The 41,133-nt window shown below is 63.2% G+C and carries 46 protein-coding genes and 1 tRNA gene; 18 read left to right on the top strand and 29 right to left on the bottom strand.

Going from position 1 to position 41,133, the window contains the following annotated elements:
• The 4 genes from ACP5E6_RS03660 to ACP5E6_RS03645 form a co-directional block, all read right to left on the bottom strand.
• A partial coding sequence (locus ACP5E6_RS03660; protein WP_427951825.1) for a DNA gyrase subunit B occupies window positions 1–2,111 on the bottom strand: 2,111 nt, incomplete at its 3' end.
• 90 nt (window positions 2,112–2,201) lie between these two features.
• Window positions 2,202–3,578, bottom strand: a complete 1,377-nt coding sequence (locus tag ACP5E6_RS03655) for an efflux transporter outer membrane subunit (RefSeq protein WP_427951818.1) — start codon at window positions 3,576–3,578, stop codon at window positions 2,202–2,204.
• A gap of 230 nt (window positions 3,579–3,808) precedes the next feature.
• Window positions 3,809–6,820 (bottom strand): efflux RND transporter permease subunit, encoded by a 3,012-nt coding sequence (locus ACP5E6_RS03650; RefSeq protein WP_427951815.1) that lies wholly within the window; start codon window positions 6,818–6,820, stop codon window positions 3,809–3,811.
• Window positions 6,817–7,971, bottom strand: a complete 1,155-nt coding sequence (locus ACP5E6_RS03645; protein ID WP_427951813.1) for an efflux RND transporter periplasmic adaptor subunit — start codon at window positions 7,969–7,971, stop codon at window positions 6,817–6,819. The genes ACP5E6_RS03650 and ACP5E6_RS03645 overlap by 4 nt, the downstream gene beginning before the upstream one ends.
• 187 nt (window positions 7,972–8,158) lie before the next feature.
• On the opposite strand from ACP5E6_RS03645, the gene ACP5E6_RS03640 reads away from it, so the two are divergent.
• The 3 genes from ACP5E6_RS03640 (at window position 8,159) to ACP5E6_RS03630 (ending at window position 10,837) form a co-directional block, all read left to right on the top strand.
• A complete protein-coding gene (locus ACP5E6_RS03640; RefSeq protein ID WP_427951810.1) occupies window positions 8,159–9,127 on the top strand; it encodes a cation diffusion facilitator family transporter in 969 nt (322 codons plus the stop codon).
• A 79-nt stretch (window positions 9,128–9,206) separates the two neighbouring features.
• On the top strand, window positions 9,207–10,160 hold the full coding sequence (locus ACP5E6_RS03635) for a tetratricopeptide repeat protein (protein ID WP_427951808.1): 954 nt from the start codon (window positions 9,207–9,209) through the stop codon (window positions 10,158–10,160).
• A 14-nt stretch (window positions 10,161–10,174) separates the two neighbouring features.
• Window positions 10,175–10,837, top strand: coding sequence for an LON peptidase substrate-binding domain-containing protein (locus ACP5E6_RS03630; RefSeq protein ID WP_427951823.1), 663 nt, complete (start codon window positions 10,175–10,177; stop codon window positions 10,835–10,837).
• Here ACP5E6_RS03630 and ACP5E6_RS03625 read toward each other — a convergent pair.
• From ACP5E6_RS03625 to ACP5E6_RS03600, 6 genes are all read right to left on the bottom strand, one after another.
• The gene (locus tag ACP5E6_RS03625) at window positions 10,828–11,898 is read right to left on the bottom strand and encodes an EscU/YscU/HrcU family type III secretion system export apparatus switch protein (RefSeq protein WP_427951806.1); all 1,071 of its coding nucleotides are present in this window, start codon (window positions 11,896–11,898) and stop codon (window positions 10,828–10,830) included. The two genes, ACP5E6_RS03630 and ACP5E6_RS03625, sit on opposite strands and share 10 nt — an antisense overlap.
• A 95-nt stretch (window positions 11,899–11,993) precedes the next feature.
• Complete coding sequence (locus ACP5E6_RS03620) at window positions 11,994–12,770, bottom strand: flagellar biosynthetic protein FliR (RefSeq protein ID WP_427951803.1); 777 nt, start codon at window positions 12,768–12,770, stop codon at window positions 11,994–11,996.
• A gap of 4 nt (window positions 12,771–12,774) precedes the next feature.
• On the bottom strand, window positions 12,775–13,041 hold the full coding sequence (locus ACP5E6_RS03615; RefSeq protein WP_427951800.1) for a flagellar biosynthetic protein FliQ: 267 nt from the start codon (window positions 13,039–13,041) through the stop codon (window positions 12,775–12,777).
• 87 nt (window positions 13,042–13,128) lie between these two features.
• Window positions 13,129–13,431: a flagellar hook-basal body complex protein FliE gene (locus ACP5E6_RS03610; RefSeq protein ID WP_427951797.1), complete on the bottom strand. Its 303-nt coding sequence runs from the start codon at window positions 13,429–13,431 to the stop codon at window positions 13,129–13,131.
• The gene (gene flgC, locus ACP5E6_RS03605; RefSeq protein ID WP_427951794.1) at window positions 13,431–13,835 is read right to left on the bottom strand and encodes a flagellar basal body rod protein FlgC; all 405 of its coding nucleotides are present in this window, start codon (window positions 13,833–13,835) and stop codon (window positions 13,431–13,433) included. The genes ACP5E6_RS03610 and flgC overlap by 1 nt, the downstream gene beginning before the upstream one ends.
• A gap of 17 nt (window positions 13,836–13,852) precedes the next feature.
• On the bottom strand, window positions 13,853–14,233 hold the full coding sequence (locus ACP5E6_RS03600) for a flagellar basal body rod protein FlgB (protein ID WP_427951791.1): 381 nt from the start codon (window positions 14,231–14,233) through the stop codon (window positions 13,853–13,855).
• Window positions 14,234–14,450: 217 nt separating this feature from the next.
• Here ACP5E6_RS03600 and ACP5E6_RS03595 point away from each other — a divergent pair, with 217 nt between their 5' ends.
• Together ACP5E6_RS03595 and fliP are read left to right on the top strand one after the other, a co-directional pair.
• Window positions 14,451–14,744: a hypothetical protein gene (locus ACP5E6_RS03595; protein ID WP_427951788.1), complete on the top strand. Its 294-nt coding sequence runs from the start codon at window positions 14,451–14,453 to the stop codon at window positions 14,742–14,744.
• A 23-nt stretch (window positions 14,745–14,767) separates the two neighbouring features.
• Window positions 14,768–15,505, top strand: coding sequence for a flagellar type III secretion system pore protein FliP (gene fliP / locus ACP5E6_RS03590; RefSeq protein WP_427951786.1), 738 nt, complete (start codon window positions 14,768–14,770; stop codon window positions 15,503–15,505).
• 144 nt (window positions 15,506–15,649) lie between these two features.
• Here the strand turns inward: fliP and ftsY are convergent, their stop codons facing one another.
• The 4 genes from ftsY to nth are packed head-to-tail and all read right to left on the bottom strand — an operon-like array spanning window position 15,650 to window position 19,336.
• Window positions 15,650–16,573: a signal recognition particle-docking protein FtsY gene (gene ftsY, locus ACP5E6_RS03585; RefSeq protein ID WP_427951782.1), complete on the bottom strand. Its 924-nt coding sequence runs from the start codon at window positions 16,571–16,573 to the stop codon at window positions 15,650–15,652.
• On the bottom strand, window positions 16,573–17,808 hold the full coding sequence (gene mtaB, locus ACP5E6_RS03580; RefSeq protein ID WP_427951779.1) for a tRNA (N(6)-L-threonylcarbamoyladenosine(37)-C(2))-methylthiotransferase MtaB: 1,236 nt from the start codon (window positions 17,806–17,808) through the stop codon (window positions 16,573–16,575). The genes ftsY and mtaB overlap by 1 nt, the downstream gene beginning before the upstream one ends.
• The gene (gene dapF, locus ACP5E6_RS03575; protein WP_427951776.1) at window positions 17,805–18,638 is read right to left on the bottom strand and encodes a diaminopimelate epimerase; all 834 of its coding nucleotides are present in this window, start codon (window positions 18,636–18,638) and stop codon (window positions 17,805–17,807) included. The genes mtaB and dapF overlap by 4 nt, the downstream gene beginning before the upstream one ends.
• A gap of 47 nt (window positions 18,639–18,685) precedes the next feature.
• A complete protein-coding gene (nth, locus tag ACP5E6_RS03570) occupies window positions 18,686–19,336 on the bottom strand; it encodes an endonuclease III (RefSeq protein WP_427951764.1) in 651 nt (216 codons plus the stop codon).
• Window positions 19,337–19,477: 141 nt separating this feature from the next.
• On the opposite strand from nth, the gene ACP5E6_RS03565 reads away from it, so the two are divergent.
• Complete coding sequence (locus tag ACP5E6_RS03565) at window positions 19,478–19,987, top strand: DUF2244 domain-containing protein (protein WP_427951761.1); 510 nt, start codon at window positions 19,478–19,480, stop codon at window positions 19,985–19,987.
• Window positions 19,988–20,098: 111 nt separating this feature from the next.
• Here ACP5E6_RS03565 and hypE read toward each other — a convergent pair whose 3' ends face one another.
• Genes hypE through ACP5E6_RS03545 form a run of 4 tightly spaced genes read right to left on the bottom strand, consistent with a single transcriptional unit; the run spans window position 20,099 to window position 24,766 of the window.
• The gene (gene hypE, locus ACP5E6_RS03560) at window positions 20,099–21,130 is read right to left on the bottom strand and encodes a hydrogenase expression/formation protein HypE (protein WP_427951758.1); all 1,032 of its coding nucleotides are present in this window, start codon (window positions 21,128–21,130) and stop codon (window positions 20,099–20,101) included.
• On the bottom strand, window positions 21,123–23,468 hold the full coding sequence (hypF, locus tag ACP5E6_RS03555) for a carbamoyltransferase HypF (protein WP_427951755.1): 2,346 nt from the start codon (window positions 23,466–23,468) through the stop codon (window positions 21,123–21,125). The genes hypE and hypF overlap by 8 nt, the downstream gene beginning before the upstream one ends.
• Entirely contained in the window at window positions 23,429–24,526 is a 1,098-nt protein-coding gene (gene hypD / locus ACP5E6_RS03550) for a hydrogenase formation protein HypD (protein WP_427951752.1), read from the bottom strand. The genes hypF and hypD overlap by 40 nt, the downstream gene beginning before the upstream one ends.
• Before the next feature lie 9 nt (window positions 24,527–24,535).
• Window positions 24,536–24,766 (bottom strand): HypC/HybG/HupF family hydrogenase formation chaperone, encoded by a 231-nt coding sequence (locus tag ACP5E6_RS03545; RefSeq protein ID WP_427951749.1) that lies wholly within the window; start codon window positions 24,764–24,766, stop codon window positions 24,536–24,538.
• A 235-nt stretch (window positions 24,767–25,001) separates the two neighbouring features.
• Between ACP5E6_RS03545 and ACP5E6_RS03540 the strand changes: the two genes are divergently transcribed.
• The 8 genes from ACP5E6_RS03540 to soxZ all read left to right on the top strand — a co-directional run bounded on the left by ACP5E6_RS03540 (window position 25,002) and on the right by soxZ (window position 30,401).
• Complete coding sequence (locus ACP5E6_RS03540; RefSeq protein WP_427951746.1) at window positions 25,002–25,262, top strand: PqqD family protein; 261 nt, start codon at window positions 25,002–25,004, stop codon at window positions 25,260–25,262.
• Window positions 25,259–26,236, top strand: coding sequence for a radical SAM protein (locus ACP5E6_RS03535; protein WP_427951744.1), 978 nt, complete (start codon window positions 25,259–25,261; stop codon window positions 26,234–26,236). The genes ACP5E6_RS03540 and ACP5E6_RS03535 overlap by 4 nt, the downstream gene beginning before the upstream one ends.
• Window positions 26,221–27,183 carry a prenyltransferase gene (locus ACP5E6_RS03530; RefSeq protein WP_427951741.1) on the top strand — a complete coding sequence of 321 codons (963 nt, stop codon included), beginning with the start codon at window positions 26,221–26,223 and terminating at the stop codon, window positions 27,181–27,183. Before ACP5E6_RS03535 ends, ACP5E6_RS03530 begins: the two co-directional genes overlap by 16 nt.
• Entirely contained in the window at window positions 27,180–28,196 is a 1,017-nt protein-coding gene (locus ACP5E6_RS03525; protein WP_427951738.1) for a radical SAM protein, read from the top strand. Before ACP5E6_RS03530 ends, ACP5E6_RS03525 begins: the two co-directional genes overlap by 4 nt.
• The gene (locus ACP5E6_RS03520) at window positions 28,189–28,347 is read left to right on the top strand and encodes a hypothetical protein (protein WP_427951735.1); all 159 of its coding nucleotides are present in this window, start codon (window positions 28,189–28,191) and stop codon (window positions 28,345–28,347) included. Before ACP5E6_RS03525 ends, ACP5E6_RS03520 begins: the two co-directional genes overlap by 8 nt.
• Window positions 28,348–28,364: 17 nt before the next feature.
• A complete protein-coding gene (locus ACP5E6_RS03515) occupies window positions 28,365–29,324 on the top strand; it encodes a radical SAM protein (protein WP_427951732.1) in 960 nt (319 codons plus the stop codon).
• Window positions 29,325–29,582: 258 nt separating this feature from the next.
• Complete coding sequence (locus ACP5E6_RS03510) at window positions 29,583–30,077, top strand: thiosulfate oxidation carrier protein SoxY (RefSeq protein ID WP_427951729.1); 495 nt, start codon at window positions 29,583–29,585, stop codon at window positions 30,075–30,077.
• Between the two features lie 12 nt (window positions 30,078–30,089).
• On the top strand, window positions 30,090–30,401 hold the full coding sequence (soxZ, locus tag ACP5E6_RS03505) for a thiosulfate oxidation carrier complex protein SoxZ (protein ID WP_427951726.1): 312 nt from the start codon (window positions 30,090–30,092) through the stop codon (window positions 30,399–30,401).
• A 72-nt stretch (window positions 30,402–30,473) separates the two neighbouring features.
• Here soxZ and ACP5E6_RS03500 read toward each other — a convergent pair whose 3' ends face one another.
• Both ACP5E6_RS03500 and ACP5E6_RS03495 read right to left on the bottom strand, forming a co-directional pair.
• Window positions 30,474–31,775: a D-alanyl-D-alanine carboxypeptidase family protein gene (locus ACP5E6_RS03500; RefSeq protein WP_427951723.1), complete on the bottom strand. Its 1,302-nt coding sequence runs from the start codon at window positions 31,773–31,775 to the stop codon at window positions 30,474–30,476.
• 102 nt (window positions 31,776–31,877) lie between these two features.
• The gene (locus ACP5E6_RS03495) at window positions 31,878–32,087 is read right to left on the bottom strand and encodes a hypothetical protein (protein ID WP_427951720.1); all 210 of its coding nucleotides are present in this window, start codon (window positions 32,085–32,087) and stop codon (window positions 31,878–31,880) included.
• A gap of 137 nt (window positions 32,088–32,224) precedes the next feature.
• Between ACP5E6_RS03495 and ACP5E6_RS03490 the strand changes: the two genes are divergently transcribed.
• The 4 genes from ACP5E6_RS03490 to ACP5E6_RS03475 all read left to right on the top strand — a co-directional run bounded on the left by ACP5E6_RS03490 (window position 32,225) and on the right by ACP5E6_RS03475 (window position 34,657).
• On the top strand, window positions 32,225–32,758 hold the full coding sequence (locus ACP5E6_RS03490) for a phasin family protein (protein ID WP_427951717.1): 534 nt from the start codon (window positions 32,225–32,227) through the stop codon (window positions 32,756–32,758).
• A gap of 231 nt (window positions 32,759–32,989) precedes the next feature.
• Entirely contained in the window at window positions 32,990–33,310 is a 321-nt protein-coding gene (gene clpS, locus ACP5E6_RS03485; protein WP_427951714.1) for an ATP-dependent Clp protease adapter ClpS, read from the top strand.
• A gap of 409 nt (window positions 33,311–33,719) precedes the next feature.
• Window positions 33,720–33,926, top strand: a complete 207-nt coding sequence (locus ACP5E6_RS03480) for a cold-shock protein (RefSeq protein ID WP_029313577.1) — start codon at window positions 33,720–33,722, stop codon at window positions 33,924–33,926.
• Between the two features lie 104 nt (window positions 33,927–34,030).
• Window positions 34,031–34,657, top strand: coding sequence for an SAM-dependent methyltransferase (locus ACP5E6_RS03475; protein ID WP_427951710.1), 627 nt, complete (start codon window positions 34,031–34,033; stop codon window positions 34,655–34,657).
• Between the two features lie 22 nt (window positions 34,658–34,679).
• Here ACP5E6_RS03475 and ACP5E6_RS03470 read toward each other — a convergent pair whose 3' ends face one another.
• The 9 genes from ACP5E6_RS03470 to pckA all read right to left on the bottom strand — a co-directional run bounded on the left by ACP5E6_RS03470 (window position 34,680) and on the right by pckA (window position 41,062).
• Window positions 34,680–35,306, bottom strand: a complete 627-nt coding sequence (locus ACP5E6_RS03470; RefSeq protein ID WP_427951707.1) for a phosphoribosylanthranilate isomerase — start codon at window positions 35,304–35,306, stop codon at window positions 34,680–34,682.
• Window positions 35,306–36,001, bottom strand: coding sequence for an orotidine-5'-phosphate decarboxylase (gene pyrF / locus ACP5E6_RS03465; RefSeq protein ID WP_427951704.1), 696 nt, complete (start codon window positions 35,999–36,001; stop codon window positions 35,306–35,308). Before pyrF ends, ACP5E6_RS03470 begins: the two co-directional genes overlap by 1 nt.
• A gap of 8 nt (window positions 36,002–36,009) precedes the next feature.
• Window positions 36,010–36,282 carry a lipopolysaccharide assembly protein LapA domain-containing protein gene (locus ACP5E6_RS03460; RefSeq protein ID WP_427951820.1) on the bottom strand — a complete coding sequence of 91 codons (273 nt, stop codon included), beginning with the start codon at window positions 36,280–36,282 and terminating at the stop codon, window positions 36,010–36,012.
• 38 nt (window positions 36,283–36,320) lie between these two features.
• A complete protein-coding gene (locus tag ACP5E6_RS03455) occupies window positions 36,321–36,659 on the bottom strand; it encodes an integration host factor subunit beta (RefSeq protein ID WP_427951701.1) in 339 nt (112 codons plus the stop codon).
• Between the two features lie 107 nt (window positions 36,660–36,766).
• Window positions 36,767–37,405: a MarC family protein gene (locus ACP5E6_RS03450; RefSeq protein ID WP_427951698.1), complete on the bottom strand. Its 639-nt coding sequence runs from the start codon at window positions 37,403–37,405 to the stop codon at window positions 36,767–36,769.
• The gene (mobA, locus tag ACP5E6_RS03445; protein WP_427951695.1) at window positions 37,399–37,974 is read right to left on the bottom strand and encodes a molybdenum cofactor guanylyltransferase MobA; all 576 of its coding nucleotides are present in this window, start codon (window positions 37,972–37,974) and stop codon (window positions 37,399–37,401) included. Before mobA ends, ACP5E6_RS03450 begins: the two co-directional genes overlap by 7 nt.
• Window positions 37,975–38,140: 166 nt before the next feature.
• Window positions 38,141–38,216: transfer RNA gene (locus ACP5E6_RS03440), tRNA-His, on the bottom strand.
• Window positions 38,217–38,262: 46 nt separating this feature from the next.
• The gene (locus tag ACP5E6_RS03435; protein ID WP_427951692.1) at window positions 38,263–39,306 is read right to left on the bottom strand and encodes an aspartate-semialdehyde dehydrogenase; all 1,044 of its coding nucleotides are present in this window, start codon (window positions 39,304–39,306) and stop codon (window positions 38,263–38,265) included.
• A 121-nt stretch (window positions 39,307–39,427) separates the two neighbouring features.
• The gene (gene pckA, locus ACP5E6_RS03430) at window positions 39,428–41,062 is read right to left on the bottom strand and encodes a phosphoenolpyruvate carboxykinase (ATP) (RefSeq protein WP_427951689.1); all 1,635 of its coding nucleotides are present in this window, start codon (window positions 41,060–41,062) and stop codon (window positions 39,428–39,430) included.
• Window positions 41,063–41,133 lie beyond the last annotated feature (71 nt).

The following is a 41,133-nucleotide window of genomic DNA, read 5'->3' as shown; positions in this document are numbered from 1 at the left end:
GTCGTGAACATCGCGGCGAGGCGCTCGGCGCGTTCGGCCAGCCAGCGCGCCTCGGTCGAGCGGAGGGCGGCGAGATCGAGGGTGAAGCGTTCGGCCACGCCGCGCACGGTGCGGCCGATGATGATGCCCCCCGCATCGACCGCGACGACCCAGCCGCGCTCGTTGGGCGGCGAGATCGCATCGAGCCTGGCGGCAAGGATGGGCGCGCGGTCGGTCATCTGGCCAGGCTCGGCGCCGAGCACGCCGACAATGGCCGCCTGTTCGATATAGGCGACCGGCATGTCGCGCGCGAGATCGGTGATGCGGCGGGAGGCTTCGCGCAGGAAAGGTAGCTCGGCCGCGAGATCGACCCCTTCGATCCGCGCCTCATTTAGCGCGCGCTCGAACAGATAGGCTTCCATCGCGTCGTCGTCCTTGAGGTAGCGTTCCTCATTGCCGCGCTTGGCGCGGTAGAGCGGCGGCTGGGCGATGTAGAGATGGCCGCGTTCGATCAGTTCGCGCATCTGGCGGAAAAAGAAGGTGAGCAACAGCGTGCGGATATGCGAGCCATCGACATCCGCATCCGTCATGATGACGATGCGGTGGTAGCGGAGTTTGGAAACGTCGAAGCCGCCCTGTTCGGGTTCGGTCGGGCCGATGCCGGTGCCGAGGGCCGTGATCAGCGTGCCGATTTCTGCCGAGCCGAGCATGCGGTCGAACCGCGCCCGCTCCACATTCAGGATCTTGCCCTTCAACGGCAGAATCGCCTGGGTCTTGCGGTCGCGCCCCTGTTTGGCCGAACCACCTGCCGAATCCCCTTCGACGATGAAAATCTCCGATTTCGCGGGGTCGCGTTCCTGGCAGTCGGCAAGCTTGCCCGGCAGGGTGGAAATATCCAGCACGCCCTTGCGGCGGGTGAGTTCGCGCGCCCGGCGGGCGGCTTCGCGGGCGGAGGCCGCGTCCATCACTTTCTGGACGATCAGGCGGCCTTCCTTCGGGTGGGTTTCGAACCAATGCTCCACCGCATCGGCCACCGCGGCCTGAACCAGCGGCTGAACCTCGGACGAGACCAGCTTGTCCTTGGTCTGCGAGGAAAATTTCGGATCGGGCACCTTGACCGAGAGCACGGCGGTCAGGCCTTCGCGCATATCCTCGCCATTGAGCGAGAGATTGTCCTTCTTGCTGACGGATTCGGCGATTTTCGAAACCACCCGGGTCAGCGCCGAGCGAAACCCCGCCAGATGCGTGCCGCCGTCGCGCTGGACGATGTTGTTGGTGAAGCACAGCATGGTCTCGTGATAGGTCTCGTTCCATGCCAGGGCGAATTCGACGCGGATGCCGCCGACCGCATCGACTTTATAATCGGTGATCGGGGGGGCAAAAATCGGGGTTTTGGCGCGATCGAGCCAGTTCACGAATTCAATCAGCCCACCGCGATAAAGGAAATTGGCCTCCTGCACCGGGGTGTGGCGTTCATCGCGCAGGTTGATCGCCAGGCCGGAGTTGAGGAAGGCGAGTTCGCGCAGACGGCGCTCGAAAATAGCGTAGTCGAATTCGACATGGGTAAAGGTGCCCGACGAGGGTTTGAAGCTGACCTCGGTGCCGGTCGGGTGATCGGACGGACCAACGATCTTCAGCGGCGCAACCGCGTTTCCGTGCTCGAAACGGATGAAATGTTCCAGCCCGTCGCGCCAGATTTTCACTTCCATCCATTCCGATAGCGCGTTTACAACGGCGGCACCGACACCGTGCAGACCGCCGGAGACTTTGTAGGAATTCTGGTTGAACTTGCCGCCAGCGTGCAGGCGCGTGAGCACGACCTCGGCGGCGGAAATACCTTCCTCATGGTGAATCCCCGTGGGGATGCCGCGGCCATTGTCGGTCACGGTCATCGAACCGTCGCCGTTGAGCACGACATCGACCTTGTCGCAGAATCCTGCCTGTGCCTCATCGACCGCGTTGTCGATGATTTCGGTACCCATGTGATGCAGGCCAGAACCGTCATCCGTGTCGCCGATATACATGCCCGGTCGCTTGCGCACGGCATCGAGGCCGCGCAACACACTAATCGAATCAGCGTCGTAAACGTCATCGGTGCCGGCTTCGGGGGGCAGTTCGGAAGGGGTGGGCATAGGGGTCGCGTCGGCGGAATCGGTCATGCCGGAATTGTGCTCCAAGGTCGGGGTAATTCGCGACTTTATAGCAGAAACGCGCCGAAATGCCTAATGAGCCGCCGGCTTATCCCCCGCCAGCGCCGCACGCAGCGCCGCTTCGTCGAGCAATTGCTGCGTCCGCGCCTGAACCGCTGCAAGCTGGGATTGCCGCCAGGTGATTTCGGCGGTCAACACCGTGTTGTAATCGGCCGCACCCAGCTTGAACTGCTGATCCGCTAGCGTATAGGCCTGATCCGCCGTCGCCGCCGCTGCATCGCTCTCCTGCACCGACGCCCGATCCGCCGCGACTTTGCGCAACCCGTCCGCAACCTGTTGAAACGCGCTCAACACCGTCCCCCGATACGTCGCCAACGCATTCGAAAGCATCGCCTGTGCCGCTCGCTCATGCGCGCGCAGCACCCCGCCATCGAACACCGGAGCGAGTAGCGAACCCGCCAGGGTCCACAAAGAGGCGCCGGGATTGAACAGGGTGTTGAACGTCTCGGCGCTGTAACCGCCTTCCGCCGACAGGGACAGACTGGGATAGAACGCCGCAACCGCCTGCCCGACCGCAGCATGATCGGCCGCCACCAGCGCTCGCGCTGCCACGATATCCGGCCGACCCGCGACCAGCGCCGAAGGAACCGCCGGCGGCAGATCTGGCGGCACGGTGAACGCGGCGAGGCGATAATGGTCCCCGGTGAAATCTGACGGAGCCACACCACTGTCCACCGCCATCGCATGACGCTCAGCCGCCGCCTCCGCCAGCAAGGCAGGCAGAGCGGACATCGTCGCCTGATATTGCGCCCGTTGTTGCAACACCGTCAGACGTTCGATCGCCCCTGCCCCATACTCGCCGGTCAGCAGATCGAGCAGCCGCTTCTCGCTCGCGGCAATCGCCCGGTCGGTGCTGATCTGCGCGTTCAACCCCGCCTCGGTGATCGCGGCCACCACGAGATCATCGGCAACGGTCAGCCGCGCCGCCTCGACCTCGGCGCGCTGATAGGCCACCAGCGCCGCCCCGTTCCTGAACGCATACGCCCGCGCGCCGAACAGCCCCGGATTATAGTTGAGCGTGCCACTCACCTGATAAATCGTGAACGGTGGAAATCCGAAGGGAATCGCGGAATATTTCTGCCGCGTCGCAGATGGATTGAACCCGATCTGCGGCAAAAACGCCCCGGTCGCCGCCGCCCGATTCGCCTGCGCCACCACCACGAGCGCCGCCGCCGCCGCCACATTCGGCGACCGCGCCTCCCCCGCCGCCACCAGCCGATCCAACGACCGATCGCCAAACCCGCGCCACCATGCCCCCACCAGCACCGACCCCGCCGTCGCCTGCCCACGGACATACCCACCCGGCACCGGCCCCACCACCACCGGCTTGATCGGCACGGTACAGCCGGCGAGGATAAGGGCGGTGAGCAGGATGGGGCTTCGCCCCACGCCCCACCAAGGGGCTCTGCCCCTTGGATCCCGGTTAAAGGCGGAGCCTTTAAAATCCACTAGTTTCAGGCAGGAGGAGGGCTGTCGAGGCATAAGCCGCTCCGCATGCGAGGCCGCGCCCTCCTCCTGCCTGAAACTGACGGGTTCTAAGGGCTCCGCCCTTAGTGGGGGTGCAGGGGGCAAAGCCCCCTGCTGGGGTCCGGGGCAACGCCCCGTCTCGCGCACCTTCCTCATCCCCGCCGTCCGTGCACGAGGCAATACATGGCGGGGACGGCGAACAGCGACAGGAGGAAGCCGGAGGCCATGCCGGTGGCGAGGATGGCGCCGATATCGTAGCGGATGACCGCCTGGGGTCCATTGGCGAGCATGAGCGGGACGGCGCCGCCGATCAGCGCGAGGGTGATCATCAGGATCGGGCGGAAGCGCAGACGGGCGGCGTCGCTGGCCGCTTCGGCGATCGGGCGGCCTTCGCGGGCGCGTTCATGAGCGACCTGAACGAACAGGATGCCTTGCCGGGCGATCAGGCCCCAGACCGCTAGGAGGGCGATTTCGGTGACGATATTGAGCGTCGCACCGCCCAGAGCGATGAGCGTGAGCGGCCCGAGGCTGGCGAGCGGCACGGTGGTGATCACCACGAACGGGTCGCGCAGGCTGCGGAACTGGCCGGCGAGCAGGAAGAACAGCCCGGCGAAACCCATCAGGAAGAGCAGGTTGTTTTCATGTTGCGAGCGGCGGAAGGTGGCCGAGGGGCCGGCGTAACCGAATGAAAGACCGAGGGTATGCTGGGCGGTGAAGCCCTTGTTCAGGGTTTCGAGCGCATCCGACAGCGAAACGCCGAGTTTCGGCTGGCCCTGGATGGTCACGGTCGGCAGCCCCTGCCAGGAGCCGATGGCGTTGGGTTCCTGGCGCAGCGCGATGCGGGTGACATCGGCGAGCGGAACGAGGCCGCCTTTGGTCGTCTGCACCGTGTAGGTGCCGATGCCGGCGGGGGTGGTGTTGCGCGGGCCGGTGGGGATGACATCGAGCGTGGTATGGCCGAGGCTGACATGGCCGATCGTGCCGCCCGAGAGGGAATCGGCCAGCGCATCGCCGATCGCGCTGGTCGGCACATCGAGCGCCGCTGCGAGGTTACGGCGAATCGAGACGGCGTATTGTGGCTGGCTCGCGCCGGGCGATTCCTGAAGGAAGTCGAACTGGCCGCTGGCATAACCCGCGTCGATCACTTTCTGGGCGACCGCGAGGAGTTTGCCATAGCTGGCCTGGCCGGAGATCAGCACGTCAATCGGCAGGCCGTTGAGACCGGGCAGGCCGTTGTTTTCATTGACATAGGCTTGCACGCCGGGGAGTTTGCCGAGGGCGGCGCCGAGGATTTTGGTGGCGTGGAGCGCATCATCCGGCGTGTCGAACGTATAGCCGCCGAACAGGCCATGGGCGTTTTCATCGGCAACCATCCAGTCCGGCATCCCGGGTTCGAGACGGTCGAGCACCGCCTGGATCTGGTGGTATTGCGCCTTGAGGTAGGTGATCGAGGCACCATAGGGGCCCTGGGCAAAAATGTTGACCGAGAGACCATCCGCGGCGGGCGTGAGATTGCGCGGTGCCTGGGTATAGAGAAAGCCGCTGACGCCGGCGAGGAGGACAGCGATGGCGACAACCACGACCGGATGACGCAGGCTGGGGCCGAGGAGGTGAGCGTAAAGGGTGCGCAGCCGGTCGATCGGACCGGTTCCAGCCTCGCGTGTGGAGTATCGGCCTGCCCAAAGCGCGATCAATGGGACCACGGTCAGTGCGATCAGCAGCGAGAGCAGAAAGGCGGTGATCAGCACGGTCGCGAAGGGGCGGAACAGGGCGGCGGTAAGGCCTTGCAAGAACACCAGCGGCAGGAAGGCGACGACGAGGGTGGAGGAAATGGCCGCAAGGACCGGGGCCAGTCTCGTGACGCTGGCGGAAGCGGCATCAAGCGGGGTTTCACCCTCGTTGATCCGGCGGAAAATATCCTCGACCACAACAATCGCATCATCGACCACAAGTCCAACCGCGAGGACGAGGGCGATGATGGTAAACAGGTTGAGGCTCTGCCCGAGCGCGTGCATCACGATCGCGGTACCGAGCAGGGAGAGCACGATCGCCATGAACGGAGCAGCGGCGGCGCGGGTGGTGCCGAGTGAAAGTCGCACGATGACCACAACGAGGGCGATGGTGATCAGCAGGGTGACGCCGAGATCGCGCAAGCTGCGCAGAATACTGATCGACTCGTCATAAATCAGTGGGAGCTTCAGCCCGGGTGGCGCCGTTTTCCGGATGGTCGTGAGCATGTGGCGGAAATCACGCGAGACCGCGATGATATTGCCGCCGGGCGCGACACCCGCCGCAAGATAAACCGCGCGCCGACCCTGCCACCAGTTTTCGAACGTGTTGGAGGGCGGACCGAGCGCGACGTCGGCGACCGCGGACAGCGGGATAGTGACGCCCGAACGCGTAACGACCGGAATGCGCTGGAAGTCGTTGATGGCACCGAGGCCGGGACGGGCTTCAACCGGGATCACCCCGGCGTCGTTGCGCAGCGATCCTGCGGCGGAGAGGTTGGCGGCGTTGGTCAGTGCATTGGTGATGTCCGCCGGGGTGACGTCGAGGGCGGCCATCCGCGCCGGATCCAGCGCGACCCGAATAGCCGGATCGGGCGCGAAGATCGTGACGGGGCCGATGTTTGGCACGGTTTCGAGTCGGGGGATCACGTCGGTCTTCAGGTAGCGGGTCACCGCGGTTTCCGAAATACCCGGCGCGAACAGGGCCGCGACATTGAGCTCTTGATTAGCACTTTGCCGTCCGACCAGGGCGACATCCGGCAGTCGGGCAGCGCTTGGCAGATCGTTGCGGGCGGCGTTCACCGCCGAGAGCACCTCGGCATAGACCGTATTGGGATCGATACCACCGCCGAGATAGGCGCGGATGGTTGATTTGCCCTCACGCGAGGTGCCGGTCACGTAGGACACGCCGTTGACCGCGGCCACGCTGGCTTCGGTCGGGATGGTGACGAAGCGGTTGACCACCGAGGCCGAGGCGCCGGGGTAGCGCGTGACGATTTTGATCCGGTTGGCCGGAATCGGCGGACTCGGACGGATCGGCAGGGTAAGCAGTGAGATGGTCCCGAATAATATGAGGGCGGCCACACCCAGCCCGACCAGGATCGGGTGATTGAGGAGTCGCGCCCACGGGCTGGTCCAGCCAGGTTCGGGCGTCATGATTTCGCGCCGGGTTCACCATCGCCCGCCTGGATGGGCGGCGTCACGCCCTCCGGGATGATGATTTCACCATCGTGCAGTTTGAAGCCGCCGATCGCCACCACGCTGTCGAGTGGGTGGAGTCCGTGCGCGGCGATGATTGTGTGAGCACCAATCGTCGACAGGATTTTCACATACACCGCCTGAACCATCGAGTCCCGGCCGTGGTGGTGAACCGCATAGATGAAACTGCCGAGCGGGCCGTAGTCGATCGCCGTGGCGGGGAGTTGCAGGGCGGCGACCGGTGTTCCGGTCGCGATCGTCACGGTGCCGAACGCACCGGGCAGAAGGGCGCCACTGGCGTTGGCGACCCTGCCTTCAACCATACGCGCCCTCGTGGTGGCGTTGAGTGCCGGGCTGAGCGCGAGAATACGGCCCTGGTGGTCGGATTGATCCTGATCGGGCAGGGTGAATTGAAACGCGTCGCCGAAACCGACGCCAGCAAGCTCGGTTTCCGGCACCGCGAACAATACGCGCAGCGGGCTGGTCTGGGTGATCGTGGTGACCGCGGCTCCCGCGCCGATGTAATCGCCGGTCGAGACGCGCCGGATGCCCAGAATGCCGGCGAAGGGGGCGCGAATGACACGACGGTTCTCCCGTGCGGTATCGAGCGCGAGCTGCGCCGCGGCCTCGGCATCGGTGGCCCGGTCGGACTCGAACTGCGCTTCGGAGATGCCGGCAATCAAGCGCAGCTTGCGGTCACGCGTCAGGGTGCGGTCAGCCTGATCAAGTTTCGCACGGTCGAGCATCACCTGGGCCTGCTCGACCCCATCGTCGAGACGCAGCAGAATCTGCCCTTTTGCAACGGTTTCCCCTGAGCGGAACAGCACCGCCTGAACGACCCCGGCGCGTTGCGCCGCGATAGTGGCCGATTGCACGGCGGCGATCTGGCCGGAGACCTCGATCGTGGACCGAAACGCTGTCGCATGCGGTATCGCGACCGGCACGTGAGGTGGTGGTTCGTTGCCAAAGGCATGCGCGCACGGCATGGACATCGCCATCACAGAGACGATCAAGGCGCAGACGCAGGCTTTGTCCGGTGTGCGACCGGGCATGAAACTCTCCTTGGTGAAGCCGAACGGGTCCTGTAGCGCTGGGCGATCCCAGAGCATTGTTGTTTCGCCCACTTCGGGGGGGGTGGTAAAGCGTTAAACCACCGCGACATTGTATTACTCGCATCCCGCGGATTGCGCTTCGACCGGAAATCTAGCGGCGGCACCGGGTAACTATGTTGCGTGACGAGAGCTGTCGATTTCATGCCCGATCTGCGCTAGCTTGAATTTGGAACGGGGACCCACGATGCCACACGATCATTCGGACCATGGCGACGACCATGACGGGCATGACCATGGACACCAAGGCCATAGTCACGCGCCGGCGGATTTCGGTCGCGCCTTCGCGATCGGCGCCAGTTTGAATGCCGGATTCGTGATCGCTGAGGTGATCGCGGGGATCGCCTCGCATTCGATGGCGCTGGTTGCCGATGCCGGGCATAATCTGGGCGATGTGCTCGGGCTGTTGATGGCATGGATCGCCGCCACTTTGGCCCGCCGTGCGCCGACACCGCGTTATTCCTATGGGCTGGGACGCGGCACGATCCTGGCGGCGCTGATCAATGCGACGATTCTGCTTGTGTCGGTCGGCGCGATCGCGGTTGAGGCGGTGCGTCGGCTGGTGGCGCCTCAACCGGTTGATACAATCGTCGTGATGATCGTCGCGGGTGTCGGCATTGCGGTCAACGGCGTTTCCGCCTGGCTGTTTGCGTCCGGCCGCAAGGGGGATCTGAACATTCGCGCCGCATTTCAGCATATGCTCTACGATGCTTTGGTATCGCTCGGCGTGGTGCTGGCCGGTGCGGTTATTCTGCTGACGGGCTGGGAACGGCTCGACCCGATCGCCAGCCTCGCGATTGCCGGCATGATCCTGTTCGGCACCTGGGGGTTACTGCGCGATTCGACCGGCATGGTGATGGACGCCGTGCCGCGCGGTATTGCTCCGGAGCGGGTGCGGGCATTCGTGCTGGATTTTCCCGAGGTCGCCTCGGTGCATGATCTGCACATCTGGCCGATCAGCACGACCGAGACGGCCCTGAGCGTGCATGTGGTCACGCCGGGCGGCCATCCGGGCGACGAATTCATCGATCGGCTGGTGGAGGCGATGCATCGAAAATTCGATATCGACCACGCGACGGTGCAGATCGAGCTGAACGAATCCGGCTGCGCGCATGCGTGCGAACTTGGGCTGGGGCCGCACGCGGCGGCGCACTGAGAGCGAAACCGGGCATGCTCTGGCTTGCACGACGCTGTCTGGCTATCATGTAACGGTAACTATGAACGGATCATCGACCATGGATCACATCCCTGAACTGAAATCCGACCAGCGGGAGCTTGGCCTGCCGAGCCGCGCCTCTGCGCCCGTAATTATCGACGGCACCCAGGCCAGTTTCATGACCGACGTGGTCGAGGCCTCGCGCGAACGGCCGGTGCTGGTCGATTTTTGGGCAACCTGGTGCGGACCGTGCAAAACATTGACGCCAACGCTCGAAAAAATCGTGCGCTCGATGGGCGGGCGCGTGGCGTTGGTCAAAATCGATATCGACAAGAACCGCGCACTGGTGCAGCAACTGGCGAGCCTGGGTTTGCCCTTGCAGTCCGTGCCGACGGTTGCGGCATTCTGGCAAGGGCAGATCGCCGACCTGTTTCAGGGGGCTCTGCCCGAGAGCGATGTTCGCCGGTTTGTCGATTCAGTGCTCAAACTCGCCGGCTCCGCAGCGCCTGGGGCCGACACCATCGCCGACGCGCGTAAGGCCGCTGACGCTGGGGATCACCAGCACGCCGTTGAGTTGTTCGGCGCCGCCCTGAACGAAGACCCCGAGCGTCCGGAACCGTGGGTTGGGCTGGCGCGCAGCCTGATCGCCCTGGGCGAAGACGATCAAGCCGCGGCGGTATTGGCGGAAGTACCCGCCAAACTAACCGATCACGCCGATATTGCGGCGGCGCGCACCGCGCTCCTCATCGCACAGGAAGGCCGCGCCGCGGCAGGTGAAAAAACCACGCTCGAAGCGAAGCTAGCGGCCAACCCCAACGATCACGAAGCCCGTTACGCTTTGGCGAATGCGCTGAATGCGGCAGGTGATCGAGAAGGAGCGGCCGATGCGTTGCTTGACATCATGCGCCGACAGCGGGGTTGGAACGACGATGCGGCGCGTCTGCAATTGTTGAAGTTTTTCGATGCCTGGGGAATAGACGCAATCGAGACCATGGCGGCACGGCGAAAACTTTCAACGTTGCTCTTCAGTTGACCAAGGCGCTGGGCATGACATCTGGGATCGGGCGGATCGAGGGCATTCCGGAGATATTCCCGATCTTTCCGCTTACCGGGGCGCTCCTGCTGCCAGGCGGGCGATTACCTTTGAATATCTTCGAGCCGCGATACCTTGCTATGGTTGACGAGGCATTGGGCGCCGGTCGAATGCTGGGGATGATTCAGCCGGATCACAATGCGCCGGCTGGTTCAAATGGTCCGGCACTGTATCGGCATGGGTGCCTAGGCCGGATCACCGCATTCAGTGAAACCGATGATGGACGGTATCTGATCACGCTCCACGGATTGGTCAGGTTCAGTATCGTCGAGGAGGCTGAAATGCGCCGCGGTTACCGGCGTGTCCAGGGCGACATCACCAAGTTCCGTCATGATTTCCTGGGCAATGTTGAGACCTTCGGGTCAGAGTCCGCAACGGGGGTTAACCGGCATCAACTGCTCGATTCGTTGCATCGATACTTCGTGGCAACCGGTGTCGATGCTAATTGGGAAGCGATTGAAGGTATTTCGGATTCGGCCCTGATTGTTACCCTTTGTATGGCAATCCCGTTCACGCCAGCTGAAAAACAGGCCTTGTTGGAGGCCAAAACCGAGCCAGAGCGCGCGGCCGCACTTCTGACCCTTCTGGAAATCAATAGTCACGACGGTCACGATTGATTTCCGACGGCACGTCGTTCGGCGAGTTTCCAAATATACGCGATTACTTCCGCAACGGCGCGGTAATGCTCCGGCGTGATTTCCGCATCTTCATCGATCATGAAAAGCGCCCGGGCGAGCGGCGGGTTAGGCACGATCGGCACGCGGAGTTCAAACGCCATTTCCCTGATCTTTGCCGCCAGATGATCAGCGCCTTTGGCGACAACCCGGGGAGCCTGGGTTTGTCCCACATGATATTCCAGGGCCACTGCATAATGGGTCGGGTTGGTAACCACGACAGTCGCACGCGCCATCGCCGCGCGCAGATTGCGTTTGGCCTGCAGCGCGCGCAGGGCCTTGAGCTTCGCCTTGACGATGGGGTTACCATCCGTTTCCTTTTGTTCGTCCTTGATCTCCTCATGCGACATCTGGTTGCGGGTCGCAAATTGCCGGCGAGACCAAACGAAATCGGCGGCGGCAATCACCGCTTGCGTCGCCGCGCCGGCGATGAGAACCGATACGAACGATGATTCGATCGTCGCCGGAAGTAAAGAAACTGGACGCACGATCTGTTGGAATAGTGAATGGATATGCTGATCAATAATGACGTAAATCGCTGAACCAATAAAGATAATTTTTAAAATTGATTGTAAGGATGTTATCGTATGCCTCAAAGAAAAAAGATTAGAAATTCCACCTAGGGGACTTAACCTCTCGAAATGGAGCCCAATTGCCTTCTTTTTAAACTGAAATCCTGTTTGTAATAGCGTTAATACTATTGCAGCAACACTGACAAGTAGGCCGATCGGGATAACAATGTCGCCTGCTGCGACCAGCACGGGTGAAATGGCTCGGAAAACCGTGCTTGGCTGATCCGCCTGACCGGCGTGAGCGATCAGGCCAGCAAGGGCGATCGTCAATCGTGTAACCATGGCGGGCATCAGAGCCACAAAAATCAAAACGGCGGCGGCCGAACTACCGAATGTCGTCACCTCCCGGGAGACAACGCTGTCGCCCTCTGACTGAGCTTTTGTTAATTTGGCCGGCGTTGCGGCCTCGGTTCGACTCTCCTTTTCGGCCAAAATATACTCCCACTCTATTTGCTATGACAACAACTGATTGCCGTCTATATTTTTATGTTGCCAACACATGATTTAGTGAAATTATGATATTATTTTTAATACTCAATGTAATGTCTGAGCATGTGACTTGAAGCAATATGCCAGATTGATAGGATAGGACCAAGAAAAAGCGCCAAGAGAATCAGGCCGATCAGAATTTGTAGCGGTGCCGCAACAAAAAAGATCTGGAGTTGGGGTGAGGCACGGGCGATCAATCCAAGGCCAGCCTGCCAAATCAAACCGATAACAAGAAATGGCGCTGCAATTTGCGTTGAAATCAAAAACTCAAATGAAACAGCCTTGATAATAACTTTTATTATAAGACCCAAATCACTCGTATTCGAAAATTGACTTGTGATATTGACTGGAATTTGATGAAAAGAGTTCACTAGCGCCAAAATGGGAAATATAATCAGGGCTGAACTAAAAAATAAAACTGGGACCATAAGATTAAATACACTTGAGACTAGTGTACTATTCGATCCCAGCTCAGTGCTTGGCAACAAGACGCTGGATAGGCCGATTTGGTAGGAGATCGCCTGACCTGCCATTGGCAATGTGGTCAGTATCGTCGTCGTCAACCATCCAATCGTGAGACCAATAACGATCTGCTCGAGTATCAGCAAGATCACGTAAGCCGGTTCCGTTGGCATTGGTGGAAGATCTGTCCCCACCAAAGGAGCAACGATGCACGTCAATGCCAGCGACAGGCCAATTCGAACCATCGGAGGTACACTGGCTTCGCTGAAACCAGGCAGAAGCATCACAGCGCTGCTTATGCGCACGAAGACAATAAGAAATCCAAATACGAAACCTGCCAATGCAGAGTCCAAGATACTATCCTACGTGGATCATAGCCGAAAATATACTTCTGGAAAACTCAGTCAGCAATGTAACTGAATAACCGCCCAGCATAAATAGAACACCCGTGATCGCGACGACTTTTGGCAGAAATACGAGACTTGGCTCATTTATTTGCGTAACAGCCTGCAAAATCGAAATGACTAGCCCGGTGGCGAGTGATGCCAGCAGTGGCGGCGCCGCAAGCCGTGCGGTGATATACAGGGCTTGATGAAGAACAATAGCGATGGACGGATCAGCCATGACATTGAGACCATGCGATGCCGGATGCCAGGGCCGACGTATCAGATTTTCCCTTTACCGCGATCTTGGGTGAACGGGAATATGAACTCATATCGGCATGCTCATAATCGATTGATACGCTTGGATGAGTCGATCGCGGATGGCAACGGTTGTTTGAAGAGCCAACTGAGCCTGGGCCACTGAAGTTACGACCTGAGTAAGATCGCCGCCGCCCATCAGGCCGTTTTGCGCGACCGTCTCGGTCGAAGCGCCTTGTTTGACGGCACTTGTAACAATGTTAGCGAAATACTTGGAAAAGTCCTCGCCCTCTCCAGACGCCGAGTCTGCCGTTCGTTGATAGGCGGCGGCACCGGACGTCGCTTTCAGGATAGATGCTATACTGCCCGACATCAGATGAGATCCAACGTACGGGTCAGCATACCACGCGTCGCATTCATCACCGATAAATTGGCATCGTATGAACGTTCGGCCTGCTGCATGTCCATTAATTCGACGAAACTGTTCACATTCGGTAGTTTGACATAACCTTGGGCATTCGCTGCCGGGTTTGATGGGTCGTATTTCGTTGGAAACGGTGTCTCATCCTGCCCGATATTAGCCACCTGCACGAGGTCGGTGTTCAGACTGTGGTTATATTCATCCCGAAACGTGATGGTTTGCCGACGATATGGATTGCTGCCTGGGGTTGAACCGGTTGAGTTTTCATTGGCTAGATTTTCCGCGATGACGCGCAGCCGAGCGCTTTGCGCCGAGATTCCGGACGCGGATATTGCGAGTGATGTGCCGAATTCCATTTTGGTATTCCTATATTTTACGGATTTGGACCGAGTGCAGTTGTGAACATCCCGATATATGTTTTGTAAATATTCACAGCATATTGCTGATTGATCTGTGTGCGGGCAACTGCGGCGAGTTCCTGATTGAGCGAGACCGCGTTGCCGTCGGGCGCACGCTGGGTCACGGTTGCGTCGTCTCCAGCAACGGCGCTGTCATTCGCGGGCTGCATATCGCTCGCGTTCGTTACCGTCAGCGGCCCTCCCGCTGCATGGTCGAGCGTACGTGCGAAAGGAACGGCAACCTGGGGTGTATAGCCAGGCGTATCAAGATTGGCGATGTTACGTGCCAAGATGCTTTGTGTTTGATCAAGATAGTAGATGCGCTTTGCAGCGACGCTGAGCAGATCAGATGTCATGGGGTCCTCGCGATCATGAACGGATCATACCGAGTAGAAGTTAACAATCTGCTAAAAAAACGGTCGACAATCCGAGTTATATTTTTAGGTCGTGCCGCGGAGTTTTCGTAATAGAAAATTAACTATTTAGAGACATTATCCCATCGATGCGACAAGAAGCACAGTACCGAGCGCGATAACAATGTCAGTGCGTCATCGATAAAACGATTTGAAGAGATTGGTAAACCTCATGATGCAGCCAACAGTTCTTAACGCGGTGATCGCATTGATTATGACGATCGGCGTAATCGTCGGACTGTCATACGCGGCGCGACGATTTGGCGTGCCTCAGATGGTGCGCCAGCGTAGCCAAGGAGGACGGAGCGCCAGCGCACGAAACATGGTTCAGATCGACCGCATCCGGCGACTTTCAGTGGTCGAACTCGGTGGTTACCGATTTGCGGTTCTGACGGGCGGCCGATCCGACCAGATCCTGCGATTGCCCGCAGCTGAACCAGAGGACATGATCTGATGTCGGGACACCGATTTTGTCGCATGCGCGTGACCCTGGGCGTAATTTCGGGAACTCTCGCAGCCATGGGGGTTGCGCACGCGCAGTCTATTTCGCTCAATCTTGGACATGGCGGCGCACCGGAAACAGCCAAACTCATTCAGCTGGTGCTGTTCATTGGATTGATGGCTTTGGCTCCCAGTTTGCTCGTGATGTTGACCGCCTTCACACGGATCATCATTGTACTTAGTATACTACGGACGGCACTTGGCATGCAGACGATGCCGCCTAATACGGTGCTCATCGGGTTGGCTCTGTTCTTGACGTATTTCGTGATGCAGCCTGTATTCGATCAGGCTTGGCACGTTGGCTTATTACCGATGACGCAGGGGACGGTCGATACAATGACCGGCATTCGTCAAGCCGCCGTTCCGTTTCATGCATTTCTGGCGCAGAATGCAAGAGCGCCGGATATTCGAATGTTCTCCGCGATCGCGCATGTCGCCATCCCAGCGCATCGCGATTCCCTCTCGTGGCGCGTGCTGATCCCCAGTTTCGTCGTCGGAGAATTGCGTCGCGGCTTCGAGATGGGGTTCATGATCTACCTGCCGTTCATGGTGATCGATCTCGTCGTGTCGGCGATTTTGATGAGTCTGGGGATGATGATGCTGCCGCCGACCGCGGTTTCGCTGCCGTTCAAGCTGATCTTCTTCGTGATCATAAACGGGTGGCAACTCATCTGTGGCAGTTTGGTCCGCAGCTTCCCAACCACCCATTTCTGACGACCGTTTCACGACGTCAGATCCGACTACAGCAGACCGGAGACCAGCAAATGAGCGGCCGGCTTTCGATCCGAAGGCTGGATCAGTGAATTCGGCCAATCAGGCCCACGCGTCGGGCATCGGCCTCTTTGAGCAAGATCAGGCTCAGACTTCCGCGCCGGTGAGAGCGCGAGCAAAATCCTTCGCGTCGAAAGGTCGAAGATCTGCGGCGGTCTCACCGACGCCGATGGCATGGATCGGCAGGCCTGTGGAATCGGCGAGCGCCACCACCACTCCAGCGCGGGCGGATCCGTCGAGTTTGGTGACGATCAATCCGGTGAGATCGACCATATCCCTGAACGTCTGGACCTGGGTGAGCGCGTTCTGGCCGGTGGTGGCGTCGAGCGTCAACAGGACGGCGTGGGGTGCGGTGGGGTCGCGTTTCTTGATCACGCGGATGATCTTGCGCAACTCTTCCATCAAGGCCGCTTTGTTATGCAGGCGACCGGCGGTATCGATCAGCAGAATTTTGGCCTCCTCGCGCTCAGCGCGCACCATGGCATCAAACACAAGGCCGGCCGGATCGGCATTTTGCGGGCCAGTGACAATGGGGACATGGGCGCGTTCGGCCCAGATCTGCAGTTGCTCGACGGCGGCGGCGCGGAATGTATCGCCAGCGACGAGCATGGGTTTCTGCCCGGCGTCGGCATAAAATTGGGCAAGCTTGCCGATCGTTGTGGTCTTTCCGGTGCCGTTGACCCCGACCATCAGGATGACGAAAGGATGTCTGGTCTCGTCGATCACAAGAGGCAGAGCGACCGGGACGAGGATTTTGGCGATTTCATCGGCCAGGGCGGCACGAATTTCGCCAGGCGAAACGTCCTGCCCAAAACGCGCGCGACGGAAGCTGCGGATCACCCGCGCCGCAACAACAGGACCCAGATCAGCCGCGATCAGCAGTTCCTCGAGTTCCTCCAGCGCGAAATCATCGAGCTTGCGCTTGGTGAACGTGTCCGCGATCCCGGTGGTGAGCTTGGTCGTGCTGCGGGTCAGTCCGGCCTTGAGACGGGAGAAAAAACCAAGCGCCATCAGGCGATTTCCAGTGTGACCGAGGTCGCGTCCGCCGCCGTGATCCGCCCGGTTACCAAGCTGCCCGGTTCGAAATCGCGCATGAAACGCACCGGTGCGAAAGTCTCGGAATGCCCAGCGGTGGCGCTTTCAGCCAGCGCGGTCACCGTGCCGCCGATCATCGAGCGATAACGCGCCGCCGCCCGGCGCAACCCGGCTGCGCGCAGCGTGGCGGCCCGCGCCCGACGCTCCGCCATCGGTAAGGCTTGGATGCGTGCCGCCGGCGTGCCGTTGCGTGCGCTGTAGGGAAACACGTGCAGGTAATCGAGCCCCGCCTCATCGATCAAACGCAGGCTATCATTGAACATCGCAGCATCCTCGGTGGGAAACCCGGCGATCAGATCGGCACCGAACGCGATCTCCGGCCGCAGCGCCCGCGCCCGATCGGTCACCTCGATCACATGATGGCGCAGATGCCGCCGCTTCATCCGTTTGAGGATCATGTCCGACCCCGCCTGCACCGACAGATGCAGATGCGGCATCAACCGCGGTTCATGCGCGATCGCATGCCACAGATCGGTATCGATCGCCGCCGGATCAATCGATGACAGCCGCAACCGCGGCAATTCGGGCACCGCGGCCAGCAGGCGGCGCACCAACTGACCCAGTTTCGGCGCGCCCGGCAGATCGGCGCCATAAGACGTCAGATCCACCCCGGTCAGCACCACCTCCCGATAGCCGTTGGCGACCAATGTACGAACCTGCTGCGCGATCGCCCCCATCGGAATCGAGCGGGATGGCCCGCGCCCATAGGGAATGATGCAGAAGGTGCAGCGATGATCGCACCCCTGCTGCACTTCGATGAAGGCGCGCGCCCGCGTGCCGAACCCATCGATCAGATGCGCCGCGGTTTGGCGCACTTGCATGATATCAGCCACCAGAACCGCATCGTCCACCGCCCAGGCCGCCGGCGTCAGCTTCTCGACATTGCCGATCACCCGCGAAACACCGTCGATCCCGCTCCACGCCAACGGGTCGATCTGCGCCGCGCATCCGGTCACGACGATGCGGGCATCAGGGTTGTCCCGATGCGCCCGCCGCACCGCCTGACGCGCCTGGCGTTCCGCCTCGGCCGTCACCGCGCAGGTATTGACAATGATGGTATCGCTCAGCCCCGCCGCCTCGGCATGGCCGCGCATCACCTCGGATTCGAAGGCATTGAGCCGGCAGCCGAAGGTGAGAATGTTCACGCTCATGCCGGCAGCCATTCGGGTGCCAGCGTGCCGGCGTAGACCAACGCGACCGGGCCTTCCATCAGCACGTGGTCGTCCTCCCGCCAGGTGATGGTCAGCGTCCCGCCATCCATCTCGACCGCGGCGCGCCGACCGGTGAGGCCACGGCGATGCGCATTGACCAGCGCCGCACACGCCCCTGACCCACATGCCAGCGTCAGCCCCGCCCCGCGCTCCCACACCCGCAGCCGGATCCGGTCCGGCGCATCGATCCGTGCAAACCCGATATTGGCGCGCTCGGGAAAAATCCGCGCCTGTTCCAGCCGGGGCCCAAGGCTATCGAGCGCCAAATGCTTGAAATCATCGATGAAAAACGTCGCATGTGGATTGCCCATCGAGCAACCGGCCGGGTTTTCGACCGGGCCGAGCGCAAGGCGCAAGTTCAGCGTATCCATCGGCTCCAGCAGCGGAATCTCCTGCCAGCCGAACGCGGGTGCGCCCATGTCGATCTCGACCAGATTGGGCCCTTTGATCACAGCAGCCAGATGACCCGCCGCGGTCTGGATCGTCAGCGTCCGCGCCCCGGTCTCAGCGGCAAGCAACGCCGCAACGCAGCGCGTCGCGTTCCCGCACGCTCCCGCTTCCGTGCCATCGGCATTAAGGATCCGCATCGACGCATCAGCGGTCGGCGATGGTTCGATCAGAATGATCTGATCACACCCGACCCCCCGCCGCCGGTCCGCGATCAGCATCGCCTGCGCGCGGCTCAGCGCGATCGTGTCGGCGCGCGCATCGAGCACGACGAAATCGTTGCCGGCACCGTGCATCTTGATGAAGGGGAGCTCTGGTTGCATCGCGGCTGGTATATGGCGTCGGGCCGCCGGGCGGAAGGGTGGAAACCCTATATGTGCTCTGCTTCTGACAGAGTCTTCGGGCGATAGACGCACCATTGCGCGCCCGGACAGCGCCAGCACTCGGGTTTACGGGCTTTGCAAACGTAGCGGCCATGCAGGATCAGCCAGTGGTGGGCGGGGCGGAGCATGGCTTTCGGGATGCGGGCGACGAGGCCATCTTCCACCTGGCGCACATTGGCGCCCGGAGCGAGGCCGGTGCGATTGCCAAGGCGAAAAATGTGCGTGTCGACGGCCATGGTGGCGTGGCCGAACACCTCGTTGAGAACGACATTGGCGGTCTTGCGGCCGACGCCAGGCAGCGCTTCGAGTGCGTCACGGTCATCCGGAACCACCCCGGCGTGGCGTTCGAGCAACAGATGGGACAGGGCCGCGACGTTCTTCGCCTTGGCCTGCCAGAGACCGATCGAACGGATATGGCGCGCGATGCCGGCAGCGCCGAGCGCGGCCATCGCGGCGGCGTCGGGCGCTTCGGCGAACAGGCCTGGCGTGGCTTTGTTGACCGCGACATCCGTCGTCTGCGCGGAAAGAACGACGGCGACGAGAAGCGTGAATGGTGTGGAATAGACCAGTTCGGTCTGCGGGGTTGGGTTATCCTGGCTGATCGCGATGAGAAACGGGGCGATATCGGCCCGTTTCATCCGCCGGGGTTTGCTCTGTTTCGTTTCGGTTCGAGGCGCGATGGGCATCGGTGATACCTGTCCGGTGCGGGATATTTTGGCAAGACCGCGTTTGTCTCTTGCAGTGGGGGCAAGACGTGTGAAAAAGGGGATATGTCCGATATGAGCGCACCCGCAATCATGCCCCCGCCGATTTTCGAGGCGGTGTTGACGCCGCACCGGAGCATGGGAAGGCGCGGCATGTTCGTGGTGTTCAGCATCATGGCCGCCGGGTCATTGCTGGTGACCAGCCTGATGTATTTCCTGGGTGCGCTCCCCGTGATCGGATTCAACGGCGTCGATCTGATCCTGGCGATCGTGCTGTATGCGATGAATATGCGCGGCGCGCGAGCCTCCGAGGTGATTCTGCTGACCGACGAACACTTGACGATCACGCGGACCACGCCGCGCGGGCAGCGAAGCGTGGTGACCATGACACCGGGATGGTTGCGCGTGCAATTGGATGAAAACGCCGGGAGCAACCCGATCCTGTCGGTGGTCAATCGCGAAGCGCGACACATCGTCGGCACTTCGCTCGGCGAGGCGGAACGGCGGGATCTGGCCGAGGCGCTACGCTCGGCGTTCGCGCGTCTGCGCTCGCCACGCTTCGATAATCCACAGACGCGCGACTGATCCCCGCCCTTTTTTGGGCCTCGCCGGCCAACTTCACCGCCGGAGCCGTCTCCACGCCATCGCGCCTCCACCGACACGGCGCATGACCATCCGCATCCGCCGGGTCCAGCGTCAACAAATCCGTGGCAGGGGGTCGGCCTCGAGTTCCGGGAGACTGCGTGTGCCGCCGATCCGGGTGTGCAGCATGACCCGGGGTGCGCCCGCTTCATCCGGACCCGCGATATGGCCGACGATCGCGGCAGCCGCACCTTGCGGCAGGGCGCGCCAGGCGGCAAGCGCCACGGCCGCCTGATCGGGCGCGACGACCGCAACGACACGCCCTTCGCTCGCGAGATAGAGCGGATCATAACCGAGCATGGCGCAGACGGATGACGTCGCCGGGCTGATCGGGATCGCGTCCTCGTCGAGATCGATCACCCTGTGGGTACCGCGCGCGATTTCATGTGCGACGGTCGCGAGGCCACCGCGCGTCGGATCGCGCATGAAGCGCAGGCCTGGCAGCGCAAGCAGCGCCTGGGTCAGCGGCAGGACCGAGGCGACGTCCGATTTGAGGTCGCCGCGCAGACCGAACGCCTCGCGCGCCAACATCACCGCGATACCGTGGTCACCAACCGGGCCGCTCACCAGAATCACGTCATCCGCGCGAATTCCCGCCATGCCAAGGGTACAACCCGGTGCGCGCACGCCGATGCCGGTGAGCGCCAAATATAGCCCGCCGCCCTGGCCACGCGGAACCACCTTGGTATCGCCCGCCACAATCGCGACCCCCGCCTCCCGCGCCGCGGCGCCGAGGCTGGCGACGATGGTGTCGAGCACTGCCATCGGCAGACCTTCCTCGATGAACATCGACAGCGTGGCAAACAGCGGTCGCGCGCCAGATACCGCAAGGTCGTTCACCGTGCCGTGAATCGCCAGCGCGCCGATATCTCCGCCTGGAAATTGCAAGGGCTGCACGGTGAAACCATCGGTCGTCACCACGATGTCGCCCCCCGGCAAGCCGATGGCAGCGGCATCGGCCTCGGTATCGAGGGCGGGATTGCCGAGCAGCGGACGAAACCGGTCGGTGATCAACGCACGCATCAACCGTCCGCCATTACCGTGGGCAAGGCTGACATGCATAACATCCGGGTCGAGGTCATCCATCGCATCGGTATCCGTATTCGACGATCTGGCCGAAGCTCAGACCGGCGTCGTTGCAGGGAATCTCGCGGCCGAGATCGGCGTCGAATCCGTCGGCGCGCAGCAGCGTCAGCAGCCGTTCGGCAAGGCGGCGGTTCTGGAACACCCCACCCGCCAGCCCGATCGCGGTGATACCATCGGAGCGGCGCACCCGGCGCGCGATCGCGCGGGCGGTCAGCGCCAGGATCTCATGAAACCTCGCGGCGCGATCCGCGGTGGTGCGCGACGCATCGAGCAGCACCGCCAGCACCGGGCGCCAATCCACGCTCAGCAGGTCACCTTGCGCATCGATCGGCAGCGCCTCGACCCCGAGCGGGCCGGCTGGCGCCCGATCCGCCAGAGCTTCCAGCAGCGCCGGCCCCTGACCCTCGTAGCTCGCATGGGTCCCCAGGCCGAGCAGCGCCGAAGCGGCATCGAACAGCCGTCCGACCGCCGAGCTTTCATGGCAGTTCAACCCCACCGTCCAGGCATGAAGCGACAGGGCGGCATCCGCCGGCAGCGTCAGCGGCAGCGCCCGATCACCGCCCCAGCACAGCGCGGCGGCGCTGCGCCAGGGTTCGCGCCCCACCCGTTCACCGCCCTGCAGCCGGAACCGCTCGAACCGTGCGACCGCCCGCCACGCGCCGGGCCTGCCCAGAAGGGCCTCGCCGCCCCACAGCGCGCCATCCGGCCCCAGCCCAACCCCGTCCCAGGTGAACACCAACCTGTCGCGGCCCGGACTGTCGTAATCGGACCTGTCGTAATCGGGCGCAACCACCTCACCGACCAGGGCGGCGGCATGCGCCGCGTGGTGCCAAATCGGCACGATCTCCAGCCCCTGCTCGCGTGCCCAGATCGTGCTGGCATAGGCAGGATGGGCGTCGGTCAGAACCCGAACTGCCCGCACACCATACAGCACCTGCAAATCCCGCGCGGTGCGGGCGAGCAGCGCGAGGGCGCCCGGATCGTCGAGATCACCGATATGGGGCGAGATCACCACCCGATCCTCAAATCCCAAGGCGATGGTCGATTTCAAATGGCCCCCGACCGCGAGTACCGGCACATCCAACCGAAACCCAAGGCGGCGTTCGATCGGGGCGCGGCCCCGTCCCGCGCGCAGCGTCCGCGGGAGGCGATCGATCACGCGAATCACGCTGTCATCGATCGCGTGGGCAATCGGCCGGTCATGGTGCAGGAAACCATCGGCGACACCGGCAAGGCAGCGTTCCGCCTCGGCGGGTTCGCTCACCATCGGCGCGCCGGAGCGGTTGGCCGAGGTGGCGACCAGCGGTCCCCCGAACGCCGTGATCAGCAAATGATGCAGCGGGCTGTCCGCCAGCATCACGCCCAACGTGTTCAGCCCGGGGGCGAGGGAAGCGGCCAGCGGCGCGGCGGCGCGGCGCGCCAGGAGCACGATCGGTCGATCGGGGGCGCGCAGCAGATCGCCGGTTGCCGGATCGAAATCGACGCAGGCGGCAAGCTGGTCGGGGTCATCGGCGAACAGCACGGCAAACGGTCGTTCGGGCCGGTGCTTGCGACGGCGCAACGCGGTCACACTCGCATCGGACGCGGCATCACAGAACAAATGATACCCCCCGACTCCCTTGACCGCGATGATGTCGCCCCGGCGCAGGGCGGCGATGGTCGCGCCCAGCGCCGCCTCGCCCGTAACCTCCGGTGCATCGGGGGCGGCGAACCAGCAACGCGGCCCGCATACCGGGCAAGCGACCGGCTCGGCGTGGAATCGTCGATCCGCCGGGTCGGCATACTCCGCCGCGCAGGCCGGGCAGAGCGGGAATGCGGCCATCGCGGTGTGCGCCCGATCATACGGCAGGCAGCGGATCAGGCTATAGCGCGGCCCACACTGGGTGCAATTGATGAACGGGTAGTGAAATCGTCGATCGCCCGGCGCCTCCAGCTCCGCCAGGCATTCCAGGCAGGGCGCGAGATCGGGCGGCAGGAAATGCCGGGACGCACCGGCCGCCCGGCTGGCACGAATAACGAAATCAGTCGAACCCTCGCCCTGGCTGCCAATTTCCGCCTCGGCGTCGCGGCAGGCAAGCAGCACCGGCCGTGCGGTCGCCGGTGCCCGTGCCAGCAGGTCGGCCGCGAATCCATCGAGTGCCGCCCGATCGCCCGAGGCGAGAATCTCCACCGTGCCGGCGCCGTTGCGCACCCAGCCGGTCAGCCCGCGGTCACGCGCCAAACGATAAACGAACGGCCGGAATCCGACGCCCTGCACCCGCCCGCCGAGGTCGATCCGCCGCGTCGCCATCCGCGTTGTCACCCCGGCCGCACCCCGGCCTGCCACCAGATGTGACACGCCCCTTCATCAGAGACCATGCACGGCCCGATCGGATGTGATGGCGTGCATGCCCTGCCATACAACCGGCAATGGTCCGGCGCGATCCGGCCGAGCACGACCGCGGCGCAATCACAGCCCGGCGGCATGTCACCCGCGTGCGGGCGGAACGTGCTCCGGATGACATGGCGCAGCCGGGCGTCATAGCGCTGCCACGGGCCACGCAACCCGAAACCGGAGTCAGGAATGATCCCGATGCCCCGCCACATCGCGGGAATGATGTCGAACACCTCGCGCAGCAGGCGTTTCGCCTCCTCGTTGCCATTCGCGGTGACCAGTTCGGGATAGCAATTATCAAGAAATGGCTCCCCCTCGATGCCCTGACGCAGCACCGAATACAGGGCCGCCAGCAGACTTTCGGCGGTGAATCCAGCCACCGCCACCGGCAGGCAGTAGCGTCCGGCGACGAAGCCCCATTCGTTCGCACCCATCACGGTCGCGACATGGCCGGGCGCGATCAGCGCATCGAGCGCACTGCGGCCGTCGCGCAGCAACATCTCGACCGCCGGCCACGTCAGCCGCGCGGCGAGCAGCACCGTCAGATTATCCGGCACCCCCTCGGCGAGCATCGCGGCAACCGGGGCCGATGTGGTTTCGAATCCAGCCACGAAAAAAACCACCTCGCGCCCGGGCTCGGTCCGCGCGATCGCCACGGCCTCCTGGGGTGAGGCGATCGGGCGCACATCAGCACCCGCCTCACGGGCCGCCGCGAGCGACCTGATCTGCCCTTTCGGCGCATTGATCGGCACCCGCAGCATATCGCCGAACGCAACGAGGGTTACCCGATTTGTCGTGGCGAGTTCGATCGCATCCGCCAGATCCTCCTCCGGACAGACGCAGACAGGGCAACCCGGTCCGGGAATGATCCGCACCGCTTCGGGCAGAACCGCGCGCAGGCCGAGCATCGCCAGGCTGCGCTCATGCCCGCCACACACGTTCATCACCGCGACCTCCCGCTCGAGCGGCAACTGCCGGATGCGCGCGAGCCAGTTCCGGGCGCCCTCGAGCGTTTCGCTCATCGCGCCACCTCACGCCGCACCGGCAGCGACGATCTGATCAAGCAGATCCCACACCGTCCGGGCGTCCTGATGGGTCATTTTCTGCAAGGCATAACCGACGTGAACCATCACGTAATCCCCCACCGCGAGGTCCGTATCGGCAATCATGAACAGGCTGACATCACGCCGAACCCCCTGCGCCTCGCAGGTTGCGACGTAGCGATCGATCGCGACGATCTGCATCGGAATGCCAAGACACATGGTACGCTCCCCTTCTTGCCTCCCCGATCGCCGTTCCCGCCGCCGCGATGTCACGAGAGTGAGACATTCTGTGGCAGGATGACGTATCTTTCATTGATCTCGATCAATGCCATCACAACCGAACGGTCGTTATAGAGACCGGAGCGGACCCGAATGCGTCAGCAGCGTGTCGTCTGGACTTCGTCCGGGTCCGTGGTGCAGTATCATGGCGTTCGGCCGCATGAGGGGTAGATCGATGCAATTGGCAAAATATGTAAAATTCCGCGAGGAGCAGTTCGGCGGGGTTCTGTTCGAAACCCAGTCCGAAAAAGTCTTCACCTTGAATGCCGCCGCAGCGGCGGTCGTGCGCGAGCTGCCGGCGGGTGGCGATGCCGGTGCCATCGCGGCGCGGCTGAAGCAGCGCTATCAGGACCCGTCAAACACAATCGAGCACGACGTCGCCCTTCTGATCGACGATTTGCGCACCAAGGGTCTGATCGTCGAGGCCGCAGCATGACACCGGCCGCCGACGGCTCCCAGGCACCGGCGCCGTCGGCCTCGAGCGGGCTGCGCTCACCGCTCTACATGGCGTGGCAGATCACCAACGAGTGCAATCTCGCCTGTCTGCACTGCATCGAGGAGAGTGGACCAGGCAAGGCGTTCCCCGATGAATTGTCCGATGATCAGACCTTCGAGGTGTTGCGCCAGATCGTCGAGCTCGATGTGCCGTATTTGTCGTTCTCCGGCGGCGAGCCGATGCTGCACCCGCGATTTTTCGACATGGTCGACTATGTCTGTTCGCGCGGCGCCCAGCTCAAAATCGAAACCAACGCCCATTTCCTCGACCCGCAGGCCTGCGCCAGGCTGAAGACGCTGGGCGTGAAGGCGGTGCAGGTCAGCCTTGACGGGGCCTCCGAAGCCACATTCAACCGCATGCGCGTGCGGGGCGACTTCAACCGCGCGGTCGAGGGGGTCCGTAATCTCCGCGCCGCCGGCGTGCCGATCGAAATCAACTACAGTCCCAGCATGTTCAGCGCGCACGAGGTGGGGGCCGCGGTCGATCTGGCCTATGAACTCGGTGCCCAGAGCTTCTACTCCGGTCGCACCATGTACACCGGCAATGCGGTCAAAACCTGGCAGAAACTCACGCCTTCCGAGGCGCAGTATGCCGTCCTGTTCGACACGCTGCGCGCCAAGGCGCTCGAATACGCCGGACGCATGCGGGTTGATTTTCATGAAATGGGTCTGCTCGACGAATTGCGCTACCGGCTGCGCAACCCCGCAGCCCTTCTGATCGTGCTGCCGAACGGCTTGGTCAAGCTGATCAACGCGCTCCCCTTCACCTGCGGCGATCTGCGGACGCAATCGCTCGGCGAGGTATGGCAGAACTTCCAGCGCGCCTGGCAGGACCCCCGTGTCGCCGCCTTCGTCGACGATCTCGACCGTGACCCCGCCACAACCGCACAGCTGCACCGATGGATCGCACTCTGAACCCGCCCCACGCGCGCGCCGCGCGCACCGCATCGCCCGTCCTGGGGCGGCTGATCCGTGTGTTCAGCCTGGTGCGCTACCGGTTCTTTCTCTACGCCGGGCTGCTGCCCTACCTGCTGGGCGCCGCCTTCGCCTATCGGGCGACCGGCCATTTCGCCGCCGCGCTGTTCTGGAGCGGCCTGCTCGGCATCATTCTCGCCGTGATCGGCGTCGAGGCGTTCAACGAATATTTCGACGACCGGATGGGAACCGATCGGGTGTTCAACCCGCAGGACATCCCCCCGATGTCCGACCTCGTGCTCTGGACCGGTGTGGCCGGATTCGCCGGCGCGTTCGGATTCGGCATCTATCTCGCCCTGCACGCCGGCTGGCCGGTCCTGGTGTTCGCCGCACTCGGCGGAATGGCCGCGGTATTTTATGTCGCCCCGCCGATCCGCTGGGCCTATCGCGGCCTGGGTGAAACCATGATCGCGCTATCCTACGGACCGTGGATGGTGCTGGGCAGTCTTTATCTGCTCGCGCATCGCCTCACCGGCACCGCCTTCGCCGCCTCGTTGGTGCCCGGCCTTCTGATCATGGCGCTCGCAGTGGTCAATGCGATCCCCGACTTCCATCAGGATCGGCTGGTCGGCAAGCGCAATCTGGTGGTGCGGCTGGGCCGGCAGCGCGGCGTGTTCCTCTATCTCGGGCTGGCCAGCACCGGCCTGCTGATCGTGCCGCTGGGCGTCGTGCTGGGCTGGTTCCCGCCCGCCAGCCTCGCCGCGCTGCTGGCCTTGCCCTGGCTGGTCGCGAGCGCCCGCGCCGCGCGCACCACCTATAACACGCCACGGCTGTTCATTCCGGCGATCCGCGCGATCGTGACCTGCTACGCCGTCGCGGTCGGGCTGTTCACCCTCGCCATCGCCTTGACCGCGATCATCCAGGTCCTGATGGGAAACGGCGCATGAACCATCTCACGAAACCGGCCACCGGCAGCGTGGCGCACCACCTCACAACGCTGAGCGCGCCGCTCTTCATTTCTTGGCAGATCACACGCGACTGCGATCTCGCCTGCGTGCATTGCTGCACCGATTCGGCCCCCGGCCACGGGTTGACCGATGAATTCAGCAAAGCCGAAATGATGGATCTGGCGGCGCAGATCATCGATGCCGAGGTGCCCTATGTGATGCTGTGCGGCGGCGAGCCTTTGCGGGTGCCGTATTTCATCACCCTGGCCGAGCGTCTCGGCCATGCCGGGGTGCGGCTGAAGATCGAAACCAACGGCCAGTTGCTCGATCAACCGACCATCGACCGTCTCGCGGCCCTGCCGATCCGCTCGATCCAGATCAGCCTCGATGCCGATACCCAGGATGTCTACGGCCGCCAGCGTCCCGGCGCCTCGCTCGCCAAGGTCCACGCGGCCTGCCGCGCGGTGCGCGAGGCCGGCATGCCGCTCGAAGTGACCTTCGCGCCGACCCGTCTGAACATCCATCAACTCGATGCGGTCATGCGTCGTGCGGCCGCACTGGGCGCGTTCCGCTTCAATACTGGCAAGCTGATGCGGATCGGTCGCGCCGCACGCCTATGGTACAAAATCCACCCCGATGAAGCCGACGAGGTCAAATTCCGCGCCAAACTCGACAGTTACGCCTCAGGACTTGTGTCATCTGGTGTTGACACAAAAATGGAGATTTGTTACCTTCCTTTTACGGTAGCTGAAGGACTTGACCAAAATCGGAACTCACCCCCCGCAACGATGTTGATCATGCCCAATGGACTGGTGAAGATCGTCGGAGCCTCTGGTTATATTTGCAGTGACCTGCGCCGATCCAGTCTGCTGCATGCGTGGGACGAGTATCGTGCGGCCTGGCACGATCAGGCGGTGATCGACGATATCGATCGTTGCATCGCCGATGAGACTTTTCAGGCAAGGGCGAACAGCTGGATTTCAACATTGAACGGAGTCAATCAACATGCGTAACACGACCGAAACCGTGCAGGTCAAACCGGGATCGTCTGACGATACCATTCAGGGCCGCACCCAGGCGAACGAGTTGCCGATCTGGGTTTCGCCTCGCCTTGAGGACGTGTCCGAGCAGGTCATGGCTCAGCCCTACATTCGCTTCACCTGAGACCGGGACCAGCCATGATGAGCGGCCGCTCGCTTGATAATTATGCCTCGCCGCTCTTCCTTGCCTGGCAATTGACCAATGGCTGCGACGCCGGATGCCTCGCCTGCTGCGAGGAATCCGGCGTTGGCCATGCCTGGCACGACGAACTCACCCGCGATCAGGCGCTCGACATCACGCGTCAAATCGTCAAAGCCGGAATTCCCTATGTCGCCTTTGGCGGTGGTGAGCCGCTCAGCGTCCCCCATTGCTGGGACGTGTTCACAATGCTGGCCGACGCCGGCATCGCGATCAAACTGGAAACCAACGGCAGCCTGATCGACGACGCGGCAGCAACCCGCATCAGCGATCTCGGAATCGACTGCGTCCAGATCTCGGTCGACGGCGCTACCGCCGCAACCCACGAGCGCATGCGGCCCGGCGCCCGCTTCACCGATGCGATCGCTGCGATCGATCGTCTCGTCGCCCGCGGCACCGCCCCTCAATTCGTGTTCGTCCCCACCAGGCTGAACCTCCACGACCTGATCCCCGCCTTCGATCTGGCGGTCGCGCACGGGTGCAGCGCCTTCGTCACCGGCCCGCTGATGCGCCTCGGGCGCGCCGCCGCGAACTGGGACGCGCTCGCCTGCGACGAACCGTCCTGGCAAGCCGCCGTCACCGCCCTGCGCAACCACGCGGCCGCCACCAACGCGCCGATCACCCTCTCGATCTACCCGTGGGACATCGTAACCGAATTGCAAACCCGGTGGGACAGTCCCCAGGCCATGATGCTGGTGGTGCCGAACGGTAAAATCAAACTGCTCAACGCCCTGCCCTTCGCACCGGCCGATCTGAAGCATGACGATATCCAGACCGCCTGGAACGCCTACCGCCAGGCCTGGCGCACCCAGACCGTGCATGATTTCATCCTGCGCTGCCGCACCGAACCCCAGCTGCTCCGCCATGCCAACGAAACCTGGCCGATGAGCGCGAGCGCCTGACCCTCCGTCGTGCCGCCCGCGATCTCGCCATCTTCGCCCGCGATCGAAACGAATTGCCCTCACACGGATCATCGTCCATAATAAAATCACCGTTCGGGTGGCACCATCGTCGCACACATGGTCCGCCAGGCCGGTTCAATAACAACACATAAAAAATCCAAATTTGCGCCTGATGCGCAAGGGAGAGGAAAACCAATGTCGACCACCATCAACGCGCTGGCCGCCATCGGCCCGATCGACGCCGGGCGGGTCTGAGCCGTGACAACCCCGCAATCCCCCGGTCCGAACCGCCGTCAGGTCCTGAGCGCCGCCGCAGTCGGTGCCGCCGCGCTCCTCGCCCCGCAATCGGCCAGCGCCGCCCCGACCGTGGCGCCACCGACCACGGCACTGTATCCCGAAGCGGCGTTTCAGCGGCGCAGCGAGAGCGGCACATTAACCTCGCTCTACGGGGTCGCCACCGCGCCCCGATCGTCCGAAGTCAGAATAACGGCGCCGGAAATCGTGGTGAACGGCGCCGAAGTGCCAGTCGCGGTCGATGCCAACCTGCCCGACGTCACAAGCGTCGCCGTGCTCGCCTTACTCAACCCCTACACGCTGGCATGCGCCTACCAGGTCCCACCCGGCACCGGACCGGCCATTTCAAGCCGGATCAAGCTCGCGCAGTCAACCTCGGTGGTCACCGTGGTCCGGTCGCGCGGCGCGCTCGCGCGTGCCGCACAGAATGTCAAAGTCACCCTCGGCGGGTGCGGTTGAAAGACATCATCCATGACACATCAAATCCTGGTCCACGCGACAACATCGGGCGGCATCACGACGGTCGAGGCCCTGGTCAAGCACCCGATGGATTCCGGCTTCCTCGCGGACAAAAACAACAAGCCGATTCCCGCCCATTACATCAAGGTCATCGAATTCACCCATAACGGGCGGGTGGTGCTCACCGGCTTCTGGGGGGCGGCGGTCGCAAAGAACCCCTTCATCAAATTCACGTTCGAAGGCGGCGCTACCGGCGATCACATCGGCGTCGGCTGGATCGACAACAAGGGCGAAACCGCCACGGTGTCCTCAAACATCATGTGAAACGCGCGCTCTTATCCGCACCCAGTCGGGGCGCAACGCCCTCTCGCTCGTTACCCGATCCGGCGTGACCCTTCAGCGCATCGCCAGATTTTCCTGCCGCGGCGCGATCAGAAAACACGATTGATGGTGGCGGGCGAGCAGCGAACACGTGGCATGAGCGGCGGCCTCATTGAGCCCGGCCAGCTGCGCGCGCCAGATGCGACGATGACGGATCAACACGCTGCTGACGCGGGCGGTGCCGACATGACGCTCGCCGCGGATCATGAGCGCCTGGCGTTTCGCGAGCGCATAGCTGTCATATGCGCCGATCTGCGCGGTCCAGCCCGGAACCATGTCCTGGGTCACGTGGCCCGCATGCATCACGAGATGGCGAATGACAACATGGTGCCGGTCCACCGTGACCAGAACGCGCCGCGCCACCGGCTGCGCGCGGGGCGCCGCCGCATCGGCGGTCGGCACGATCGAGGGCAGAGCCTTATCCATCGCGATCATCGGGCCCGCGCCCGCCCCTTCGGCGGCGAATCCCTGGTTCAACAAATGCGCCATCGTGCTGTAGGCCGTGCTCCAGTTCCGCGCGTGAAGCTCGACACCGATGAGTATATGGCCGTCGCGCACCGCGGCGGTAACGAGGTTGAAGCGGGCAAGGTTGGTGAAACCGGTCTTCATGCCGATGGCGCCGGGATAGAGTTTCAGCATGCCATCGATATTCGGGATCGGCCGCCCTTCGAACATGAAGCTCGAAACCGAAAACAGGTAGCGGTATTGCGGATAGGTGAGCAGAATATGACGGGCCAGGATCGCCATATCATACGCATCGGTCACCTGACCGGGGTTCGGCAGGCCGGACGGGTTATAGAATTGCGTGTGCAGCATGCCGAGCGCGTGGGCGCGCGCGGTCATGGCGGCAGCAACCCGGGAGATACTGCCCCCGCCCAGATATTGCCCCAGCGCGGTCGCGGCATCATTCGCCGACAGGGTCGTCATGCCCAGCATCGCCTGCCGGACGGTAATGGTCTGGCCGGGCACCAGATTGAGTTTCACCGGCTGCACATCGGCCGCGGCGGCGGTGACCGGAATCGCGGTATCGGTCGAGATCCGGCCGGCGCGCAAGGCATGAAACGCCAGATCGAGCGTCATCAGCTTGGTCAGACTAGCGGGAAACCGTTCCGTGTAAGGGTTGTTCTGCGAGAGGACCCGACCGGTCGTCGCATCCATCACGATCCAGTCGGTGCCGGGCGAGACGGGACCGTACCCAACCGGAAACGCCTGCGCGAGCGGGATCGTCCGCGCCATGACCATGCCAAGACCGATCGCGACCGCCAAAGCGCGCCGTGCCTTCGATGCGCCCCAGACATGCAACGCCTTACCCAACATCCGACAAACTCCCGCCCGTGAACAATCCCTGCGAAACAGGTAGGATGAAACCGCGATACCTGTCCAGCCAAAATCTGCAGAATTAATAAAAAACCCAATGGGTTAACGAATGATGTTCGCAGCAGAAAAAATTTTTTGCCCCCGATGCTTGCGCGTTGTCCCGCCAGCACCCGCCGGTTCCGTCACGCGGCCGGCCGGAATCACGCGCAAAGTTGAATGTTGCGGCGCACAAAAATTATTGACAGCGCGGTTCGGACTGGCGTAGAAGACGGATGCTGCACTGCGGTATGGATCAGTGCGGTTGAGCGCCATAACCGATCCGGCGACCAGGACCGGTGGATGGCGATTGGATTTGGGCGGTCGTGTTGATGTCTCGACCACGGACGCCCCACCGGCGGATCTGCTCTGGGTTCGTCGGACTCGCAACCGATGGAAAAGGATACACGACAATGAGCGGCAAAATGAAATCAAGCGAGACGGTTCGCCCGGTTGCTCCCGACGCGTTGACCGACAGCAAGGCGCAAGTCGCCGCAGGGTTCGAAAAAACCCTGTCTTCAATGAAGGACGGCATGGAAAACGCAGCAAAAGGCTTTGAGGCCCAACAGACGAAAATGAAGGAAAGCATGGCAAAGGCGATGAAAACGACCGAAGACATGGTTGCATTCACCCAAGGCAATCTGGAGGCCTTCATGAAGGCGAGCCAGATCTTCGCGACCGGCCTCCAGGGCCTGTCCAAGCACATCGCCAGCAGCACGCAGGCCTCGGTCGAAGAGACCGTCGCCATGACGAAGGCGATCGCCGGCGTCAAATCGGTCAAGGAAGCGGTCGATCTGCAATCGGGTTTCGCCCGGTCGATGATGGAGAAGGCCGTGGCCGAGACCAGCAAACTGACCGACGCGTCGATGAAACTGACCGAGCAGGCAATTGCGCCGCTGACCGCGCGCATGACCCTCGCCGTCGAGAAATTCGGCGCGGCGCTCTGATCCGGATGCGACGGCAGCACAGAAGCGTGTTGGCTCGCGTATAACGATCTTACCATGGGCGGACCGATCAGGTCCGCCCATTTTGCTTAGGATGATTTTTTATCGTGATTTATTTAGAGGGTCTTAATTTTTCTGAGCAACTGTGGTTTGAGGTTTTTGCCCGCAATGACGTGGGCCTCGTTCGATCGGATCACGCTATCCCGCCACATCAAGCAATGGGAATGGAACCTGATGAGTGATTTCAGACGCAATCTCGGCAACGACGATGGCATCGCAGCCGAAACCCGGATCACCCCGCAGAGGCCGCCGCTCTACAAGGTCCTGATGCTCAACGACGATTATACCCCGATGGATTTCGTTGTGCATGCGCTGGAGCGTTTCTTCGCCAAAAGCCCTGACGAAGCCGCCCGGATCACCGTGAACATCCACCGCCGCGGCAGCGGACTCTGCGGCGTGTTCACCTATGACATCGCCGAAACCAAGATGATCCAGGTGACCGATCTGGCCCGCCAGAACCAGCACCCGCTGCAATGTTCGATCGAAAAAACATAGAGCTAGCGCGTTACGCTGAAAGCATAACGCTCTAGGCCCGCCCGACCATCACGCGCCCCTGGTGCCAGGACACCCGCCGCCGACCTGATGGTTCCACCCGGTCGAACATGACGCGGGCATCCCCCGCCCCTTGCCCATCCGCCGCTGTCCCGTAATCGAGTTTGGCCGGTCCTGATCCAGCTCCTCGCTCCGGCCATGCATCAGGCCGGCCGATATGCTCAGCGGGCACTGGTCATCGGCCGCAAGATGGACTAAGACACTTTTACGGCGCTTTTTTTCGGTCCGGGTTGCTGCGTGCTTTCGTGCGATGTTTGCTTAACACTCTCGCATACGACACCTTCCCACGTTGAAGAGTTTCCTGGCTCACACAGTGTGAGTCGCCGTTCGTTGGTTTAGTTGGAGAGTTGTTATGTCGACAGGTACGGTTAAGTGGTTCAATGCGACCAAGGGCTACGGTTTCATTCAGCCCGATGATGGTTCGAAAGATGTGTTCGTACATATTTCGGCCGTTGAACGCTCGGGTCTCGGTCGTTTGAACGAGGGCCAGAAGGTCCAGTACGAAGTTCAGCGCGGCCAGCAGGGCAAGATGTCCGCTGAGAACCTCAAGGCCGCCTAATCCGGTCCGAAGGTATTGAAAAAGCGTCGCCTCGTGCGACGCTTTTTTTTTGCGTGATCCAAGCCGCCCGCGCGGTGCCGGATCGACCATCGACAGGAGCCCGAATGTCCGAAGCCACGCGTGAAGCCCGCTGGGAATCCCGTTTCGCCGCCACCGAGGATTATGTTTTCGGCACCGCCCCCAACGCGTTCCTCGCGGCTCAGGCGCATCGGATCGCGCCCGGCGGCCGCGTCCTGTCGGTCGCCGACGGCGAAGGACGCAACGGCGTCTTCCTGGCCGGTCTCGGCCTCGACGTTCATACCGTGGAAGTCGCCCCCGCGGCGATCGCCAAGGCCCGGCGTCTGGCCATCCAGCGCGGGGTCAATGTGCAGTTCGAGCAGGCCAATCTGCTGCACTGGGCCTGGCCGGAGGCCGCCTACGATGCCGTCGTCGCCATTTTCGTGCAATTCGTCACCGCAGACGAGCGCCCGGCGTTCTTCGCCCATCTGATCCGCGCCCTGAAACCCGGCGGGGTTCTGCTGCTGCAAGGCTATCGGCCGGAACAGCTCAACTACCGCACCGGCGGCCCGAGCGAGGCGTCGCAATGCTACACCGAGGCGATGCTGCTCGCCGCCTTCGCCGCGCTCCGGATCGAAAGCCTGCACTGCCACGACGCCATCGTTCACGAGGGCGCCGGCCACGCCGGCATGTCCGCCCTGATCGATCTGGTGGCCTACCGCCCCCCTGCCTGACCCGACCGGCGCGGGCGCCGCATCACGCCGGCACGTCCCCTCGCGCCGCCCGCACGAAGCTTTGGATCAGCGCGGCGGATTTCCGCCCCGGCATCGTCTCGACCCCTGACGACACATCGACCGCGCGGGCGTTGCTCGCCGAAACGGCCGCCGCGACGTTATCGGGTGTCAGCCCGCCTGCCAGCAGCCATGGTGCTGGTGCGGTCCATTGCCTCATCATGGTCCAATCGAAGGAAACGGCATTGCCCCCGGGCCGATCGGCGCCGACGGGCGGCTTGGCCTCAATGATGAACCCGTCCAGCCCTTCATCGTCATGCGGCAGATCGGCCGGGGTGGCGACTCCCACGGCGCGCCACACCGGCAGGCCGAACCGGGTGCGCAACGCCCGGCAGGTGGCGGCGTCGGCGTAGAGTTGCAGAATATCCAGCGTCACTTCAGCGAGTGTGGCCGCGATCATGGCCTCGGTCGGCGCGACGAACAGCCCGACCCGCCGTACCGGGCCGTCGGCTTGGAACGATGCGGCATGTGCTGCGGCAACATAGCGTGGCGAGCGCGGAAAAAAATTAAACCCGACCCAATCCGCCCCGGCCTCTACCGCCGCGCGGTAGGTGCTGGCGCTGTTGATGCCACAAATCTTGACCCGCACCATCACAGTATCGATGCCGCGATGGCCGCAGCGGCGGCGGCCGGATCGTCGGCCCGGGTGATCGGCCGGCCAACCACGATGTAACTCGCCCCCGCGGCAACGGCAGCCTCGGGGGTTGCCACCCTTGCCTGGTCGCCATGATCAGCACCCTCGGGGCGGATTCCCGGCACAACGAGCACCGGCGCGGCGCCGAACGCATCGCGCAGCATCGCGATTTCGCCGGTACTGCACACCAGCCCATCCGCCCCGGCCTCGAGCGCGAGGCGCGCCAGTCGCAACACCTGCTGGCGTGGCCCGCCAGCGACGCCGATCTGCGATAATGTGGCGGCGGAAAGACTGGTCAGAACCGTCACCGCGAGCAGCAGGGGGCGTGTCGCGCCGGCGGGTTCCACGGCCTCACGCGCCGCCGCAATCATCGCCGCGCCACCCGCGGCGTGGAGGGTGAGCATCGCCGGCCGGTGCACCAGCAACGCCCGCACCGCGCCGGCCACCGTGTTCGGAATATCGTGCAATTTCACATCGAGAAACACCGGATGCGCGCCGGCGACGCCAAACGCCGCCGGGCCGAGCGCGCTGAACACCTCAAGACCCAGTTTCACCAGCCCGCATGACGGCCCCACCGCCGCGACCAGTTCGCGCGCCCGCACCGGATCAGGCGTATCGATCGCCACGATCAGGCGTTTGGCCGGCAACCCCATCGCCGGCGTCAGCGCGCCGGCGGCAGCATCAACGGCGCGGGGTCGGATGCGGACGGTGCCGTCGCCTGAGCGGCCCGCAACGCCGCCACCTGCTTTTCCGCCGTCCGCGCCCGGCGATGCGCCCGAATGCGATGCGGCACCAGCAGCACCATGCCGATCAGAACGCCCAGGGCAAACGCCACCAGCACGATCGCGCCCAACGGGGCCGCGCCCAGCGTGCCGAACGGCCAGAACCCCACCACCGCGTCGGCCCGGTTCGACAGCAGAAACACCACGAGCACCAACAGCGCGAGCAGGGCGAGCAGATAACGAAGAATTTTCAGCGCTTTGTCCCCTTCCGCTTCGGCGTGACGGTTTCAGCGACATCCGTCGTCGCCATGCCGGCGTTGATCATTTCGCGCAACTCCCGCCCGGCGCGAAAGAACGGCACGGTCTTTTCCGTCACATCGACCGCCTCTCCCGTGCGGGGATTGCGCCCCGCGCGCGCCTGCCGGCGCTTGACCGAGAACGCGCCGAAACCACGCAACTCAACCCGGTCGCCCCGCGCCAGAGTCGCGGTCATCTCGTCGAACATGGCGGAAACGATGCGCTCCACATCCGCCGATGTCAGATGTGGATGATCAGCCGCCAGCGCGGCGATCAATTCGGACTTCGTCATCATCCGCCTCCCTTTTGCGTGACGGTGCCAGAGAGATGTGTCCCGGTCAACCGGATTTCAAATAGATTATTGAAAACAAGCAAGTTTTTCAATCTTCCCGCGCAATCTCAGCCCAGATGCAACGCGGTCTGCAACCCCTCCAGAATGAACTGCGCCGCCAAAGCGGCCACCAGAATGCCGAGCACCCGCCCCACCACGCTCGCCCCGGTCGCCCCCATCAGCCGCGCGAGCGTCCGCGCCGCCAGCATCGCCCCCAAAGTCGCCCCGATCAGGACCGCCAAACCAAGGCTGATCGCCAGAATCGCCCCCGGCGACCCGTTCGCCCTGGCATGCAGCAGCACCATCGTGGTCATCGCCCCCGGCCCCGCAATCAACGGAATCGCCAGCGGAAACACGCTGATATCCTCGGTCGTGTTGCTCGCCGCCGCCTTCTCCTGGTCGCTCGCGCGCAATTCGCCCTTCGCCGTCACCATATCCTTGGCCGATAAAAACAGCAGCGTCCCGCCGGCAATCTGAAGCGCCGGAATCCCGATTCCCAACAGCCGCAACAATTTCTCGCCCGCCAGGCCAAAGATCAGCAGCACGACGAAACTGATGATCGAAGCCCGCTGGGCGATGCCGCGCCGCTTCGCCGCATCGTCATGCGTCGTCAGCCCCGCAAACAGGATCGCCGTGCCCACCGGATCGATGATCACGAACAACGCAACGACGGCATAAAGAAATTCGCCGGTAAACTGCGTCAGCATGCGACACCCGCCGCCGCCGCCAGATCCGCCGGCGTGTTGATATTCACGAACGGATCGCCCGCCGCCTCGAATCGCACCACCCTCTGCCCCAGACCCCGCGCGAAATCCGATACCCGGTACGGCCCGTCACCCCGCAGAAACGCCGCGAGTGCGTCCGCCGCCACGACCGGCCATACCGCCACCAAATGATGCAACCGCTCGCCATAGGCCGCCACCGCGGGCGCCGCCCCCAGCCGCGCCACAACGTCGCGCGGCACGAACGGCGTGTCCACCGGCACGCTCACGACCGCCTCGCCCCCCAACGCCGCCGCCCATCGCATCCCCGCCAGCACACCGGCCAACGGCCCCTTGCCGGCATGCGCGCCATCCGCCACCACCGCCACGCCCAATCCGCTGAACCGCGCCCCATCCCCCGCAACACTCACGGCCAACGCACCCACCTGCCCACCCAGCCGATCCACCACATGCGCAACCAACGGCCGCCCGGCCAGGGTGACGAACGCCTTGTCCACCCCCCCCAATCGCCGTCCACCGCCACCGGCCAGGATAATGCCGAACGTCGCGGTCACGACAAATCCACCGGCGCGCCGATCGGGCGCGATCCACCATGAGCCGCCGACGCACCCGACCAGGCCCGCCGCCGCTTTATTCCGGTCACTTCATGATATTTCCAGGCGGGCATCGCCCCAGCAACGGCGACGATCCAGCCCTTCCCCCGATTCAACGAGGGAGACATGGGGCGAACGATGGGTTTCGAACCCACGACATCCAAGACCACAACCTGGCGCTCTACCAACTGAGCTACGTCCGCCACCGGGGTGGGGTTTAGGCCGACATCGGCGTGGTCGTCAATTCCATCATGCCGCTTTCCGGTCCATCAGGCCGCGCGCGATCATGGTCTCAGCGATCTGCACGGCATTGAGGGCCGCGCCCTTGCGCAAATTATCGGCGACGCACCAAAACGCCAGCCCATGCGGCACGGTGCTGTCCACCCGCAGGCGCGACACATAGACCGCGTCTTCACCCTGGGATTCGAACGGCGTGATGTAGCCGCCGTCATCGCGCTCATCGAACACGATAATGCCGGGAAAATGCCGCAGCGCCGCGCGCGCCTTTTCGAGCGGCGCCGGATTGGCGAACTCCACATGCACGGCCTCGGCATGACCGATGAACACCGGCACCCGCACGCAGGTCGCCATCACCGCGATATCAGGGTCGAGAATCTTGCGCGTCTCCACCGCCATCTTCCACTCCTCCTTGGTCGCGCCATCGGCCATGAAGCGGTCGATATGCGGGATCACGTTGAAGGCGATCGGCTTGGTGAAAATTTCGGGCTTGCCGTAATCATTGACATAGGTGGCCTTGGTCGAGCGTTCGAGCTCATCCATGCCTTCCTTGCCGGCCCCCGACACCGATTGATAGGTCGAGACCACAACGCGCCTGACGGTGAATTTGTCATGCAACGGTTTGAGCGCCACCACCATCTGGATCGTCGAGCAATTCGGATTGGCGATGATCCGGCGCCAATCCGGGCGCGCGGCGAATTTATCGAGCACCTGCGGGTTCACCTCCGGCACCACCAGCGGCACATCCGGGTCCATCCGGAACTGGCTGGTGTTGTCGATCACGATGCACCCGGCATCCCCCGCGCGCGGCGCATGAATCGCCGAAACCTCAGCCCCCGGCGAAAAGAACCCGAAATCGGTGCCGTGAAAATCATAGGTCTCCAGATTGCGCACGGTCAGCACCCGGTCCTCGCCGAAACTCACCTGCTGTCCCGCCGAACGCGGCGAGGCAAGGGCGACCACGTCCGAAATCGGAAACGCCCGCTCCGCCAGAGTCTTGAGCATCTCGCGCCCGACCGCACCGGTGGCGCCAACAACCGCGACCTTGAAAGCCATATCCCCGATCCCCAATCCGACAAATCAGCCTGTCAGGTAGCTTTCCCGCAGGGTCCACGCAAGCATATTGCGCGCATGGGCGCATCGCCCCGGCTGATGACGTCGCGCAACGGCGGGAGCATCACGCCGCCGAGCGAATGGCGCCAGCGCGGATCGCGGGATCGACGGCATCGGCAAACCGCGCGAAATTGGCTTCGAACCGGCGGATCAGCTCGGCGGCCTGCCGGTCGTAGGCAACCGGATCAACCCAGGCCGCGCGCGGGTCGAGCAGATCATCCGGCACGCCGGGTACGGCCACGGGGATCATCAAGCCGAACGCGGCATCGGTGCGAAAACGGGCGTGATCGAGGGCGCCGGAGAGCGCCGCGTGCAACAGCGCGCGGGTATGGGCAATCGGCATCCGCCGTCCCGCGCCATACGCGCCGCCCGACCATCCGGTATTGACCAGCCAGCAGGAAACCCCGTGTTCGGCGATGAGCCGGGCGAGCAGCGCCCCATAGAGTCGCGGCTCGCGCGGCAGGAACGGCGCACCGAAACAGGTGGAAAACGTCGCCTGCGGCGCGCGGCCCAATCCGGTTTCGGTCCCGGCGACCTTGGCGGTGTAACCAGACAGAAAATGATACATCGCCTGCGCCGGCGTCAACCGCGCGAGCGGCGGCAGCACGCCGAACGCATCGGCCGTCAGCATGACGACATGCCGCGGCTGACCCCCCCGCCCCGAGGCTTCCACATGGGGGATGAAATCGATCGGATAGCAGGCGCGGGTATTTTCGGTCAGCGTGCGATCCGCGAGATCGACCACGCCGCGCGGGTCCGCCACCACATTCTCGAGCACGGTGCCGAAGCGGTGCGCGGCGGCATAGATCTCGGGTTCCGCCCCGGCTTCGAGGTCGATCACCTTGGCGTAGCAGCCGCCTTCGAAGTTGAAAACGCCGTTCGGTCCCCAACCGTGCTCGTCATCGCCGATCAGGCGGCGTTCCGGATCGGACGACAGCGTGGTCTTGCCGGTGCCGGACAGGCCGAAAAACAGCGCCACGTCGCCATCCCCACCGATATTGGCGCTGCAATGCATCGGCAGCACGCCGCGTTCGGGCAGCAACCAGTTCATCACGGTGAAGATCGATTTCTTGATTTCACCGGCATAATGCGTGCCGGCGATCACGATGCGCCGCTCCGCGAACGACAGGGCGATCGCCGTGCGCGACGCCACCCCATCGATCGCCGGATCGGCCTCGAAATCGGGCGCGTGCAAAATCACGTAATCGGGCTCGAACCCCGCGAGTTCGGTGGCGGACGGGCGGATGAACATATTGCGCGCGAACAGCGCCTGCCAGGCGTTGGTGGTGATCAGGCGCAGGCGGATGCGGCAGTCCGGATCGGCCCCGGCGAACAGATCCTGGCTGTAGAGCTCGCGATCCTGCAAATAGGCCTGGACCCGGCCCTTGAGGGTCGCGAAATGCGGCGCCGATAATTTCTGATTGACCTTGCCCCACCACACATCGCGCGTCGTGGCGGGTTCATCGACCACGAATTTATCGCCGGCCGACCGTCCGGTGTGGAGCCCGGTCTGCACGATCAACGCGCCATCCGCCGACAACCGCCCCTCCCCGCGGCGGATCGCATGGGTAACCAGGGCCGGCGCCGTGAGGTTGGCGTGCAGCGCCGTCACCCGGCCGATCCCGGCGCAGGCCAGAAACGCCGCATTATGAACGGTCTGATCAAGGATGGCGGCGCCCGCCGGTAGCGCTGCGGTCACGTCAGGCCTCCTTCACGATAAACGCGGGCACGATAAACGCGGGCACGATAAACGCGGGCACGATGAACGCG

The organism is Acidiphilium sp. (genome assembly GCF_049977125.1).
In the GTDB taxonomy this organism is placed as follows: Bacteria; Pseudomonadota; Alphaproteobacteria; order Acetobacterales; family Acetobacteraceae; genus Acidiphilium.
The sequence above is the reverse complement of the archived record's forward strand: the minus strand, read 5'-3'. Positions and strand labels throughout refer to the sequence as shown.

Coding starts and splice junctions, on each gene's coding strand:
- ACP5E6_RS03545 (WP_427951749.1), bottom strand. CDS start 24,766: ATGTGTCTTGGCATTCCGATGCAGATCGTCGCGATCGATCGCTACGTC.
- ACP5E6_RS03615 (WP_427951800.1), bottom strand. CDS start 13,041: ATGGCTGATCCGTCCATCGCTATTGTTCTTCATCAAGCCCTGTATATC.
- ACP5E6_RS03600 (WP_427951791.1), bottom strand. CDS start 14,233: ATGACATCTGATCTGCTCAGCGTCGCTGCAAAGCGCATCTACTATCTT.
- ACP5E6_RS03535 (WP_427951744.1), top strand. CDS start 25,259: ATGACACCGGCCGCCGACGGCTCCCAGGCACCGGCGCCGTCGGCCTCG.
- ACP5E6_RS03500 (WP_427951723.1), bottom strand. CDS start 31,775: ATGTTGGGTAAGGCGTTGCATGTCTGGGGCGCATCGAAGGCACGGCGC.
- ACP5E6_RS03495 (WP_427951720.1), bottom strand. CDS start 32,087: ATGGCGCTCAACCGCACTGATCCATACCGCAGTGCAGCATCCGTCTTC.
- clpS (WP_427951714.1), top strand. CDS start 32,990: ATGAGTGATTTCAGACGCAATCTCGGCAACGACGATGGCATCGCAGCC.
- ACP5E6_RS03490 (WP_427951717.1), top strand. CDS start 32,225: ATGAGCGGCAAAATGAAATCAAGCGAGACGGTTCGCCCGGTTGCTCCC.
- ftsY (WP_427951782.1), bottom strand. CDS start 16,573: ATGGCGCTTGGTTTTTTCTCCCGTCTCAAGGCCGGACTGACCCGCAGC.
- ACP5E6_RS03630 (WP_427951823.1), top strand. CDS start 10,175: ATGACATCTGGGATCGGGCGGATCGAGGGCATTCCGGAGATATTCCCG.
- dapF (WP_427951776.1), bottom strand. CDS start 18,638: ATGCAACCAGAGCTCCCCTTCATCAAGATGCACGGTGCCGGCAACGAT.
- ACP5E6_RS03530 (WP_427951741.1), top strand. CDS start 26,221: ATGGATCGCACTCTGAACCCGCCCCACGCGCGCGCCGCGCGCACCGCA.
- ACP5E6_RS03450 (WP_427951698.1), bottom strand. CDS start 37,405: ATGCTGACGCAGTTTACCGGCGAATTTCTTTATGCCGTCGTTGCGTTG.
- ACP5E6_RS03645 (WP_427951813.1), bottom strand. CDS start 7,971: ATGCTCTGGGATCGCCCAGCGCTACAGGACCCGTTCGGCTTCACCAAG.
- ACP5E6_RS03650 (WP_427951815.1), bottom strand. CDS start 6,820: ATGACGCCCGAACCTGGCTGGACCAGCCCGTGGGCGCGACTCCTCAAT.
- nth (WP_427951764.1), bottom strand. CDS start 19,336: ATGAAACGGGCCGATATCGCCCCGTTTCTCATCGCGATCAGCCAGGAT.
- soxZ (WP_427951726.1), top strand. CDS start 30,090: ATGACACATCAAATCCTGGTCCACGCGACAACATCGGGCGGCATCACG.
- mtaB (WP_427951779.1), bottom strand. CDS start 17,808: ATGAGCGTGAACATTCTCACCTTCGGCTGCCGGCTCAATGCCTTCGAA.
- hypE (WP_427951758.1), bottom strand. CDS start 21,130: ATGGATGACCTCGACCCGGATGTTATGCATGTCAGCCTTGCCCACGGT.
- ACP5E6_RS03515 (WP_427951732.1), top strand. CDS start 28,365: ATGAGCGGCCGCTCGCTTGATAATTATGCCTCGCCGCTCTTCCTTGCC.
- ACP5E6_RS03470 (WP_427951707.1), bottom strand. CDS start 35,306: ATGGTGCGGGTCAAGATTTGTGGCATCAACAGCGCCAGCACCTACCGC.
- hypD (WP_427951752.1), bottom strand. CDS start 24,526: ATGAGCGAAACGCTCGAGGGCGCCCGGAACTGGCTCGCGCGCATCCGG.
- ACP5E6_RS03565 (WP_427951761.1), top strand. CDS start 19,478: ATGAGCGCACCCGCAATCATGCCCCCGCCGATTTTCGAGGCGGTGTTG.
- ACP5E6_RS03610 (WP_427951797.1), bottom strand. CDS start 13,431: ATGTCGGGCAGTATAGCATCTATCCTGAAAGCGACGTCCGGTGCCGCC.
- ACP5E6_RS03455 (WP_427951701.1), bottom strand. CDS start 36,659: ATGACGAAGTCCGAATTGATCGCCGCGCTGGCGGCTGATCATCCACAT.
- ACP5E6_RS03540 (WP_427951746.1), top strand. CDS start 25,002: ATGCAATTGGCAAAATATGTAAAATTCCGCGAGGAGCAGTTCGGCGGG.
- ACP5E6_RS03635 (WP_427951808.1), top strand. CDS start 9,207: ATGGATCACATCCCTGAACTGAAATCCGACCAGCGGGAGCTTGGCCTG.
- ACP5E6_RS03520 (WP_427951735.1), top strand. CDS start 28,189: ATGCGTAACACGACCGAAACCGTGCAGGTCAAACCGGGATCGTCTGAC.
- flgC (WP_427951794.1), bottom strand. CDS start 13,835: ATGGAATTCGGCACATCACTCGCAATATCCGCGTCCGGAATCTCGGCG.
- ACP5E6_RS03475 (WP_427951710.1), top strand. CDS start 34,031: ATGTCCGAAGCCACGCGTGAAGCCCGCTGGGAATCCCGTTTCGCCGCC.
- ACP5E6_RS03480 (WP_029313577.1), top strand. CDS start 33,720: ATGTCGACAGGTACGGTTAAGTGGTTCAATGCGACCAAGGGCTACGGT.
- ACP5E6_RS03640 (WP_427951810.1), top strand. CDS start 8,159: ATGCCACACGATCATTCGGACCATGGCGACGACCATGACGGGCATGAC.
- fliP (WP_427951786.1), top strand. CDS start 14,768: ATGCGCGTGACCCTGGGCGTAATTTCGGGAACTCTCGCAGCCATGGGG.
- ACP5E6_RS03435 (WP_427951692.1), bottom strand. CDS start 39,306: ATGGCTTTCAAGGTCGCGGTTGTTGGCGCCACCGGTGCGGTCGGGCGC.
- ACP5E6_RS03525 (WP_427951738.1), top strand. CDS start 27,180: ATGAACCATCTCACGAAACCGGCCACCGGCAGCGTGGCGCACCACCTC.
- pyrF (WP_427951704.1), bottom strand. CDS start 36,001: ATGGGGTTGCCGGCCAAACGCCTGATCGTGGCGATCGATACGCCTGAT.